This window comes from Nonomuraea fuscirosea, from assembly GCF_003001935.1.
Taxonomy (GTDB): Bacteria; Actinomycetota; Actinomycetes; order Streptosporangiales; family Streptosporangiaceae; genus Nonomuraea; species Nonomuraea fuscirosea.
Genome location: NZ_PVNG01000030.1, coordinates 113680 through 167849 on the forward strand (window position 1 = coordinate 113680; position 54170 = coordinate 167849).

Here is a 54170-nt window from a genome sequence, read left to right on the forward strand (position 1 = left end):
GCTACCTCCAGGAGGACGGCATCTCGGCCGAGTCCAAGACCGAGACCTACGCCGCCATCAAGCTGGAGATCGCCAACCGGCGCTGGGCCGGCGTGCCGTTCTACCTGCGCACGGGCAAGCGCCTGGGCCGCCGGGTGACGGAGGTGGCCGTGGTGTTCCAGCGGGCGCCGCACCTGCCCTTCAGCGCCGACGACACCGAGATCCTGGGCCAGAACGCCCTGGTCGTGCGGGTCCAGCCGGACGAGGGCATCACGGTGCGCTTCGGCTCGAAGGTGCCGGGCACGCAGATGGAGGTCCGCGACGTCTCGATGGACTTCGCCTACGGGGAGTCGTTCCTGGAGTCGTCTCCGGAGGCGTACGAGCGGCTGCTGCTGGACGTGATGATCGGCGATCCGCCGCTCTTCCCGCACCAGCGGGAGGTGGAGCTGTCGTGGAAGATCCTCGACCCGATCGAGGAGTTCTGGGCCACGCAGGGCCAGCCCGAGGGCTACGAGTCAGGATCGTGGGGGCCCGAGTCGGCCGACGCGATGATGGCCCGTGACGGCCGGGTGTGGAGGAGGCTCTGATGACCACGTTCATGCTGACGGACACCACGGCCGGAAAGATCTCCGCCCAGTTCATGCACCTGCGGCACCAGATGGGCGCGCCGGCCATCGGCATGGTGCTGACGCTCGTCGTGGTCAGCGAGGAGCGGCACCAGTACGACGCGCTGCGCGCGGCCACCGAGGCGGCCCGCGAGCACCCGTCGCGCATCATCGTCGTGATCAAGCGCGAGGAGGACGAGCCGATCAGGCTCGACGCCGAGCTGCGGATCGGCGAGAACACGCCCGGCGAGGTCGTGGTGCTGCGCCTGTACGGCGAGCTCACCGAGCACGCCGACTCCGTGGTCAGCCCGCTGCTGCTGCCCGACACCCCGGTGGTCGCGTGGTGGCCGGGCGCGGCCCCCGACGTGCCCTCCAAGGACGCGATCGGGGCGCTGGCGCAGCGGCGCATCACCGACGCCAAGGGCTTCGACGACGGCGGTGTCAAGTCGCTGGTGATCAGGGCCAAGGGGTACGCCCGTGGTGACACCGACCTGGCCTGGGCCCGGCTGACGCCGTGGCGCAGCCTGCTGGCGGCCGCGTTCGACCAGCCGGTGGGCAAGGTGCGCAAGGGCGTGGTGGAGGCCTCCGCCGGCCATCCGAGCGCGCCGCTGCTGGCCGCGTGGCTGTCGGAGCGGCTGGGCGCGAGCATGAAGGTCGCCGAGTCCGCCGGTCCCGGCCTGACCGCCGTGCGGCTGCAGCTGGCCGACGGCGAGCTCGCCGTGGTCAGGACCGACGCCCGGCTGGCCAAGCTGTCGCGTCCCGGCCAGCCCGACCGCAACGTGGCGCTGGCCAGGCGGCAGACCTCGGAGCTGATGGCCGAGGAGCTGCGCAGGCTCGACACCGACGAGATCTACGAGACCGCCGTCAAGCGGTTCGCGAGGACGTACAAGGGATGACGACAGTTCAAGGGATGGCGACCGTGAGCGTTCCCGGCATCGTCGTGCACCGCAACGCGGACGTCCTGGCCAAGGCCGTGGCGGCGCGGATCATCACCCGCCTGGTCGACGTGCAGTCGGCCAAGGGGTCGGCCTCGATCGTCCTGACGGGCGGCACGGTCGGCACGGCCACGCTGGCCGCCATCGCCGCCACCCCCGCCAGGGACGCCGTCGACTGGCGGCGCCTGGACGTGTGGTGGGGAGACGAGCGGTTCGTCCCCTCGGGCGACAAGGAGCGCAACGAGACCGGCGCCCGCGAGGCGCTGCTCGACCACGTGGACGTGGACCCCGAGCGGGTCCACGTCATGCGCGGTCCCGACTCGGGCATGACGGCCGAGGAGTCCGCCGACGCCTACGCCGCCGAGCTGCGCAAGGCCGCCAGGCCCGAGGACCACGGGCCGGTCCCGAACTTCGACGTGATGCTGCTCGGCATGGGCCCCGACGCGCACGTCGCGTCGCTGTTCCCCGGCCTGCCCGCGCTCTACGACACGCGCCCGGTGGTGGCGGTGCACGGCTCGCCGAAGCCGCCGCCCACGCGCATCTCGCTGACGCTGCCCGCCATCCAGGCCTCGCGCGAGGTGTGGGTGGTGGCGGCCGGTGAGGAGAAGTCGGGCGCGGTCCGGCTGGCCCTGTCGAAGTCCGGGCCGTTCCAGGTGCCCGCGGCGGGGGCCAGGGGGCGGGGGCGGACGCTGTTCCTGCTGGACCGGGCGGCGGCCGGCAAGATCCCGCCGGGCCTGGGCCGCATCGCCTCCCCGTAACGGGTCACGGCGGCCGGAGGGCCGCCACAGGGCCGACCCTCGGCGACCGGCCGGGATCAGCCCTGTGGCGGCCCTTCTACGCGGCCGGATTCCGCTGGCCGGTCCTCCTACGCGCCCGGATTCTGCGCGGCCTCCTGGCCGGTCAGCGCGTCGATCTCGTCGATGAGCAGCCGCTTGCGCTCCTCGCTCAGGTACGACGCCCGCACCCCGTTCCGCGCGAAGGCCGCCAGCTGTTCCTGCCCGAACCCGAACGCCCGCGCCACCGCCCGGTACTCCGCGGCCGTCGTCGTGGCGAACATCGGCGGGTCGTCGCTGTTGAGCGTGACGAACAGCCCCTCCTCCAGCAGCCGGGGCAGCGGATGGTCCTCGATGCGGGCGACCTGGCCCGTGCACACGTTGGAGGTCGGGCACACGTCCAGCGGCAACTGCGTCTCGCGCAGGTACGCCACCAGGCGCGGATCGGACAGGCAGCTGATGCCGTGGCCGACGCGCTCGGCGCCGTAGCCGTCGATGACCTCCCAGATCGTCTCGGGGCCGCTCATCTCCCCGCCGTGGGGCACGCTGTGCAGGCCCGCCGCGCGGGCGGCCGAGAATGCCGAACGGTAGGCGTCGCGGTATTTGCGGCGTTCCTGCTCGATCCCGCCGATGCCGAAACCTACCAGCGCGGCGGGAGGTTCTTTCAGAGCGTGCTCCACGGTCACGTTCGCCGCCTCCTCGCCGTACTCGCCGGGGATGTCGAAGATGTAGGCCATCTCCACCCCGTACTCGCTGAGCGAGCGGCTGGAAGCCAGGTCCAGCGCCTCGGTGACGGCGTGCATGGGCAGGCCGACCAGGTGGTGCGCGTACGGGGTGACCTGCAGTTCGGCGTACCTGACGCCTTGCGGGACGAGGTCGCGGGCCAGGCCGAGGACGAGCGTGGCCACGTCCTCGGGCTCGCGTACCAGGGAGTTGACGGCCCCGTAGACGCGGGCGAAGTGGGGGAAGTCGGTGAAGGTGTAGAAGCGGCGCAGCTCCTCCTCCGAGGTGGGCACCTCGCTGCCCGGGTGGCGGCGCGACAGCTCCAGCACGGTGGGCACCGAGGCCGAGCCCACCAGGTGCACGTGCAGTTCGACCTTGGGCAGGGCGTCGATGAAGGCGTCAAGGGTCATGCCGACGACCATAGGGGCGGCGTTTCCCGGAAAGACAGGCTTTGGCGGCTAATCTCACATTCATTTGTCAGGTTCTCCGGCTGAGCTAGGCTGAGCCCCGTGACGGACGCCGAAGCCTACGAGCGCGGCTTCGCCCGCCTCAGCTCTTACACCGTCGGCCCCCTCCTCGCCCGCGTGGCGGCGAGCCGCGGCTCGCGCCTGCTCGACGTGGGTTGCGGCACCGGGGTGGTGACCGCGGCGGCGCTGGCGATCGGCGCCGAGGTGACGGCCGTCGACGCCGATCCCGGCATGGTCACGCTGACCGCCCGCCGTCATCCGGCCGCGACGGTACGGCCGGCCGCGCTTCCTGAGCTGCCGTTCGCGGATCAGCAGTTTGACGTGATAGCGGGAAATTTCATCATCAATCACGTGCCCGACGCCGCCGAGGCGCTCCGTGAGCTGCGCCGCGTCCTGCGGCCGGGCGGCGCGATCGGCCTGACCTGGTGGAAGTCGGACGAGATGACGGCCACCGGCGTCTTCGCCGACGCCATCGCCGCCGCCGGGGTCCCCTACGAGCCGCCGGCCCGCTCCTTCACCGCCCACGACACGCCCGAGCGCTTCACCGCCCTGCTGACGGAGGCCGGTCTCAGGCAGGCCTCCGTGGTAGACGTCAGATGGCGGCACCGGGCCGGCCTGGCGGCCTGGTGGACGGACATCGTGCGGGCGGGCGGGCCCCGGTTCGCCGTCATCGGCCGTCAGCCGCCGGAGGTCGTCGAGCGGATCAGGGCCGGCTACCTGCTGCTGGCGGCGCCGTACGAGGAGGAGGGTTTCCCGGTCTGCGCCCACCTCGCCTGCGCGCACCGCTGAGACGCCCCGCCCGTCCCGCCTGCGCGCCGCTCAGACACGACGTTCCCGGCCCTTCAGCGGCCGGCGAGCGCTTCGTACCGCACGCCCGTCAGCTCGGCCGACACCTCCCACAGGCGCGCGGCCAGTTCCTCGGAGCCGGCCCGCTCCGACGGGACGAGCGGCTTGGCCTTGGGGCCGAAGAACTCGCCGCCGCGTACGTCGGGCGAGGTAGCGGCGTACAGCGACGGGACGGCCCCCGCCGCGGCCGGCTTCAGCAGCAGCCCCACCAGCGGCTGCAACGGCCCCACCTTGACGATCCGGGTGGCCGTCGCACCGGGGTGGGTCACCGTGCTGAGCAGGCCGACCCCCGCCTTGTCCGCCCGCCGCTGCAGTTCCAGCGCGAACAGCACGTTGGCGAGCTTGGAGCGCCCGTACGCGGCCATGCGCCCGTAGCGGCGCTCCAGGCCCAGATCGTCGAAGTCGATCCGGCCCGCGTTGTGCGCGTCGCTGGACACGGTCACGACCCGGGCGCCTGGAGCGGCGGCCAGCAGCGGCAGCAGCAGCCCGGTGAGCGCGAAGTGCCCCAGGTGGTTGGTGCCGAACTGCATCTCGAAGCCGTCCTTGGTCGTCCCCTTGGGGACCATGGCGATGCCGGCGTTGTTGATCAGCAGGTCGAGCTCGCGCACGCCCGCGGCGAACTCCCTGACCGAGGACAGGTCTGCGAGGTCCAGCCGCCCGTACTCGACCTGGGCCCCGGGCACCTCCCGCAGGATCCGCGCCACCGCCTCCTCGCCCCTGCCCCGGTCACGCGCCGCCACGACGACATGCGCGCCGTGCCGGGCCAGCTCCAGCGCGGTGGGGAACCCGATGCCGCTGTTGGCTCCGGTCACGACGGCCGACTTTCCGCTCAGGTCGGGCATGGAGGCTGGGGTCCAGGCGGTCATCGGCGCTCCAAACATGCGGAACCGTCTCGTAGATCAAAGACTAGACGTTCCGGACGTCCCGTAGATCACGGGCGGACGCCCAGTCGTTCCATGATCACGGGGAACGCGCATGTGCCGTACATCGCAGCCGAACGTCCACGCGTGCCGCAGGGCGCACGCTAGCGCTCCAGCCGCAGGCGGGCGTGTCGCTCCTCGCGCCGTGTCACCTCCAGCCGCTGGGTGCTGTCCTCCAGCTTCTTGCGCGCCTTGGCCAGCTTCTGCTCCAGCCGCGCCACCTTCTCCGCGCGCTCGCCGTGCTCCTTCTCGACCGCGTCCAGGGCCTCGCGCCACTCGCGGTGCGCCGCCTCGGCCTCGCGCCGCTCCTCGGCCTTCCTGGCCTCGGCCGCCGCGCGCCTTTCGGCCTCCTCCGCCCGAGCCTGCTCCGTGTCCTCGGTGCCCCCGCGTTTCCCCTTGGCGGCGGCAGGGCGGCCGCGCGGGACGGGGGCGGGGGCGAAGCCGCTGAAGCGCAGCGGCTTGTCGAGCCGCCCGCGGCGCACCTCCTCGGCCGCGCCCGCGTCCACGACGGCCGCGTCCAGCGTCTGGTCCACCTCGGTCCCCGCGGCGGCCGACAGGCCCGCGCCCTCCCGTGCGAGCCGGCCCGCCTTCCCGGTCACCTCGCCCCGCCGCCGGGTCAGCTCGGCCAGCTCGCCCGCGTCCTGACGTTCCCAGGCCGCGCGCAGGCTCTCCCCCACGTCGAGGAGTTCGGCGAGCTCGGCGGGATGCTCGCGGGCCAGCCGGTTCACCGCCCAGGCGGAGACCGTCGGCCGGCGGAGTTTCGCGATGTCGCGCGAGAGCCGTACATCCCCCGCGTCCTTGGCCGCGCGGGCCTCCGCCGTGCGCGCGGCGGTGAACTCGGACGGCGGCAACGCATACAGGCGGTCGGCCACCTCGTCAAGATCCACACAGGACAAATACCCCACATGGCCGGGTTTCTAGCGCATAGTGGAGGCAGCCCCAGCCGAACGGAGGCATCCGGTGTTCGAACGCTTCACCGACCGTGCGCGCAGGGTCGTCGTCCTCGCTCAGGAGGAGGCGCGGATGATGAGCCACAACTACATCGGCACGGAACACGTGCTGCTCGGCCTCATCCACGAAGGTGAAGGGCTCGCCTCGCTGGTGCTCGACAGCTGCGGCGTGGAGATCGAGCACGTACGCGCGTTCGTCGAGCGCGAGGCCGGCCACGGCAGCAAGGCCCCCAGCGGGCACATCCCGTTCACACCACGCGCCAAGAAGGTCCTGGAGCTGTCCCTGCGCGAGGCGCTGCAGCTGCGGCACAACTACATCGGCACCGAGCACATCCTGCTCGGGCTGATCAGGGAGGGCGAGGGGCTGGCCGCCCAGGCGCTCGCGGACGCCGGCGCCGACCTGGTGGACGTGCGCCAGCGCGTGCTCGACCGGGTGGGCCGCGGCCCCAAGGAGCGCCCCACCGAGATGTTCTTCGCCGGCGGCTCCGTGCTGAGCGAGCGGCTCACCCAGATCCAGGAGAGCCTCGCCCGCATCGAACGCCACCTCGGCATCCAGCAGCAGGAGCCGCCCGGCCGGCTCGGCGACGACGAGGCCGGCCAGGGCTGAGACCGCCTGGCTGGGGCCGGCCTGGGCTGAGACCGGCGCGTGCCCGGCCGGCGGAGGCGAGCCCGATCCAGGACGGCGCGAGCCTGGGCCGAGTCCAGCGCGAGCCCGGCTACGGCGAGCCTAGGCCGTGGCCAGTGCGCCGACCGGCAGTCTCGCCTCCATCACCCCCGGGTCCTCGGTGTAGGCGAGGCCGGCGCCCAGCGCGATCAGCAGCCGGCGCATCCGCGCGTTGTCCGACAGCATGGTCGCCCTGACCTCGGCGTAGCCCAGGTCGCGGGCCGCCCGTACGAGCATTCTGGCCATCGCCGTGCCCAGACCGCGCCCCTGCCAGCGGTCCTCGACCAGGAAGGCCATCTCCGCGATGCCCGGGTCGGGGGTGAACATGAGGTTGGCCATGCCCACCACCTGCCCGTCGTGCCCGGCGACCAGTGAGTATCCCCTGCTCCTGTCGCAGAGCTTGTCGAACGCGCGCGGCGGCAGCGCCGGCATGGAGGTGAAGTAGCGGAACCTGCGCGACTCGGGCGAGCACCTGTCGTGCAGGTCGCGCACGGCCTCGCGGTAGATCGAGGTGAGCGGGCGCACCGTCACCTCCGCGCCGTCGGCGAGCTTGATCGCGCGCTCGGCCGTGGCCGGCTCCGTCGCGGGCTGGGCCAGCCGGGCGAAGGAGGCCGCCCTGGCCGCCTCGGTCAGCGTGAAGGGCAGCTCGGAGCGGCGCAGGCGGACGGCGCGCCTGGGCGCGACGGGGACGACGAGCTGGGTCGGGTCGGGAAGATCACTCACGGGCTCACCATAGATCCACCGGGCGTCGTCCGCGCGCAGCAGCTCGGCCAGCAGCTCCGGCAGCCGCCAGGGCATCGTGCGCAGCCTGGAGGCCAGCAGTAGCGCCCGGGTGGGCTCGTCGGTCAGCTCGTGGGCGGTGGCGGGCACCACCTCGACGCGGCGGCCCCCGGCCGCCTCCAGGGCCTCGCGCACGGTCTCGGCGCTGGCCGGGATGTCGGCGACGAACTCGTCGACGGTGCCGTCGGTGTCGGACTGTACGCTCAGGCCGAGGATGTTGCCGCCCCGGTCGGCCAGGGCCGAGGCCAGCGAGGCCAGCCGGCCGGGTCGCTCGTCCACCGTCGTTCGGATGCGCAGGAATCCCATGGGCACGAGCATGCCGCGCGGCTGTTACACGGCCGCTACCGACGTGTTTACATTGCGTATTTCGTCGCATGATGCGCCGACTTATCCCGATATAGGAGGATATGTCGCTATGAGTGTCCCTTTGTCGGCCGGGTTCGTGAACGGCGACGTCTCCTTCTGGTACCGGTCCTCCGGGCTGCCCGCCGCCGGTCCGCGGCTCGACGGCGATCTGCGGGCCGACGTGGCCATCGTCGGCGCCGGCTACACGGGCCTGTGGACCGCCTACTACCTCAAGCGGGCCCGCCCGTCGCTGAACGTGGTGGTGCTGGAGCAGGAGTTCGCCGGGTTCGGCGCCTCGGGACGCAACGGCGGCTGGCTCACCGGCGACCTGGCCGGCTCGCACGAGCGCTACGGCGAGGGCGCGCGGCGGCTCCAGCGCGCCATGTACGACTCCATCGACGAGGTCATCGCGGTCTGCGAGCGGGAGTCCATCGACTGCGACCTGGTCAAGGGCGGCGTGCTGAACGTCGCCCGCACCCCCGCCCAGGCCGCCCGGCTGCGCGAGACGGTGGCCTCCGCCCGCTCCTGGGGCATCGAGGAGGCCGATCTGCGCCTGGTGGACCCGGCGGAGCGCGTACGCGTCTCCGGGGCTCTGGCGGCCTCCTGGAGCCCCCACTGCGCCAGGATCCAGCCGGCCAAGCTGGCCCGCGGCCTGGCCGGGACGGTACGCGAGATGGGCGTGCCCATCTACGAGCGCACCCCGGTGACCTCCATCGCCCCGCACCAGGCGCGAACCCCGTACGGCACGGTGACGGCCGGCCACGTGATCCGCGCGACCGAGGGCTTCACGGCCCGGCTGCGCGGTCTGCGCAGGCAGTGGCTGCCGATGAACAGCTCGATGATCGTCACCGAGCCTCTTCCCGCCTCGTTCTGGGACGAGGTCGGCTGGCAGGGCGCGGAGCTGCTCGGCGACATGGCCCACTACTACATGTACGCCCAGCGGACGGCCGACGACCGGATCGCCTTCGGCGGGCGCGGCCGGCCCTACCTGTACGGTTCACGCGTCGACGCCCGCGGCCACACCCACGAGTGGACCGTCGAGGCCCTGTGGCGCCTGCTGACCGGCTTCTTCCCCGCCGCCCGCTCCTCCTCGGTCGCGCACGCCTGGTCGGGCGTGCTGGCGGTGCCGCGCGACTGGTGCTCGACCGTCCATGTGGACCCCGCCACCGGGCTGGGCTGGGCGGGCGGCTACACCGGCCACGGCGTGACCACCACGAACCTGGCCGGGCGCACGCTGCGCGACCTGATCCTCGGCGAGGAGACGGAGCTGACGTCGCTGCCGTGGGTGGGCCGGCGGGTGCGCCGCTGGGAGCCGGAGCCGCTGCGCTGGGCGGGCGTGCACGCGATGTACCGCCTCTACCGGATGGCCGACCACCGCGAGCGGACGATGCCGCGCACCTCCGCACTGGCCCGCTTCGCCGATCTGATCACCGGCCACTGACAATAGGGCGCGAGGCGTAGAAGGGAACATCCATGAGCATCCTCTTCCGAGGCGGTCGCGTCTTCACCCCCGAGGGCGTGGTGGCCGGATCCGTGCTGGTGCGGGACGGCGTGATCGCCGCCGTCGGCGCGGAAGGGGACCCGGCGCCGCGGGCCGGCGAGACGGTGGATCTCGACGGCGGGCTGCTGGTGCCCGGTTTCACCGACGCGCACATCCATCCCATCCAGGCGGGACTTGAACGCGCTAAGTGCGATTTGTCCGACAATTACGGGCTGGACGCGTACAGAGAAAAGATCGCCGACTATGCGGCGAAAAATCTTGATAAAGAGTGGATTGATGGCGGCGGCTGGGACATGTCGGCCTTTTCGGGTGGATTGCCGCACCGCGAACAGATCGACTTCCTCGACCGCCCCGCCTACCTGATCCAGCGCGACCACCACGCCGCCTGGGTCAACACCCGCGCGCTCGAACGGGCCGGCATCACCCGCGACACGCCCGACCCCGCCGACGGCCGCATCGAGCGCGACGCCGGCGGCACGCCGACCGGCGTCCTGCACGAGGGCGCGATGGACCTGGTCGGCCTGCTCACGCCCCGTCCGACGGCCCAGGACCTCCAGGACGCGCTGGCGGACGCGCAGCGGCACCTGTTCTCGCTGGGCATCACCGGCTGGCAGGACGCCATCGTGGGCTCCTACGCGGGCTCGGTGGACCAGCTGCCCGCCTACCTGGCCGCGGCCCGCTCGGGGACGCTGCGGGCGCGGGTCGTGGGGGCGCTGTGGTGGGACAGGACGCGCGGGCTCGAGCAGGTCGAGGAGCTGGTGGCGCGGCGCGCCGAGGCCGAGGGCCTGGACCGGTTCCGCGCCACCTCGGTCAAGATCATGCAGGACGGCATCACGGAGAACTTCACCGCCGCCACCCTGGAGCCCTACTGCCTGTGCGGGGGCACGGGGCTGTCGTACGTGGATCCGGCCCTGCTGCGGGAGTGCGTCGCCGAGCTCGACCGGCTCGGATTCCAGGTGCACGTGCACGCCATCGGCGAACGGGCGGTGCGCGAGGCGCTGGACGCCTTCGAGGGCACCGATCCGGCCAACCGGCACCACATCGCCCACCTGCAGATCATCGAGCCCTCCGACGTGCCGCGCTTCGCCGCCCTGGGCGTCACCGCCAACCTGCAGCCGCTGTGGGCCACGCATCACGCCCAGATGGACGAGCTGACGCTGCCGTACCTGGGCGAGCCGCGTTCGTCCTGGCAGTACCCGTTCGCGGATCTGGTCGCCACCGGGGCCCGCCTCTGCGCCGGCAGCGACTGGCCGGTCTCCGACGCCGACCCGCTGCAGGGCATGCACGTGGCGGTCAACCGCACCGAGCCCGGCGGCTCGCTGCACGCGGGTTACCCGACGGCGCAGACGCCGTTCCTGCCCGGCCAGCGGATGGACCTGGCCACGGCCATGAGCGCGTACACGGCGGGCTCGGCCTGGATCAACCGCTCCCCCGCCGGCGTCATCGAGCCGGGCCGTCCCGCCGACCTGGTGGTGCTGGACCGCGACCCGTTCGCGCTGCCGCCGGGCGAGATCTGGACGACCCGCGTGCGCATGACGTTCGTGGACGGCGAACCGGTCCACGAGAGCTGACGGACGGCCGCGCCGGGGCGGACATGGCGAAGGGGCCCTGGGCAACCGCCCGGGGCCCCTCTCCGTCCGCCACCACTACCAGGGGGACTTGTTGTTGCGCAGGCGCTCCAGTGCTTCCTCCAGGATCGCCTTGCCGTCCTTGTCGCTCCGGCGCTCCTTCACGTAGGCCAGATGCGTCTTGTACGGCTCGTTCTTCGGCGGGGCAGGCGGCGCCTCCTCGTCCTGTCCGGCCGGGAGGCCACAACGCGGGCAGTCCCACGTTTCGGGCACCGCCGCGTCGCTGGCGAAGCTGGGGCGCGTCTCGTGCATGTTGGCGCACCAGAACGAGACCCGCACTCTCGGAGCCGCCTCGCCACGCTCGGCCTCCCCCATCGGGCCGGCGCCGACTCGGCTGCCACGGATCGCGTTGCCACTACCCACGGATGAACTCCTCGCTCGATCGCCCCGCGTACAGACACGGGGGGAGAATCACTGTCACGCGTTGACTTGCTAGCTCACGGCCTCATGAGCAGGCCGAGAGCGATGATGCAGACGAACCAGACCGTGCCGGTGATGACGGTCAGCCGGTCGAGGTTACGCTCCACCACCGAGGAACCACCGAAGTTCGACGAGAAGCCGCCGCCGAACATGTCAGACAGGCCACCGCCCTTGCCCTTGTGGAGCAGAACGAGCAGGATCATGAGAAGGCTCGCCAGGATGAGGGCGATGGAGATTCCGAGTACCACGGTATGCCTGTTCCTTCAGTGCTCTGTTACGCGTGACGATTCAAACTTGCCTCTTGAGGGTACGACCTGATGTCAAGTCGCACCCCCAGAACGGCTCAGTTGGCAGGCATATCGGAGAATCGGCAGATCTTCGCGAACTCTCCGGCGTCGATGCTGGCGCCACCCACGAGCGCGCCGTCGACATCCGGCTGAGCCATGATGCCGGCGACGTTCCCTGACTTGACCGAGCCACCGTAAAGGATACGGATCGCGGAGGCCACTTCGGTGTCGTAGAGCTCGGCGAGTCTGACCCGCAGCGCTCCGCAGACCTCCTGGGCGTCCTCCGGGGTGGCCACCTCTCCGGTGCCGATCGCCCACACCGGTTCGTAGGCCACCACTATCGATTTTGCCTGCTCGGCGGTGATTTTGCGCAGCGCCCCGTCGAGTTGGCCCAAACAGTGCGCGATGTGGCCCCCCGCTTGACGTACCGGAAGGCCCTCTCCGACGCACAGGATCGGGGTCAGCGAGTGCCGGTAGGCCGCCTGGACCTTGCCGTTGACCAGTTCGTCGTCCTCGCCGTGGTGTTGACGGCGCTCGGAGTGGCCCACCGTGACGAAGGTGCAGCCGAGCTTGGCCAGCATGGCGCCCGACACCTCGCCGGTGTAGGCGCCGCCGTCGTGCTCGGACAGGTCCTGGGCGCCGTAGACGATCCTGAGCTTGTCGCCGTCGACCAGGGTCTGGACGCTGCGCAGGTCGGTGAAGGGCGGCAGGACGGCGACCTCGACCTTGTCGAAGTCCTTGTCGTTGAGCGCGAAGGCCAGCTTCTGGACGAGTGCGATGGCCTCGAAGTGGTTGAGGTTCATCTTCCAGTTGCCGGCGATGAGCGGCTTGCGCTGCACCGTTCAGTCCTCCAGGGCCGCGAGTCCGGGGAGGGTCTTGCCCTCCAGGTATTCGAGGCTGGCGCCGCCACCGGTGGAGATGTGCGAGAAGCCGTCCTCGGAGAGCTCCAGCTTGCGTACGGCCGCCGCCGAGTCGCCGCCGCCCACCACGGTGAAGGCGTCGCCGGCGATCAGCGCCTCGGCCACCGCCCTGGTGCCGCCGGAGAACGCCTCGAACTCGAACACGCCCATCGGCCCGTTCCAGAACACCGTCCTCGCGTCGGCCAGCTTGGCGGCGAACAGCTCGCGCGTCTTCGGCCCGATGTCGAGCCCCTCCCGGTCGGCCGGGATGGCCGTGGCCTCGACCACGTCGTGCTCGGCGTCGGCGGCGAAGGTGACCGCCGCCAGCACGTCGACGGGCAGCACGAGCTCGACGCCCCGCCGCGCGGCCTCGTCGAGGAAGCCCCGCACCTGGTCGAGCTGGTCCTCCTGGAGCAGCGACCTACCCACCTCGTGGCCCTGGGCCTTGAGGAAGGTGTAGGCCATGCCGCCGCCGACGAGCAGCCGGTCGACCTTGGTCAGCAGGTTGGCGATGACGCCGAGCTTGTCGGAGACCTTGGCCCCGCCGAGCACCACCACGTAGGGCCGCTCGGGGCTCTCGGTCAGCTTGCGCAGCACCTCGACCTCGGCCACGACCAGCCCGCCGGCGGCGTGCGGCAGCAGCCTGGGCACGTCGTAGACGCTGGCGTGCCTGCGGTGCACCGCGCCGAAGCCGTCGCCCACGTAGAGCTCGGCCAGCCCGGCCAGCCTGGCCGCGAACTCACCGCGGACGGCGTCGTCCTTGGACTCCTCGCCCGGCTCGTAGCGCAGGTTCTCCAGCAGGGCCACCTGGCCGTCCTGGAGTGCCTCGACCGTGCTCCGCGCGCTGTCGCCGACCACGTCGGAGGCGAAGGCCACGTCCTGGCCGAGCAGCTCACCGAGCCGCGCGGCCACGGGCGCGAGCGAGTATTCCGGGTTGACCTTGCCCTTGGGCCTGCCCAGATGGGCGCAGACGACGACCTTGGCGCCCCGCTCGAGCAGGGTGCTGATCGTCGGCACCGACGCCCGGATGCGGCCGTCGTCGGTGATCGTCTCCCCGTCGAGGGGGACGTTGAGGTCGGCGCGCACGAGCACGCGCCGCCCCTTCACGTCGAGATCGTCGAGCGTGCGCATGCTCATGCTCCCGTGGTAAAGCGGCGGTCCGGACCTCTGCTCACAGACCGCGGCCGACGAGCTCGACCAGGTCGGCGAGGCGGTTGGAGTAGCCCCACTCGTTGTCGTACCAGCCGACGACCTTGACCTGGTTGCCGATGACCTTGGTCAGGCCCGAGTCGAAGATGCAGGAGGCCGGGTCGGTGACGATGTCGGAGGAGACGATCTCGTCCTCGGTGTAGCTGATGATGCCCTTGAGCGGGCCCTCGGCGGCGGCCTTGACCGCGGCGTTGACCTCATCGACGGTGACGTCGCGGCTGACGTCGACGGTCAGGTCGGTGGCCGAGCCCGTGGGGATCGGCACGCGCATGGCGAACCCGTCGAGCTTGCCCTTGAGCTCGGGCAGCACCAGGCCGATGGCCTTGGCGGCGCCGGTCGAGGTGGGCACCACGTTGAGCGCGGCGGCGCGGGCGCGGCGCAGGTCCTTGTGCGGGCCGTCCTGGAGGTTCTGGTCCTGCGTGTAGGCGTGGATGGTGGTCATCAGCCCCTTCTCGATGGTGAAGGAGTCGTGCAGGACCTTGGCCATCGGCGCCAGGCAGTTGGTGGTGCAGGAGGCGTTGGAGATGATCGTGTGGCTGGCCGGGTCGTACGCGCCGTCGTTGACGCCCAGCACGAGGGTGACGTCCTCGTTCTTCGCCGGGGCGGAGATGATCACCTTCTTGGCACCGTTGTCGGCGTGCACCCGCGCCTTGTTGGCGTCGGTGAACAGGCCGGTCGACTCCACCACCACGTCCACGCCGAGGTCACCCCAGGGCAGCTTGCCCGGGTCACGCTCCGCGAAGACCTTGATGGCCTTGCCGTCAACGGTGATCTCGTCACTGGTCGCCTTGACCTCGTAGGGCAGGCGGCCGAGGATGCTGTCGTACTTCAGCAGGTGGGCGAGCGTCGCGTTGTCGGTCAGGTCGTTGACCGCGACGATCTCGATGTCCTTGCCGCTGGCGGCGACAGCGCGCCAGAAGTTGCGACCGATGCGGCCGAAGCCGTTGACGCCTACGCGAATGCTCACGGGAACCGATCTCCTCGAACAGATGGCGGGCTGGATCCTCAACCACGAACCCTATCGGACCCAAATTGGTTTAGACCACTTCAGGTCCCGCCCTGTGAATCACCGTTCTGGCGACACGTTTTGAGAGGTTCGAGTAAAGTGCCCGACTCGTCGGAGTAAATTCGTGCATTCTCTGGGGGCTGAGATGTCACATAAGCGGTCCGGCCTACTGTCCGGACTCATCGCAGGGCTGCTCGCCGCGCTCGTATGCGCGGCCGGCATGGGGATGGTCGTGCTGTTCCAGCAGAGCCTGCCGGCCGCCGTCATCACGTTCTGGGGCGGCCATCCGGTCCTGCTGGGCCTGTCGCTCGTGATCGCCGCACTGGTCGCTCTCGCGATGGGCGCCGTACGCCCGCGCTCCCTCGTCCTGCTCCCGTTCGCGGCGCTGTTCGCGGGCGGCGCGGTCGCGGCCGGTCAGATCACGGGCTCCTCCATCCTGTACGGCGCCGCCCTGCGCGGCCCCGCGCCCGAACCGGCCCCCGCCGATCTGGGCGACATCGACATGACCAACTTCAACACCGGCCTCCAGGACGCGCTGGCGCTGTACCGGGGGCCGCTCGCGGAGACGTGGTCCGCCTGGCTGTACGTCGCCGTGGCAGCCGTGGCCGCGTTCGCCCTGCTCACGCTGCGGGTGACGCGCGTACGGCGGGCCCAGCGGGCTCAGCGGGCCGAGGAGGACGCGGCGGAGGCCGAGGAGACGAAGGAGCCGGAGTACCGGGCCCCGTTCGAACCCGCCCAGCAGCCCACCCCGAAGTCCACGGCCGAACTCTTCACCCCCCGCAACCCGGTCAAGGACTGACCACGACGCGTTTCATCCCCGTCCGGCCTTTCACCCAGACGAGGACGGCCACCCTCGCGTGCGGCGCATCCGGGCACCCCCCGGTCGCCCGCGTACGACATGCGCCTGACACGCGAAAGCAGCCGCCTGACCGCCACGGCTCAGGTCACGGCGCGAGCATGTCCACTGTGAGATTGGCCTCAGTGTTGGGGATCCCCAGATCGGAGGCTCGTTTGTCGGCCATCGCCAGCAACCGCCGGATCCGTCCGGCGATCGCGTCCTTGGTCAGCGGCGGGTCGGCGATCTGCCCCAGCTCCTCCAGCGACGCCTGCTTGTGCTCCACCCGCAGCCGCCCGGCCACGACCAGGTGCTCGGGAGCCTCGTCCCCGAGGATCTCCAGCGCCCGCTGCACCCGCGCCCCCGCCGCGACCGCCGCCCTGGCGGAGCGCCGCAGGTTGGCGTCGTCGAAGTTGGCCAGGCGGTTGGCGGTGGCGCGCACCTCGCGCCGCATCCGCCGCTCCTCCCAGGCCAGCACGCTGTCGTGCGCCCCGAGCCGGGTGAGCAGCGCGCTGATCGCGTCACCGTCGCGCACCACCACCCGGTCCACGCCGCGCACCTCGCGCGCCTTGGCGTGGATCTTCAGCCGCCGTGCCGAGCCCACCAGCGCCAGCGCCGCCTCCGGCCCCGGGCAGGTGACCTCGAGCGACATCGAGCGCCCCGGCTCGGTGAGCGAGCCGTGCGCCAGGAACGCCCCCCGCCAGGCGGCCTCCGCGTCGCACGCGGCCCCCGCCACGACCTGACGCGGCAGCCCGCGCACCGGGCGGCCGTGGTTGTCGATGAGGCCCGTCTGGCGGGCCAGCGCCTCACCGTCGCGGTAGACGCGTACGACGTAGCGCGAGCCCTTGCGCAACCCGGCGGGCGCGAGCACGAGCACCTCCGCCTTGTGCCCGAAGACCTCGCCTATGTCCTTGATCAGCCGCCGTGCGGTGGCGTTGGTGTCGAGTTCGGCCTCTATCACGATCCGGCCGCCCACCAGGTGCAGGCCGCTGGCGAACCGCAGCAGCGTCGAAACCTCCGCCTTTCGGCAGCACGGCTTGAGCACCGGCAGGCGGCTCAGTTCGTCTTTCACCACACCTGTCATCGCCATGCGTTAGTCCTCTCCCCCATTCAGACCGGCTCCTTTGAGTCTCTCGCACCTTCGCGCCACGCCGACCAGGATCAACGCTTCTGGAGGAAAATCTCGTCCAGGACGGAGGCAAGACGTCGTGGGTCATGCCTCGCGGAGCCGTCCGCGGCGGCCACGTCGGCCATGACGAGCCGGGCGCCGAACGCCGCCGCCGCCTTCTCCAGGGCGTCGGGATCGTCCACGACACCGGTGTCGGCGAGCACGACGTCGATCGACAGGCCGGGTGCGTGCTGTCTGAGCACCTCCAGATGCTGCTGGGGGGAGAAGTCGTCGGTCTCGCCCGGCTGGGGGGCGAGGTTGAGCGTGACGAGCCGCTTGGCCCTGGTCGCGTGCAGGGCCCTGGCCAGCTCGGGCACCTTGAGGTGCGGCAGCACGCTGGTGAACCACGATCCGGGCCCGAACACCACCCAGTCGGCCTCCAGCACCGCGGCCACGGCCTCCGGCCGCGCCGGCGGGTCCTCGGGCACGAGGGAGATCGCCTGCACGCGGCCGGGCGTCAGGGCGCACGCCACCTGCCCGCGTACGGTCGAGGTGACGCCGTCGAGCTCGACCTCCGCCACGATGTCGAGCGGTACGGAGGCCATCGGCAGCACCCGGCCGTGCGCGCCGAGCAGCCGCCCGACCCAGTCGAGCCCGGCCACGGGGTCGCCGAGCAGCTCCCACAGGGCCACGATGAGCAGGTTGCCGACGGCGTGCCCGTGCAGGTCGCCCTCGCTGCGGAAGCGGTGCTGCACCACCTCGCTCCAGGTGCTGCCCCACTCGTCGTCGCCGCACAGGGCGGCCAGCGCCATGCGCAGGTCGCCGGGCGGCAGCACACCGAGCTCCCGGCGCAACCGTCCGCTGGACCCGCCGTCGTCGGCGACGGTCACCACGGCGGTCAACCGGTCGGTGACCATCCGTAAGGCCGACAGGGACGCGTACAGGCCGTGCCCGCCGCCGAGCGCGACGACCGGCGGCCCGAACCCGCCGTGCCACGGCGCGCCCACACCCCCGTCGCGAACCTCACGCTCTTCCTCCCGCCCACCCGCGTCACCCACGCCGCCGCCCCGCTCCTCCCGCGCGACCACGCCGGCCACGTCCTGACCGTCCGCGACCCCGCCGACGGCAGCCGTACCCACTCCGGCCACGGAACCACGTTCAGAAGACTCACCGTCGGCCACGCCACCATCGGAAGGGGCGCCGCCGAACACACCACCGCGCGAAACGCCGCCATGGACAGCCCCACGTTCCGGGACACCACCTACCGGAACGCCACTGTCCACGCCACCATGGCCCGGAACACCACGGTCGGACCCCGCACCGTCGGAAGCGGCGCCACGGGGCACGTCTTCCTCCGGCCCGGCGGCCACCCGCTGCGGACCCTCATGACCGCGCCCGTCCAGGCCCGGCCCGGGCCCAGCGTCCCCTACGAGATCCGGCGGAGCGGCTTCGACGTCGTCATCGGTCACTCCCGCCCCACATCCCGGTGACTCACCTGGACCTCCATCCCGCGGTCGCGCAGGCGGGCGGCGACCTGCTCGGCCATCGCGACGCTGCGATGCTTGCCGCCCGTGCATCCCACCGCAAGCGTCGCATAGCTCTTGCCCTCGCGCGCGTATCCGGCCGCGACCACCTGGAGGACCTCCTCGTAGGCGTCGAGGAACTCCTTGGCCCCCGGCTGGCCGAGGACGTAGTCGCTGACGGCGGAGTCGAGGCCGTTCATCGGCCGCAGCTCGGGCACCCAGTGCGGGTTGGGCAGGAACCGGCAGTCGACCACGAGGTCGGCGTCGACGGGCAGCCCGTACTTGAAGCCGAAGGACACGACGTTGAGCCGCAGCCCGGGACGGTCCTCCCCGCCGAAGTAGGCGACGATCTTGTTGCGCAGGTCGTGGACGTTGTGCGAGGAGGTGTCGATGACCAGGTCGGCGTTGGCGCGCACCTCCCGCAGGATGCCGCGTTCGCGGGTGATCCCGTCGACCAGCCGCCCCTCGCCCTGGAGGGGATGCGGCCTGCGGACGTTCTCGAACCTGCGCACCAGCTCCTCGTCGCTGGCCTCCAGGAACACCACCCGCACGCGTACGCCGCGCCCTTCGAGCTCCTCGATGGCCGCGTTGAGGTCGGTGGTGAAGGCCAGGCTGCGCACGTCGACGACGGCGGCCACCTTGTCGGCGGCGAGCTTGACCTTGCCCGCCTCCTCGGCCATCGCGAACAGCAGCCCCGGCGGCAGGTTGTCGATGACGAACCAGCCCAGATCCTCCAGCGCCTTGGCGGCGGTGCTGCGCCCGGCCCCGGACATGCCGGTGACGATGACGAACGCCGGCCCGGCGCTCATCGCGTCATCCCGGGCGGAACCGGCTCCGCGCGCTTCGCGGGCGATGCCCGCGCCACCGCGCCCGTCGCCCACCGCTTCGCCGCGGGCGGAACCCGCCCCGTTTCGCGCCTCGTCGCGGGCGACCCCCGCGCCACCCCGTGCGTCGCTCATCGGGTCACCCCGTCAGGGGCGATCGATGGTTTCGACGGAACCCGGCCATGACGGACCGGACCGTACGCCTCCCCGGCGTGGACACCCTGGCATCCTGGCGAGATCAAGGTGACTCTCCCTTCAGCGTCGACACGATGACCTCGGCGATGGACGGGCCGATGCCGGGAACCGCGCAGATTTCGTCGGCAGTGGCCTCGCGTAGCTTTTTCACGGAGCCGAAGTGTTTGAGCAGCGCCTGCCTGCGCGCCGGCCCCAGGCCGGGCACACCGTCGAGCGCGCTCTCCTTCACCGTCTTTGACCTCTTGGAACGATGGTAGGTGATGGCGAACCTGTGTGCCTCGTCACGCACCCGTTGCAGCAGGTAGAGACCCTCGCTTGAACGAGGCATGATCACCGGCTGGTCGTCGCCGGGCAGCCACACCTCCTCCAGCCGCTTGGCCAGACCGCACACGGCCACGTCGTCGATGCCGAGCTCGTCGAGGGCCCGCTGCGCGGCGGCCGCCTGCGGGCCGGCGCCGTCGACGACGACGAGGTTGGGCGGGTAGGCGAACTTGCGCGGCTTGCCCGTCTCCGGGTCGATCGGCCCGGCGCCGGCGTCGTCGTCGGGGGCCAGCTCGCCGGTCGCGGAGCGTTCCTCCAGGTAGCGGCGGAACCGGCGCATGATCACCTCGTGGATCGAGGCGACGTCGCCCTCCTTGGTCTTGACGGCGAAACGCCGGTATTCGCTCTTGCGGGCCAGGCCGTCCTCGAAGACCACCATCGACGCCACGACGTTCTCGCCCTGCAGGTGGGAGACGTCGTAGCACTCGACGCGCAGCGGCGCCTGGTCGAGGTCGAGCGCGTCGGCGATCTCCTGCAGCGCCTTGCTGCGGGTGGTCAGGTCGCTGGCGCGGCGGATCTTGTGCTGCGCGAGGGACTCCTTGGCGTTGCGCTCGACGGTCTCCATCAGCGACTTCTTGTCGCCGCGCTGCGGCACGCGCACCTCGACGCGGGAGCGCCGCTGCTCGGTCAGCAGCTCGGCGACGGCCTCGGCGTCGGGCGGCAGGTGCGGGACGAGCACCTCTCGGGGCAGCGAGTCGGGGCTGGCCTCGCCGTACATCTGCAGCAGGAACTGCTCGACCAGCTCGCCCGGCGTGGTCTCCTCGACCTTGTCGACGACCCAGCCGCGCTGGCCGCGGATGCGTCCGCCGCGTACGTAGAAGACCTGTACGGCGGCCTCCAGCGGATCTTCGGCCAGCGCGATGACGTCGGCGTCGGTGCCCTCCCCGAGCACGACCGCCTGCTTCTCCAGCGCCCGCTGCAACGCCTGGATGTCGTCGCGCAGCCGGGCCGCCCGCTCGTATTCCTGCTCGGCGGCGGCCTCGCGCATCTCCTTCTCCAGCCGCCTGATGAAGCGGGTGGTGTTGCCGGCCATGAAGTCGCAGAAGTCTTCGGCCAGGTCGCGGTGCTCGTCGGGGGTGACCCGGCCGACGCAGGGCGCCGAGCACTTGTCGATGTAGCCGAGCAGGCACGGCCGGCCGATCTGCCCGGCCCGCTTGAACACCCCGGCGCTGCACGTGCGCACGGGGAAGACGCGCAGCAGCAGGTCGACGGTCTCGCGGATGGCCCAGGCGTGGGAGTAGGGGCCGAAGTAGCGGGTGCCCTTGCGCTTGGCGCCGCGCATGACCTGCACGCGCGGGAAGTCGTCGCCCATGGTCACCGCGAGGTAGGGGTAGGACTTGTCGTCGCGGTACTTGACGTTGAAGCGCGGGTCGAACTCCTTGATCCAGGAGTATTCGAGCTGCAGCGCCTCCACCTCGGTGCCGACGACCGTCCAGTCGACGTCGGCGGCCGTGGTCAGCATCGACTGCGTGCGCGGATGCAGCGCGGAGAAGTCGGCGAAGTAGGAGTTGAGCCGCTGGCGCAGGCTCTTGGCCTTGCCGACGTAGATCACCCGGCCGTGCGTGTCCCTGAACCGGTAGACCCCTGGGGACTCGGGGATCGACCCCGGCTTGGGCCGGAAACTCAAGGTGCTGCCCGTTGATCTGACCACGCTGCCAGCCTAGTAGCCCCCACCGACAAGGTTGCCCGCCGTACTCTTCGTGATGGTACGGCGGGCACGCCACGAATCGTCCGGCTATGCCAGCATGATCTGGTCGCCGTCGACCTTGATCTCCTGGGCCGCCAGCGGCTTGTCGGCCGGGCCGCCGGTGACGGAGCCGTCGGCGATGGCGAACTTGCTCCCGTGGCACGGGCACACGATCGCGCCCTCCTCGACGGAGCCGACCGGGCAGCCCTTGTGCGTGCAGAGCGCGCTGAACGCTTTGAACTCGCCCTCGGTCGGCTGCGTCACCACGATCTTCTGATCCTTGAAGACCGTGCCTCCGCCCACGGGGATGTCGGCCGTCTTGGCCAGCGCGCCACCGCCATCGGCCGCCGGCGCGCTGGACTCCGGTGCTCCGGACTGGGGCGCGCTGGACTCGGGTGTGCCCGCGTCGGGGGTGGTGTTCGCCGTCGTATCGGTGCCGCCGCCGCTGCACGCGCTGATCGCAAGCGCCAGGCCACCCGCGCCGACGCTTGCGAACACCGCCCTGCGGCTCTGAAGGTCATCTGCCATGCGCTCACCCAAACGTACACAGGTGAGAAATTCATGAGACGAAACTCAGGCGAGTCTAATCTTGTCGCCGTCGACCTCGATCTGCTTCTCCTCCAGCGGGTCACCCGCCGGACCGGCCGACACCGAGCCGTCCTCGATGCTGAACTTGCTGCCGTGGCACGGGCAGTTGATCGTCTTGTTCGAGACCGTGGCCACCAGGCAGCCCTGGTGGGTGCAGACCGCCGTGAAGCACTTGAACTCCCCCGCGGTCGGCTGCGTCACGACGATCTTCTGCTTCTCGAAGACCTTCCCGCCTCCCTCCGGGATGTCGCTGACGTCCGCCAGCGCCTTCGGCTTGGAGTCCGCCTTCTTCTTCTTCGGTGCGTCGGACGACGGCTCTTCGGCGGCCGGCTCCTCGTTCACTTCTGTCGTCGGCGAGCCGTAGCTGGCACAGGCCGTCAGAACCGCCGCGAGCCCTGCGCTCCCGGCGCCGAACACCACTGTCCGGCGCGTCGTTTCCGTCATGGTGTGTCCTCCCAGATTGTCTTTCACTTCAGGTACGGCCAGCGCCCTGGCGCCGGTTCAGCGTGCCTGAGGTCAATCCGGGCGACCACGCACTATTACCGGTTAGGCGACCACGATCCCGTCGCCTTCGACCTTCACCTTGAACGAGGTCAGCGGCGCGCTCGCGGGCCCCTTGGTGGCCTGCCCGGTGTCGGCGGCGAACTCGCTGCCGTGGCAGGCGCATCTGATGACGTTGTCCGCGGGCGTGCCGACCTGGCAGCCCTTGTGCGTGCACACCGAGCTGTAGGCCTTGTAGACGCCCTGCGCCGGCTGCGTCACCACGATCTTGAGGTCCTCGATCAGCTTGCCGCCGCCGACGGGCACGTCCGCGGTCTTGGCCAGGACCTTTCCCTTCAGGCTCGGCTTGGCCTGCACCCCTTCCGAGCCGCAGGCGGTCAGTGCCGCCAGCCCGCACGCGGCGACCCCGGTCGCGCCCAGCAGTTCCCGGCGCCCCAACCCGTTCCCGGCAGTCCCGGTCGCGCCCGGCACCTCCCGACGCCCCGCCCCGTTCCCGGCGGTTCTGGTCGCGCCCGGCACCTCCCGACGCTCCGCCCCGTTTCCGGACATGGCTCCACCCCCGTTCGTGTGTTCGTCTGTGCCCGCGCTCCTGCGTCCGCCCCCGGAGCTGCGGTCTCGACCCAGAACCCCACCCTATTGACGGGACCCGCCGGTCCGGTCAGCGGGTGGTAAGCCGGCGGTCAGCGGCCCGCCCCAGGCTGCCTGCATGACGACTACGACTCCACGTCCCGCTGCCCCCTCCGCTCAGGTGTCCCGGCCCCGGTGGTGGCGCCGGCCGTGGGTGGCGCCGCTGATGGTGGTGGCGGTCGCGTTCATCGCCTTCTCGCTGCCGCCGTACCTGTCGCTGGATCCGGCGCGGTCGCGCGTTCCCGCTCCCGACTTCTTCCCGCCGCACTTCGTGATGCTCTCGCTGCACGTGGTGTTCGGCTCGATCGCGATGATCACGTGCTGCCTGCAGATCTGGCCGTGGTTCCGCGCCCGCTATCCGCGGGCGCACCGGCTGATCGGCCGCGTGTACGTGTTCGGCGGCTGCCTGCCGGCCGGCGTGCTGGGTCTGGTGGTGGGTGTGGCGACGCCGTACGGGCCGGTGACGCGGGCCAGTGACGTCACGCTGGCGCTGCTCTGGCTGGGCGTCACGGTGGCCGGGTGGCGGATGGCCAGGCAGCGCAGGTTCGTCGACCACCGCCGGTGGATGATCCGCAGCTTCGCGCTCACGATGTCCATCATCACGAACCGGCTCTACAGCGTGCTGTTCGTGATCCTGCTGGAGCCGCAGCTGGAGACGACCTTCCACGGCGACGTCGAACTGATGGTCGCCACGGTGTCGGGGCTGGCGACCTGGCTGGGCTGGGTGCTGCCGCTGCTGGTGGCCGAGTGGTGGCTGGAACGCGGCGACGCCGCCAAGCGCCGCGCCCGCGCCCGCCGCACCGCGTAACACCGAAAACCGAACACCGCACCCAAAGCCGCCACGTAACATCCGAAACCCGGTACCGAACACCGCGCCCTCGATCGCCGCGCCGCCCGAGCACCGTGCGCGAAGCCGCTTAGCCCCGATGGTCCCGCTCGCCGGCTGTTCGGCGGGCGGGACCATCGGGGTCAGAACGCGAGGATCTTGCGCAGGAAGCGGCCCGTGTGGCTCTCGTCCACCAGCGCGACCTCCTCGGGCGTGCCGCTGGCCACGAGCGTGCCGCCGCGCGAGCCGCCCTCGGGCCCCATGTCGATGATCCAGTCGGCGGTCTTGATGACGTCGAGGTTGTGCTCGATGACGATCACGCTGTTGCCGCCGTCGACCAGCCGCCCCAGCACGCCGAGCAGCCGCCTGATGTCCTCGAAGTGCAGGCCGGTGGTCGGCTCGTCGAGGACGTAGATGGTCCGCCCGGTCTGCCGCCGCTGCAGCTCGGAGGCCAGCTTGACCCGCTGCGCCTCGCCGCCGGACAGCGTGGTGGCCGGCTGCCCGAGCCGTACGTAGCCGAGCCCCACGTCGTTGAGCGTCTGCAGGTGGCGCTTGATCGCGGGGATGGCGTCGAAGAAGCCCAGGGCCTCCTCGATCGGCATGTCGAGCACCTCGGCGATCGTCTTGCCCTTGTAGTGCACCTCCAGCGTCTCCCGGTTGTAGCGGGCGCCGTGGCACACCTCGCAGGGGACGTAGACGTCGGGCAGGAAGTTCATCTCGATCTTGATGGTGCCGTCGCCGGCGCACGCCTCGCAGCGCCCGCCCTTGACGTTGAAGCTGAACCGTCCGGGCTGGTAGCCGCGCACCTTGGCCTCGGCCGTGGCCGCGAACAGCTTGCGCACGTGGTCGAAGACGCCGGTGTAGGTCGCCGGGTTGGAACGCGGGGTGCGGCCGATCGGCGACTGGTCGACGTGGACGACCTTGTCGACCTGGTCCATGCCGTTGATCCGCGAGTGACGCCCCGGCACCGTGCGCGCCCCGTTGAGCTCCTTGGCCAGGGCGTTGTAGAGGATGTCGTTGACCAGCGTCGACTTGCCCGACCCCGACACACCGGTGACCGCGGTGAACATCCCCAGCGGGAACTCGATGTCGACGCCCTTGAGGTTGTGCTCGCGCGCCCCCTTGACCGTGATCTGCCGCTTCTTGTCGCGCTTGCGGCGCTTGGCGGGGATCGGGATGCTCCTGCGCCCGGACAGGTAGGCGCCCGTCATGGACTCCTCGCTGGACAGGAGGTCCTGGACGGTGCCGGAGACGACGACCTGGCCGCCGTGCTCGCCCGCGCCGGGCCCGATGTCGACCACCCAGTCGGCCGCCGCGATCGTGTCCTCGTCGTGCTCGACCACGATCAGCGTGTTGCCCATGTCGCGCAGCCTGACCAGCGTGTCCAGCAGGCGCATGTTGTCGCGCTGGTGCAGGCCGATGGACGGCTCGTCGAGCACGTAGAGCACGCCGACCAGGCCGGAGCCGATCTGCGTGGCCAGCCTGATGCGCTGCGCCTCGCCACCCGCGAGCGTGGCGGCGGCGCGGTCCATGGTCAGGTAGTCGAGGCCGACGTCGAGCAGGAAGCCCATGCGGGCGTTGATCTCCTTGACCACCCGCTCGGCGATGTGCATGTCGCGGTCGGACAGCTTGAGCGCGGCCAGGAACTTGGCGCACTCGCCGATCGACATGGCCGCGACCTCGGCGATCGACTTGCCGGCCACGGTCACCGCCAGGGTGACCGGCTTGAGCCTGGCCCCCTTGCAGGCCGGGCAGGGGATCTCGCGCATGTAGCCTTCGAACCGCTCGCGGGCCGAGTCGCTCTCGGCCTCGGCGTGCCGGCGCTGCACCCACGGGATGACGCCGTCGAAGGTGGTGTAGTAGGAGCGCTGGCGGCCGTAGCGGTTGCTGTAGCGGACGTGGACCTGCTCGTCGTGGCCGTACAGCAGCGACTTCTGCGCCTTCTTCGGCAGTTTCTCCCACGGCGTCTCGAGGGTGAACCCGACCGCGTGGCCGAGCGCCTCGATCAGCCTGGAGAAGTATTCGCTGGTGTGGCCGCCGGACCACGGGTGGATCGCGCCGTCGCCGAGCTCACGCTCGGGGTCGGGCACCACCAGGTCGGGGTCGACCTCCATCTTGGTGCCGAGACCGGTGCACTCCGGGCAGGCGCCGAACGGCGAGTTGAAGGAGAACGAGCGCGGCTCCATCTCCTCGAACGACAGGTCGTCGTAGGGGCAGTAGAGGTGCTCGGAGTAGAAGCGCTCGCGGTTGGGGTCGTCTTCGGCCAGGTCGACGAACTCGAGCGTGATCGTGCCGCCGGACAGCTGCAGCGCCGTCTCGACCGAGTCGGTGAGCCTGCGCCGTGCCGTGTCCTTGACCGACAGGCGGTCGACGATGACCTCGATGTCGTGCTTCTCGTACTTCTTCAGCGTCGGCGGCTCCTCCAGCCGCACGACCGTGCCGTCGACCCTGGCCCTGGCGAAGCCCTTGGTCTGCAGCTCGCGGAACAGCTCGGCGTATTCGCCCTTGCGGCCCCTGACGACCGGCGCGAGCACCTGGAACCTGGTGCCCTCCTCCAGGTCCATCACCCGGTCGACGATCTGCTGCGGCGTCTGCCTGGCGATCGGGCGCGCGCACACCGGGCAGTGGGGCTTGCCGATGCGCGCCCACAGCAGCCTCAGGTAGTCGTAGACCTCGGTGATCGTGCCGACGGTCGAGCGCGGGTTCTTGCTGGTGGCCTTCTGGTCGATGGAGACCGCCGGCGACAGACCCTCGATGAAGTCGACGTCGGGCTTGTCCATCTGGCCGAGGAACTGGCGGGCGTAGGCCGACAGCGACTCGACATAGCGCCGCTGGCCCTCAGCGAAGATCGTGTCGAAGGCCAGGCTCGACTTGCCCGAGCCGGACAGGCCGGTAAAGACGATCAGCGAGTCCCGCGGCAGATCCAGCGAGACGTCCTTGAGGTTGTGTTCTCGTGCACCACGCACGATCAGGCGGTCTGCCACGGCGATCCCGGAAGTCGAAAGGCGGATAGGTCCAACGGGCGATGGTAGACGGGGGCTCCGACAATTTCCGGCGGCCCGATCCTCGGCCAGTCGAAAATCCGTCTCTCACAGGTTACGGCCATCTCCCGCCTAGGCAGGAGTCCTTCCCGATACAACCGCTTGACCTGGGGTTTTATGCCCTGCCCACCCCAGACACGATAGATGATGAAATATCTAGACATGACCGTCCTCGCGGCGCTGCGGGCCGAGCTGGCCTCGGCGACCAACCAGTTGCTGGCCACGGCCGCCTCCCTCTCCGACGCCGACGTCCGCGCCCCCTCCCTTCTGCCCGGCTGGACCAGGGGACACGTCCTGGCCCACCTCGCCGCCAACGCCGACTCCTACATCAGCCTGCTGACCTGGGCGAGGACCGGGGTCCGCACCCCTCAATACAGCTCGTACGAGTCCCGGGCGGCCGCCATCGAGGCCCACGCCGCCCGGCCGGCCGCCCTGCACCTGACTCAACTGGAGGACGGCGCCGCCCGCTTCGCCGCCGCCGTCCGCGACCTGCCGGACCGCGCCTGGTCCGCGCGGGTCGAGGGCATGCGCCCGCCGCCCCATCCCGCCTGGTACGTCCTGGTACGCCGCCTGCGCGAGGTCGGCTTCCACCACGTGGACCTCGCCGCCGGCTACGGCCCGGACGACTGGCCGGACCCGTTCGTCCGCCGCGAACTGCACGACTGCCGCGCCAGCTGGCCCCACGACCACGGCACGGTGAGCGAGATCGTCCTCCTCTCCCCGTCCTCTCACCGGTGTCCCGGTAAGCCCGAGGTCGTCGCCCGGTGGCGTGGCCTCGGGGACGGGCCGGCGGTCGCGGGCACGCCACGCGACATGCTGGCCTGGCTCACCGGCCGCTCCAGCGGTGAGGGCGTTAGTCTGTTGCCCGTGGGGCAGTCGTTCTTGCCAGGCCCCGGAGGCGCGGGTCTTCCACCACCGCCGCCGTGGCTGACGATGCCCGCCCCCGCTGATCTGCCCGCGACGCCCCCGAAGGACTATCCATGACGTACACAGGCGACGTTCAGGTCGGCGGTCCCGCCGACGTGCGCGAGCTGCCCGCACTGACGGTCTCCAAGCTCGCCGTCGGCCCGTACGACAACAACGCCTACCTGCTGCGCTGCACCGAGACCGGCGAGGGCCTGCTCATCGACGCCGCCGCCGACGCGGACCGCCTGCTCGCGCTGATGGGCGAGCAGCCGGTGGGCACGATCGTCACCACCCATCAGCACGGCGACCACTGGCAGGCGCTGGAGCAGGTGGCCAAGGTGACCGGCGCCCGGCTGGTGGCCCATCCGCTCGACGCGCCCGCGCTCCCGCTGCCCGTACACCGCACGGTCGAGCACGGCGACACGATCACGGTCGGCGAGGTCACCCTTGAGGTCATCCACCTGCGCGGTCACACGCCCGGCTCGATCGCCGTGCTCTACGACGGCGGCGAGGCCGGTCACCACCTGTTCACCGGCGACTCCCTGTTCCCCGGCGGCGTCGGCAACACCAACAAGGACCCCGAGCGGTTCGACCAGCTCTTCAACGACGTGGTGGAGCGCATCTTCGACCGCCTGCCCGACGAGACCTGGGTCTATCCGGGCCACGGCAAGGACACCACCCTGGGCGCCGAGCGTCCTTCCCTCCCCGAGTGGCGCGCCAGAGGCTGGTAGACCACGACCGCGCGGCCGGCGCCGTGACGTAGCCCTCGGGCGCGCGGCCCACGCCCGAGGGCTACGTCACGGACGCGGCCGACATTCGGGGCTCCATCACGGGCGGGCAGCCGCACGTGAACAGGTCACGCCCGGGGCTACATCACGGGCGGGCGGCCACACGCGAACAGGTCACGGACGCGCGGCCAGCACGCGCTCGATCCGCGCCGCCGCGAGAGCGGGCTCGTCGGCCAGGCCGACGAGCTCGCCCCACGACCAGCGGTAGAACCATCCGCCGGAGAGCGGCACACAGTCCACGGTCTCGGCCAGCATGAACGTGTCGGGATGGCTGATGCGCAGCGCGGGCGGATGACTCCGCAGCAGGGCGGTCAGCCCGCGCTCTTCCAGCTCCGTGGCCAGCTTGCCGAGATAGTACGTGCGCGTGTGCTCGCGCGGCGTAGCCGACATGGCTCCATCAAAGCCGAAGTAAGACGAAAAATCCCGTCAGTGCCGCATCAGTGGCCGATGCGAATCCGGGCGGCTTCCTTACGCTGCTCGCGCTTGTAGAACAGCACCCGCAGCGGAATCGCGGCGACGAGCGCGATCTGCATGCTCGCCCCGATCTTGATCGGCAGGTCCCCGCCCTGGGGCCAGGCGACCCACACGGTGAGGAACGCCACGTTCACCATGATCCAGCCGAGGACGACCGCGGCGAGCTGCCCCTTCGGCTTGGGGTATTCGATCCGGCTGACCATCAGCCAGGCCACGCCGAGCACGGCCGCCAGCGACCAGACGCTCGGCTGGAAGAGCAGCACGATGGAGATCACGGTCATGGCGCCCATCGGGATGGGCAGCCCCATGAAGTCGCCGCTCTTGGTCTTGACGCAGGCGAACCTGGCCAGCCGGACGACCCCGGCGACCAGCACGGCCGCCGCCGCCGCGAGCACCGCGGTGAACGGTACCTGCGGCGTGAATCCGCCCCAGATCACCACCATGAACGCGGGCGCGAACCCGAAGCTGATGACGTCGGCCAGGTTGTCCAGCTCGGCCCCCATCGCGGAGGCGCGGAAGCGCCGCGCCACGAGCCCGTCGAACAGGTCGCACGTCGCGCCGATGAGCAGCAGCACGATGGCGGTGGCGAAGTAGCTGGGCTCGGGGGTGAATCGCCCGCCGTCGACCTGGAGCTGCTGGATGGCGGAGTAGGCGAGGACGCACACCGCGAGGAACCCGCAGACGGCGTTGCCCAGGGAGAGGGAGTCGGCGGCGGACAGGCGGAACGCCTTGCCCACGGGACCGCGCGGTTCTTCCTCGTCCGCCTGCCAGCTGCCGGCGTCAGCCGTGGTCAATTCTGGTCACCCCCGCAACCGTCTTGTCACCCACGGACACCGCGGGAGTGATCCCTTCGGGCAGGTAGAGGTCGACCCGCGAGCCGAGTCTGATGAGACCGATCCGCTCGGCCTGCTCCACCTTCGCCCCGGCGCTCAGATACGGCACGATCCTGCGCGCCACCGCGCCCGCGATCTGCACCATCTCGATGTCGCCCAGCGCGGTCTCGAAATGCCACACCACGCGCTCGTTCTGGTCGCTGTCCTTATTGAACGCCGGCAGGAACCCACCTGCCACATGCTGCACGGAGGTGACATTTCCCGCAAGAGGGGCACGGTTGACGTGCACGTTCAGCGGGTTCATGAAGATCGCGACCCTGGTGCGGCCGTCCGGCCACGGGTCGATGCTCTGCACCACGCCGTCGGCCGGCGACAGGACACGGCCGTGGCCGGGAGTGCGGTCGGGATCGCGGAAGAACCAGAGCATGCCCCCGGTGAGCGCGCTCAGCGGCACCGCCGCGAGCGCCCATCGCCGGTTCCGGCGCGTCAGCAGAACGGTGACGGCCGCCGTGGCCGCCGTCGGGAGAAGCCACGGGGAGACCCCTCGCGCGAGCCTCACACGGCTCGGGCTTGCAGAATCGTCTGACACGAACAACCTTTGGTGGTGACTGGACTGGGCGCTTTGCCGTGATGTTACAGAACGAGCAACTATGACACGGCACAACTACACAAGCAAAGCGCCTCGAAGCCCATTTCGCTAGACCTGCTCCGAGTGCGTCTGCTCGCCCTTGCGCGCGTCCATGCGGGCCTTGATCAGGCTCGCCACAGTGGTGATGACCATGGTGGCGCCGATGACCGAGAGCGACACCCAGATGGGAATTTCGGGCGCCCAGGAGACATGGCTGGAGTGCAACGCCTCCAATACGAGCTTAACCCCGATGAACCCCAGGATGAACGCCAAACCATAGCTGATGTACACGAGCCGCTGCAGCAGGCCGCCGAGGAGGAAGTAGAGCTGACGCAGCCCCATCAGGGCGAACGCGTTGGCCGTGAAGACGATGAAGGGGTCCTTGGTGAGCCCGAAGATCGCCGGAATCGAGTCGAGGGCGAACAACAGGTCGGTGCTGCCGATGGCGACCATCACGATGAGCATCGGGGTGACCATGCGCCTGCCGTCGATGCGCACGGTGACCTTCGAGCCGACGTAGCCCTCGGTGGTGGGGAAGGCCCTGCGCACCCAGCGGAGCAGGATGTTCTCCTTGAACTCCTCCTCCTCGCCCTTCAGGTGCTGGCGGACGATGTTGATCCCCGTGTAGACGAGGAAGGCGCCGAAGACGTAGAACAGCCAGCCGAACCGCTCGAGCGCCGCGGCGCCGAGCGCGATGAACGCGCCGCGCATCACGAGCGCGAGCAGGATGCCGACGAGCAGCACCTTGTGCTGGTAAAGCTTGGGAACGGCGAACCGGCTCATGATGATGAAGAAGATGAACAGGTTGTCGATGCTCAGGCTGTATTCGGTGATGTAACCGGCGACGAACTCGCCGGCCCGGTCGGCTCCGGAGGTGTTCCACAACAACACGGCGAAGGCGGCCGCGAGGGCGACGTAGAACGTCACCCAGTATCCGGCCTGCCGCATGGAGAATTCGCGGGCTTCCCCACGGTCGACGATCCACAAGTCGATGGCGATGACGACCAACAGACCACCGATCACGGCGATCCAGGCCCACAGGGGTTCAGTCACTCAGACCCTCCGGCAGCATGCACGCTTCATTGCCGGAGGTCTCTCCCGCCCGCCGAAATCTGCGGACCGGCAGCCCCGGGGGCCCCGTGGAGTGGGGCTGCACCGTGATGACGAGGCTGTCGCGAAGGGATACTCCCCTCCCTAACCCAGGCAGTATATGAGAACGGATCGGGCCCGCCTAACCATCCCCCTCACTCACTTCTGGTACGCGGCCAGCACACTCTCGACGACGTCGTCGTCATCCGGCATCTCCCCGCCCCGCCGCGTGGCCGCCTCGGCCAGCGTTTCCGCAGCTCGCGGGCTGGACAGCAGCTCCTGTACGGCCGCGCGCAACCCCTCGACGTCGCCGTACGGAACCATGATTCCGGCATCTCCCAAGATTTCCGGAATGCCGCCCACATTCGAGGCGATGGCCGGCGTCCCCGTCATGAGCGCCTCCCTCAGCGTGAGCGGCTGCCCCTCCCACCGGCTCGGCATCACCAGGGCCAGGGCGGCGCCGAGCAGATCGGGCACGTCCTCGCGGTGACCCAGCAGCGTGACGGGCAGCCCTTCCGCGTCGATCCTGCGCCGCAACTCTCCGCGCAACGGCCCCTCCCCCGCCACCACGAACAGCGGCCGGGCGTCGCGCCACGGCCCGGCGGCGACGTCGAGCAGCGTCTCCAGACCCTTCTGCTGGGCCAGTCTCGCGACGGTGAGCAGAATCGGCCGCTCGCCCGCGCCCAGTTCCTCCCTGACCTCCCGCGGCGTACGCTTCGGCGGCCGGGGCACCGGCGCCGTCACCAGAGCGGCCCGCACGTCGCGGGCGCCGAGCCCGGTCATCCGCTGCCCCAGGTCGGGCGAGACGACCAGCACACGCCCCGCCCGCCGGGCCACGATCCGCTCCAGCACCCCGTAGGCCAGACCGACGAACCCGCCCGCGGTGAGCGCGTTGTGCAACGTCACCACGGCCCCCCGCCGCGCCAGCCCGGCCAGCGCCCCCGCCCGCAACCCATGGGCGTGGACCACGTCGGCCCCCTTGGTCAGCCGCCTCACGGCCAGCACAGCCCGCAGGTCGTTCACCGGGTGCGGCCGATCGGAGACGGCCACCTCCACGAACCCGGCCCCCGCACCGCCGAAGGCGAACTGCTCCTCAACACTCCTGGGCCCGATCACGACGACCTGGTGTCCCCGGCGTACGAGCTCCTCCACCAACGTCAGAACATGCCGCCCCGTACCACCGGTCGTGGTGCCCAGCACGAAAGCCACCCGCACAACCCGCTCCCTCCTCATTTCACCGCTCCCAACCCAACCACCGCCCACTCACTCCATCCGAAACCAACCGACAACCCACCCACCCCGAGAAAGCCAACGACCGCCTGCCCCGAACCAACCGACCAACGTCCGCCCGCCCCGAAATGCCAACGACCGCTTGCCCCGAACCAACCGACGACCGTCCGCCCGCCCGCCCCGAACGAGCCAACCACCCTGTCCGCCCTGTCCAGCCTGTCCGCTTTGCCACCTTGAGCACACCAACCACCAGACACCCTGAGCGAACCGACAACTCGCCCGCTCGGCCCGACCCAAACCACTGGCCTTATCCACACCGATCGGCCGTCAAGCTGACCCACCGCCGCACCCCTACCCATACCAACCGACCGCCGGACCTGTCGCGCAAACAGCCCCTGTCCGGCCCGATCGATCCCCCGCGCCCCTGGCCGCCCCACAGCGAGCCCTTTGGCCTTCCCGCCCCACAGAGAGCCCTCCGGCCTGACCGCCCCGCAGCGACCCATCCGGCCTCCCCGATCCGCAGCGCACCCACAGCGCACGCCCCTGCCCGGATCACCGTGCTCAGCCGGCCCCTGCGGCAACGTCCCATGCTCAGCCCGGACCGCCCCGCCGCAGCATGCCGACCACCGCGTCAGCGTCCGCCCGGTCCACCACCGCCACGACCGCGGCGCCGACGGCCAGCGCCACGACGGCGGCCAGGGCGGCGGCGGCCACGTTCGGCCACAGGCCGCTCGCCCCGAGCCACCCCACCACGCCGGCCCCGGCGAGCCACCCCAGCACCCCACCGGCCAGCGCCGCCCCCACGGCCCTGCCCAGCCCGGCCGCGGCCGGGCGCCCCCGCGCCCGGACCACGGAGGCGAGCAGCGACGCCCCGCCCACGGTCATGCCGACGCTCATGCCGAGCGCCATCCCGCCGATCTCCCACTCCTCGGGCAGCACGAGCACGAACCCGACCTGGGCCACCATGACCACGCACCACCCGGCCACGGTGCCGGTGGCGGCCGCCCGCCCGTGGCCGGCCGCGTAGAGCACCCGGCTGAGATGGGCGATGAGCCCGTATCCCACCAGTCCCGGCGCGAACAGCGCGATCGCCGCCGCCAGCTCGGCGGGAGGCACGTCGCTCTTGTCCACCAGGAAGACCATCGCCCCGGGGCCGGACGCGGCGGCCAGCACTCCGGCGGCCAAGCCGGACACCAGCACCACGGCCCTGGTCGTGCGGGCCGAGAGCGCCGCGAAGGCCGCCGGATCGCCCGCCTGCGCGGACAGCCGGGGGAACGCGCTGGTGGCGATGGGCACGGCCAGCACGGCGTACGGCACCAGATAGATAGCCCACGCGTAGTTGTAGACGGCGATGGCGCCGTTGCCGATCGCCTTGTTCGACAGCACCAGCACCACGATCATGGCCGCCTGCTGGGCGAGCAGCGCGGCGATGCCCGCCAGGGCGAGCCTGCGCACCCGCCCGGCCACGCCGTCGGGGAACCGTAAGGTGGGCCGCCAGCGCAGCCCGAGCCGCGCCACGGGCCCGAGCACGGTCAGCACCAGCGCCAGCACTCCAAGGCTGGTTCCCACCGACAGCGCCAGCTCGGCCGGCTCGGGCAGCGTCGCCGGATCGGCCACGCCGCCGCTGAGCGGCACGAACAGCAGGTAGGCGACGATGACCACGATGCTGGAGACCAGGGGCGCGACGGCGGGCCCGGCGAAGCGCTTGTGCGACTGCAGCACGCCGTAGAGGACGGCGGCCACGCCGTAGAGCGGGATCTGGGGGGCGAAGACGACCAGCATCCGGGCGGCCACGGCGGCCACGGCCGAGGTGTCCTGGCAGCCGTCCACCGCGGCGCCGACGAAGAGCCCGATGACCGGCCCGGCCAGCAGCGCCATGAGCGCGCTCAGCGGGACGAGCACGACGACCACCCAGGTGAGCAGCGCCGAGCCGATCCGCCCCGCCCGCTCGCGCGACAGGTCGCCGGCCAGCACGGGGACGACCATCCCGGCCAGCGCGCCGCCGACGACCACCTCGAAGACGATGTTGGGGATCTGGTTGGCCGTCATGTAGGCGGTGGACAGGCAGTTGGTGCCGACGGTCCTGGCGAAGGCGTACTGCTTGGCGAAGCCCACGACGCGCGCCAGCACCGTGATGGCTCCGATGAGCATCGCCCCGCCCGCGACGCCCCGCGCCGTCACCATGCCCACCCGGCCTCCTCAGCCCCGCCGCCGATGACCCCGCCGCCGATCACGCGTACGCAGACATCCTGGCAGGCCGGACCGACAATCGCGCCGGCCGGGTCACACGGCGTCGGCCGGGCGGCGGCCGAGCATGTCGATCCGGTGGAGCACCGGGTTGCCCGCGATGACCTTGGTGAAGCTGACCTTCTCCGCGGCCGCGGTCAGCGCCACGACCGTGCCCAGCAGGACGTAGCGGCCGGGCCGGCCGAGCTGAGTGACGGCGGCGAGCCCGAGCAGCGCGCCCAGGGCGTTGGCGCCGGCGTCGCCGAGCATCGCGCGCTCGCCGAGGTCGTCGGGCAGCAGCGCGGCGGCGGCGCCCAGCGGCACGGCGGCCAGCGCCGCCGCGGCGGGCGAGCCGCGCAGGAGCGAGGCGGCCAGCAGCGGGCCACCGGTCAGCAGGGCCACCTTGATGGCGCGGCCGGGGCGCAGGTCGAAGAGGTTGGCCAGGTTCGCGGTGCCGGCGATGGTGGCGCCGTTGACCAGGGTGTCGGCGGGGCCCTGCGAGACGAGGGCGGCGGCGCCGAGGCCGGTGGCGCCGATGCCGAGGATCTTGACGGCTCCGCTGGTGACCTCGCCGCGGCCCAGCGCGCTGAGGTGGCCCTTGAAGCCCTTGGAGGAGGTGGTGCCGTAGAGGTCGTCGTAGGCGCCGAGTGCGCCGCTGCCGGCTCCGGCCAGCAGCGCGGCGGCGCGTACGCGCGGGGTCAGGCCGGGCGCGAGCGCGGCGGCGGCGCTGGAGCCGGCCACGAACGCGGGGCCTTCGAGCAGCGTGATGGGCTCGCCGCGGTGGTTCTTCCTGGTCCAGCGGCCGCTCAGGTCGGCGGGCCGGTTGCGGGTGAACGCCGCGTAGGCGGCCCGCGCCGCGGCGGCGCCGATCGCGGCGCCGGCGAGGGCGTACAGCAGGCCACGGGCCCGGCTGGCTGGCATGGTCAGCTCCCTGACGTTGCGGTGGGGGACGGAGTGGCGGACGTCTCCACGGGCATGGCGGCCGAGGCCCCCTTGCCCACGCCGTACTGACCGGCGCGCCCGGCCAGCTGTTCGCGGAGAGAATAGACGATCACGACGCGCCCGAGGGGCATGTCGACGGTGTCGACCGTGGACACGCGCTTGGACACCTCGCCCTCGTCGCGTACGGCGCTGATCGCGTCGCCGGGCAGGGCCGTGGTGGCGGCCATCCCGGTCAGCACCGTGCCCATGCCGCCGACGTCGAAGCCGTCGGCGACGGAGACGAGCGCGCCCGCCTGGGTCTCGGCGCTCTCCCCTTCGTACACCTTCTCCGGCGCGAACATCACCGCGAGCGTGGCCCGCTTGGTCACCTCGCCCTCGGTGCTGAGCAGGCCACCGGTCTCGAACGTGCTGACGACGTCGGCGGCGGCGGTGTTGGGGGTGCCGCTCTGCGTCTGGTCGGTCGTGACCAGGGCGGAGGCCAGCAGCGTGGCGGCCCGGTCCCAGCTGGTGGTGGTGGCCGGGAAGACCATGTTAACCGGCTTGAGCTGGTTGACCAGGCCGTCGAGCACGCCTCTGCCCTTGGGGTCGAGGAACTTCTCGGTCAGCGTGACCCGGCCGGAGATCTCCGCCCCGGCCTGGTCGAGCACCTGCTGCACGGACTCGCGCGCGGCGCTGCCGGAGCCCGGCGTCTCGATCAGCAGCACCCGCTGACCGGCCAGGTCTCCCGAGACGAGGTCGGGCGTCACGGAGGTGATGAAGCTGTCGTTGCCCGCCTCGCGGCCCTGCAGCGTGTCGATCTGGGCCCGCAGCTCCTCCTTCGTCTTGGTGAGCTGGGCCGTCAGCTCCTGGGCCGACTTGACCGCCGGCTCCTGCAGCAGCGTGGTGCCGAGCACGATCCCGACCGCGAGGGCCAGGAAGATCGCGACGATGGAGACGAGGTGGTAGCGAAAATCGATCACGAGAAGAGTCCGACCAACCAGAAGATGAATGCGTTCCAGACGTCCTGCAGGCCGTTGAGCCAGGTCTGGCCGAGCGGCGACAGGAAGAGCGCGACCCCCATGGTGATCAGCGCCGTGATCACGAGCAGGAGCAGCTGGGACGTGGTGATGCGGCTGCGGTAGAGCCTGCTGACGCCCTTGGCGTCGATGAGCTTGCTGCCGATGATCAGCCGGGTGAGGAAGGTGCTGGCCATGCCGGAGCGGCCCTTGTCGAGGAACTCCTCCAGGGTGCCGTGGGTGCCGACCGCGACGATCAGTTCGGCGCCCTTGTCGTCGGCCAGCAGCATCGCGATGTCCTCGCTGGTGCCGGTGGCGGGGAAGATGACCGCTTCCCTGCCGAGCTGGTGCACCCGCTCCAGGCCGGGCGCCCTGCCGTCGCGGTAGGCGTGCACGACGAGCTCGGCGCCGCAGGTCAGCGCCTTGGTGGAGACCGAGTCGAAGTCGCCGACGATCACGTCGGGCAGGTAGCCGGCCTCCAGCAGCGCGTCGGCCCCGCCGTCGACCCCGACGAGGACCGGGCGGTATTCGCGGATGTAGGGGCGCAGGGTGGCGATGTCTTCCTTGTAGTGATATCCGCGCACCACGATGAGGGCGTGCCTGCCCTCCATGGGCGTGCGGATCTCGGGCACGCCCACACCGTCGATGAGCAGCTTGCCCTCACCGCGGACGTATTCCATCGTGTTGACGGCGAAGGCCTCGATCTGCACGGCCAGCCCGGCCCGCGCCTCGGCCATGGCCGCCTCGACGGCCTCAGGGGTCTGCGCCTCGCCCTTGCCGACCACGTCGTCGTCGAGGTAGACGACGCCGTCGCAGACCCGTACGACATCACCGTCCTTGACCCGTTCGAACAACTCCTGGTTGGCGTTGTCGACGAACGGCACCCCCGCGTCGAGCAGAATCTGAGGCCCCAGGTTGGGATAGCGCCCGCTGATACCGCTGGCCACGTTGACCACGGCCGAAGCACCGCATGCGACGAGAGCCTCCGCGCTGACCCGGTCAACGTCAACATGGTCGATAATCGCTATTTCCCCGGGCTGGAGGCGTTTTGTCAGCCTCTTGGTCCGCCGGTCGATTCTCGCCACTGCCGTTACACCGGGAAGGTCTCCGACCTTCCTCCCGCGGAGGCCCGGCATTCTGCTTCCCGGAACCTTCATCAAGACCATCCTGCCAGAGGGAAACAGCGCGGGGGCCACGCATGACGCGGCGTGTCCGCTATGTCACCCAGGATCACCTGTCGGCCGCCGCCAGCCCGAGGAGTTCTTCCGCGTGCGCCCGGCCGAGCTCGGAGTCCTCCAGCCCGGCCAGCATCCGGGACAGCTCGCGTACCCGGCCCTCGTGGTTGAGCGTGACGACGCCGCTGCGCACGACGCTGCCGTCGCTCGCCTTCTCGACCACGAGATGCTGGTCGGCGAAGGCCGCGACCTGCGGCAGGTGCGTGACGACGATCACCTGCGCGGTGCGGGCGAGCCGGGCCAGCCGGCGCCCGATCTCGACCGCGGCCTTGCCGCCGACGCCCGCGTCGACCTCGTCGAACACGAAGGTCGGCACCGGATCGGCACCGGCGAAGACCACCTCGATGGCGAGCATCACCCGGCTCAGCTCACCGCCCGAGGCGCCCTTGTTGAGCGGCAGCGGCGGCGCGGCCGGATGAGCGGCCATCCGCAGCTCCACCTCGTCCCGGCCCTCGGGACCGAACTCCGCGCTCTGGGTCAGCTGGACCACGACCCTGGCGTGCGGCATGGCCAGCGCGGTCAGCTCGTCGGTCACGGCCTGGCCGAACCGCTCGGCGGCGGCCTCACGCACGGCGGTGAGCTCGTCGGCAAGGTCGGTGAGCCGGGCGGTGAGCTCCTCGTATTCGCGCGTCAGCTCGCCGATGCGCTCGTCGTCGCCCTCCAGCTCGGCCAGGCGCGCGGCCGACTGCTGCGCCCACGCCAGCACTCCCGCGCTGTCCTCGGCGTATTTGCGGATCAGGCTCGACAGCACCGACCGGCGTTCCTGGACGGCGGCCAGCCGCGCCGGATCGGCCTCGATCGACTCCGCGTACGCCGCCAGGTCGGTGGCCACGTCGGAGATCAGGTAGCCCGCCTCGGCCAGCCGGTCGGCCACCCCCGCGAGCTGGGTGTCGAAGTCACGCACGGCCTCCACGGCCGCCTTGGCCTCGCCCAGCAGCGAGATCACGTCGTGCGGGCCGCCGGCGGCCTCCATCGGGTCGCCGAGCAGCGCCGTGTGGGCGGTGGTCGCGGCGCTGCGCAGCGCGTCGGCGTGCGAGAGCCGCTCCTCCTCGCCGCGCAGCTCGACGTCCTCGCCCGGCTTGGGATCGACCTTCTCGACCTCGTCGAGGCCGAAGCGCAGCAGGTCGGCCTCCTGCGCCCGCTCCCTGGCCCTGGTGGTCAACTCTTCGAGCTGCGCGCCCACCTTCTTGTGCCGTTTGTACGCCTGCGAGTAGGCCCGCAGCGGCTTGACCAGCTCGTCGCCGGCGTAACGGTCGAGCGCCGCCCGCTGCCTGGCCGGCTGCAGCAGCCGCTGCTGGTCCATCTGCCCGTGCACGGCGACCAGGTCGTCGGCCAGGTAGGTGAGCGTGCCCACGGGCACCGTGCGCCCGCCGAGCCAGGCCCTGGACCTGCCCTCGGCCGAGACGGTGCGGGAGATGATCAGCTCGCCGTCCTCGGCCGCGCCGCCGATGTCCTCGACCTGCTGGGCGACGCGCCCGCCCGGCTCGATGACGAGCGTGCCCTCCACCGAGGCCCGGTCGGCTCCCGGCCGCACGCGCGACGGGTCGGCCCGGCCGCCGAACAGCAGCCCGAGCCCGGTGACGACCATCGTCTTGCCCGCACCCGTCTCACCGGTGACCACGTTGAAGCCAGGCGAAAGCTCGAGCACGGCCTCGTCGATGACGCCGAGCCCCTGGATGCGGACCTCCTCGACCCTTGGTCGCACTGCCCACTCCCGTTCACTGCCGTGTCCGACGCCGCCGGAGGCGTTTCATCATGCCCACGTGATCCTACGCGCTCCGCCTTCCATTCACTCAGGCCATTCACTCAGGGGCGAACCCTTCCGCGCCACCCCTGGACAGGAAGCTCGAACTTGGCGACCAGCCTGTCGGTGAACGGCGCGCCGGTGCTCTCCACCCCGTGCAGCCGCGCCAGCCGTACGGGCTCGGCGCCCCTGCGGACCTCGATCCGCGTCCCGGACGGCAGCTCGAACCTGCGGCGCCCGTCGCACCACAGGACGCCGCCAGGGGTGTCGGGCAGGATCTCGACGGCCAGCGTCGAGCGCGGGGAGACCACCAGCGGCTTGGCGAACAGCGCGTGCGCGCTGATGGGCACCATGAGCAGCGCCTCGACCTCCGGCCAGACGACGGGGCCGCCGGCGGAGAAGGCATAGGCGGTCGAACCCGTCGGAGTGGCACAGATCACCCCGTCGCAGCCCCACCTGGACAGCGGCCGCCCGTCGATCTCCGCGACGACCTCCAGCATGCGTTCCTGCTTCTCGACGGTGACCTCGTTGAGCGCCCAGGTGTCGGCCAGCACGCGGCCGTTCTGCCGGGCGAGAACATCGATGGTCATCCGCTCCTCGACGTCGTACCGGCCGGCCACGACGCTGTCGACGGCCGCGGCGAGGTCGGCGACCTCGGCCTCGGCCAGGAACCCGACATGGCCGAGGTTGACGCCCAGCAGCGGCGTGCCGGCGGGCCTGGCCAGCTCGGCGGCGCGCAGCAGCGACCCGTCGCCGCCGAGCACGATCATGACCTCGGCGTCCTTGGCCGCGCCCGCGTCCGCGGGCACCGCCTCGGCCCCGCCGCAGCCGATCTCGCCGGCCTCGGCGTCCAGCACCTTGACGTTGATGCCCGCGTCGACCAGCCGGTTGATCACCAACCGGGCGCTGTCGATGGCGGCGCCGCGCCCGGTGTGCACGGCGACCAGCACGGTCCGATTCATTGCGGCCCTTCCGCGACGGCCCGCTCGATCTCGGCGTCGAGGTCGGCGACCTGAGGCTCGCCTTCCCCCTTGCCCAGCCAGAGCAGATATTCCACATTTCCTGACGGTCCCGGCAGCGGGCTCGCGGTCACGCCGCGCACACTCAGCCCCAGCTCCGTCGCCTTGGCCGCGGCGTCGCGGACCGAACGCGCCCGCAGCCCGGGATCGCGCACGACCCCGCCCGCCCCGACCAGATCCTTGCCCACTTCGAACTGGGGTTTCACCAGCATCACGAAATCCGCCCTGGGCGCGGCCACCGCCGCCAGCGCGGGCAGCACGAGCCGCAGCGAGATGAACGACAGATCGCCCACCACCAGCGTGGGCGGCTCCTCGCCGACCATCTCGGGGGTGAGGTCGCGCACGTTGACCCGCTCCATGACGGTCACCCGCTCGTCGTTGCGCAACGACCAGGCCAGCTGCCCGTAGCCGACGTCCACCGCCAGCACGTGGGCGGCGCCGCGGCGCAGCAGCACGTCGGTGAACCCGCCGGTGGAGGCGCCCGCGTCGAGGCAGCGGCGGCCCTCCACCTTCAGATTCTCGAACGTGTCCAGCGCGCCGAGCAGCTTGTGCGCTCCGCGCGAAACGTAGTCGGGACCGTCGTCGTCGGAGGTCGTTACGACGATGGCGGAGGCGGTGTCGACCTGGGTGGCCGCCTTCTGGGCCCGCTGGCCGCCGACGCTGACCCGGCCGGCCTCGATGAGCTGGACGGCCTGTTCGCGCGATCTGGCCATGCCGCGGCGTACGAGCTCGCTGTCGAGCCGGATCCTGCGGCTCACGGGCGTCCCACGGCCCGCTCACCCGGCAACCATCCACCGGGCCGCGGCCGCTCGCTCGGCGAGTGCTGCTCACCCGGCATCCGCCCACCCTGCACCGGCCCACCTGGCATCGGACCGCTCTGCCCCGGCTCACCCGGCATCCGCCCGCCCTGCGCCAGCCCGCCTGACGTCGGACCGCCTGGCATCGATCCACCTGGCGTCGGCCCGCTCGGCAGGGGCCGTCCACCGTCCGGCGACAGCTGCCCCTGGCCGGCCGTCGGCTCATCCACTGCGGCGAGCGTACTCTCAAGCCCTGAGAACGCCTCGTCGAAGAGCGCGACGTGCTCGTTCACGGGCAGCTCGCCCAGCCCGCCGAGGCGCGCCACGATGGCGTCGACCCGCTCGTCGCCGGTCTCCTCCGGCAGCTCACTCATGACTCGACCGTAACGCCTCCCGGGAGCTGCCGGGACCTTGGCAGGCGTGTCACACGTTGAAGCCCATACGGGGGTGCTAGTGATGTGGAACGCTACCGTCCGCAAAGGGAAGAAAGGATACGCATCATGGCAAGCGTCGAGGACTGCCGGGCGGCACTGACCAAGCTCGTGGCCCAGTTCGACGAGATCGACGAGGCGGACCGGGCCAAGCACGTGGTCGAGCGCACGGTCAGCTGCCGGGTGTCCGACCTCGACGTGATCTTCTACGGGCGGCTGCACCACGGGGGGCTGGACCCGTTCACCGAGCAACCACCCGCGGACGGCAAGTCCGCCGACGTCAAGCTCACGATCGTGAGCGACGACTTGATCGCCCTGGTCGACGGCGAGTTGGACCTGGCCCGCGCGCTACTCGGAGGACGAGTGAAGATCGACGCCAGCTTCGGCGACCTCCTACGCCTCCGCAGACTCCTCTGACCCCACCACACCTTCAGCCGGCCAGGACCACCAGGCTACGCAGGCCCTGGCACCAGCGGACCACACAGGCCACGAGCACCGATCGGTCGCACAGGCCGCGAGCAGCAGCCAGCCACCCAGTCGCCAGGACCAGCAGGCCGCGCAGGCCCTGGCGCCAAAGGACCGCGCGGAGTGCCGCCACCGACCGGGCACACAGGCAATGGCTCCAGCCGACCGCACAGGCCAGCCACACCTGAACCCTCAGCCGATGCGGTCCAGCACCGGTTTGACCGCATCCTCCTCCGCCCGCCCAGCACCGGCCGCCGCCCAGGCGGCGTCGCAGGCGGCCCTCAGCCCGTCGATCCGGCTGCCCTCGCCCTCCAGGAACAGCGCCCCGTCCCGCCACCGGGCCCGCCATCCTCCGCAGGCGCCGTCGCGCACCTCGGGATACGGTCGCAGCAGCGCCCCCAGATCCTCTCCCACGTACGTGGGCCGGTGCCTGGGTTCAGCCGTCAGCGCATCCGCGGGCGTGGCGACCCCGGTCAGGACCAGCAGGCTCTCCACTCCGGCGTTGGTCGCCCCTTCGATGTCGGTGTCGAGCCGGTCCCCGACGACGAGCGGCCTGCGCGCCCCCGTACGAATCATCGACTCCCGGTGCAGCGGCGGCTCCGGCTTGCCCGCGTAGACGGGTTCGACGCCGGTGGAGGCGGCGATCACTCGTACCATCGCGCCGTTCCCCGGCAGCTCGCCGCGCTGGGTCGGCATCGTGCTGTCGCCGTTCGACGCCACGAACAGCGCCCCGTGCCGCACCGCGAGCGCGCCTTCCGACAGCAGCCCGTACGACAGGCCCGGGGCGATCCCCTGCACCACGGCGGCCGGCGATGCGGCGGCCGTCGAGACGGGCCGCAGCCCCTGATCGCGCACGGCCAGGCGCAGTCCCGAGCCGCCGACCACGAGCACGTTCGCGCCGGGCGGAACCCGCTCGGCGATCAGCCGGGCGGCGGCCTGCGCCGAGGTCACCACGTCACCGGCCTCGGCGGGCGCGCCCAGCTCGCGCAGGTGCGCGGCGATGGCGGACGGGGTACGGGAGGCGTTGTTGGTCACGTACGCCAGCCGGGCGCCGCGCCGCTGAGCCTCCTCCAGCGCCTCCGGCGCTCCGGGCACCGCGTGGCTGCCGAGATAGACCACGCCGTCGAGGTCGAGCAGCAGGGTGTCATAGCCGTCGATCAGCACAGGGCCTCTTCCCGTTTGACTCTCACGCTGCGTGAGACTTTAGCGTCCTCCTCATATTCACCTGAGGAAGGGATGACCATGTCCGCACCACTCGACCTGACCCCGCAGGAGCGCGCCGAGCTGTTCGGCGGCTTCGACCCCGACGACCACGCGGCCGAGGCCGAGCAGCGCTGGGGCGGTACCCAGTCCTGGACGGACGCCATGCGGCGCTCGTCGGCGTACACGAAGCAGGACTGGCAGCGCTTCATGGCGGAGGCGGGCGACATCAGTTCGCGGATGGCGGACGCGATGCGCTCGGGCGCACCGGCGGACGGGGAGACCGCCATGAACCTGGCGGAGGAGCATCGGGCCCATATCACCCGCTGGTGCTACGAGTGCACGTACGAGATCCACCGCGGGCTCGGCGACATGTACGTCAGCGACCCCCGCTTCACCGCCTCCATCGACGCCACAGCCCCCGGCCTGGCCGCCTACTACCAAGCTGCCATAACCGCCAACGCCGACCGCCACACCGCCTGACACCACACCCGCAGAAAGCCATCAGCCGGCCGGCAGATCCATCCTGAACGAATTCGCCGACCCCGCCGCAACAGACGAGCCCGATCGAAAGAGCAGCCGGACCAGAGAACGCTTCGAACGACAAGGGCGCCCGAACGAAACAACAGCCCAGCCGAAGAAACAGCCTGAAGGCGAGGAGAGGTACGGACGAAAGGAGGCCGTAACCCAACTCACAAATCCGATTCACAAAAGCGTTGAGGACTTATGGCGGGCAGGTGGCCGGGCCGGCGATCACATCTCCCGTCGTGCGCGCAACGTCGCCCGCACGCTCTTCAAAGCCGACACATAATGCCGCTCATCCGGTCGCATGGCCACCGCGATCGCCAGCGGTTCCTGCGCCCCTTCCACATCCCCCGTCCGCCACAACGCCAGCCCAAGCCCGAAATAGGCGTAATCCTCGGCCGGGTTCGCATCCACGATCTGCCGGAAGCTGGCCGCCGCCTCGGCATACTGCCGGGAGTTGAACTGCGCCCGGGCCAGCGCCTCAAGAATGCTGCGCGATTCGGGCTCCGCGGCGGCGGCCCGTTCGAGCAGCGCCGCGGCGGCCGCCGGGCTCCCCTCTTTCAGCAAGCGGACGCCACGCTGATACCAGTCGTAAACACCACCCAGGGGGGCGCCTGGGTTCTCATCATGAACGTTTCCCTCGTGAGCCATGTGTGGGGACTCCTTCATCGCTGTACGGCTTCCCCCGCTCCGCCCTGACGCGGAACGGGCACGACTGCGACCATGGGGCGACTTCCGGAAGGTTTGAGCACTTATGGCAGCATGCCCGGTATGGGGACTCCTGAACTGCCGGTGCCGGACGGCCTGGTGCTACGGCCCTTCCGGGGCGTGCGTTTCGCTGTCGAAGATCCCGCCAAGGTGACCTCCCCGCCGTACGACCTGATCTCCGACGCCGACGTCGAGGCCCTCCTGGACTCTCACCCGAACAACGTCGTACGCCTCATCCTTCCCTGCTCCACTCCCAGCGACTCCTCGTCCACGGCCCACCACGCCTCGGAACCGCCCGCCCCACCCGCTCACCGCCCAGCCGCAGCCTCCCTCACCACCGACCCCTCACCCACTGCCGACAACCCCTCGGCGCCCAGCACACCGCCCCACAACACAACGGACAAGACCTCACCCACCTCGCCGACCTCACCGACCTCACCGACCTCACCGACCTCACCGACCTCACCGACCACCGACGACACACCAGCCACCCACCAGCCCTCAAAACCTGAAACCTCAACCCATCTCCGGCCGGACGTGGCCTCTCCGACCGCCACCCAGTCGTCGCCTACCGCCGATCACGCCTCACAACCCAGCACACCGCCCCACAACACAACGGACACGACCTCACCGACCTCACCGACCTCACCGACCTCACAGACCTCACAGACCTCACAGACCTCACAGACCTCACAGACCTCACAGACCTCACCGAGCACCGACGACGCAGCAGCCACCCACCAGCTCACAGAACCCGGAGCCCCGCCCCACTTCCGGCCGGACGCGTCATCTCCAACCGGCGAGGTACCAGTCGAAGCCCGTTACGCCGAGGCCGGGAGAACGCTCAAAGCATGGCTGGCGGAAGGCGTGCTGGTCCCGGACGAGGTACCGGCACTGTACGTCTACGAGCAGAGCGGCCCCGATGTCTTCCAGCGAGGCCTGATCGGAGACGTCGGCCTGGCCGACCCCGCGCAGCGCATCATCCTGCCGCACGAGGACGTCATGCCAGGCCCCGTCGCGGACCGCCTCGCCCTCATGAGCACCACCCAGGCCAACCTCGAGCCCATCTTCCTGCTGTACGAGGGCGGCAGCGGCACCGCCACTGCCCTGGTGGACGAGGTGGCCGCCAAGCGACGCCCGCTGGTGACCGCCCATACCGAAGACGGCCTGACCCACCGCCTCTGGGCCATCACGGACCCGGTGGAGATCGCCGCGATCAACGCCGACCTCCACCACCGCCAGGCCCTGATCGCCGACGGCCACCACCGCTACGCCACGTACCGCGTCCTGCAACGCCAGGAACACGCCACCGCCCGCGAGCCCGGCATCAGCACCCCCAGCACAAGCCTCCCCGACACCAGCAGCCCCAGCGAGGGCCATACCAGCGCAGGCGAATCCAGCAAGGCCGACACCAACGCAGGCAACCTCAGCCAAACCCCTACCGACCCTGACAACACCGGCGAAGCCCGCACCCCCGCAGCCGACCCCAGCAAGGCCCACGCCAGCACAGACGAACCCAGCCGATCCCAAAGCAACGCAGACAACCCCAGTGAGGCCCACGCCAGCACAAACGAACCCGGCCAAGCTCAAATCACCGCGAGCGACCCCAACAAGGTCCGCGCCAGCACCGGCAAACCCAGCCAAGTCCGTACCAACGCAGGCAACTCAAGCGGGGCCCGCGCCAGCGCAGGCGACCCCGGCCAAGCCCAAACCAACGCGGGCAATCCCGGCGCGGGACGGGCTGGGCCGTGGGACTTCGGGCTGGCGCTGCTCGTGGACAGCGCCGCGTACCCGCCCGACCTCAAGGCCATCCACCGCGTGATCCCGGGCCTCCCCCTCAGCGAGGCCACCGAGCGGGCGCGGAGCTTCTGGCAGGTGCGGTACTACGACGACCTGGCGAGCGGCCTGGCCGCGCTGGACAGCGTGCCGGAGCCCGCCTTCCTGTTGGCCGGCGAGGGAGGCTCGAGGCTGCTCACCGACCCGGATCCGGTGCGGCTGGCCCGCGCCATGCCGCCCGATCACTCCGACCGGTGGAACTCGCTCAACACCTCCATCCTCACCGAGTTCGTCCTGCCCGTGGTGTGGGGCATGCGCGACAACGACCGGACCGTGCGCATCGTCCACCACGACACCGACGCCGCGGCCCGGCTCGCCGTACGCACGGGCGGCACCGCCGTGATCCTCAGGCCGCTAGCGATCGAGGACGTGCTGGCGGTGGCCGCCGGCGGCGAACGCGTGCCCCGCAAGTCCACCTCCTTCGGCCCCAAACCGAGAACCGGCCTGGTCCTGCGCACGTTCGCGATCGACTGAGTGCCGGGCCGCCGACGAAGTGCATGCTCTGCCGTCCCGCGCTGCGGGCTCCCTCCGGTCAGACGGCAGGCGCCAGGTAGGGGACCTGCCGGGGGATCAGGACGGCGAGACTGCCCACGCCGCCGTCGCCGACCGGATCGGCGGGCTCTGTCAGCTCCGCCTCGTAGGGTCTGGCGGAGCTCACCTCCACCTCGTACCGCCAGATCTTGGCGGCCGAGGGGCCGAAGACGCGGCAACGGAACGACCCCGTCACCTCGATGTAGTCGCGGGGTTTGAGTGCGCGGACCACGGCGGCGGTCTCCGGGTTGAACGTGACGCACGGAACGCTGTCCGTGAGGGCGGCGCCGCGTCTGTGACGTCGGCGGCGCACGATGATGCGCCACTTCGACACGGTGTCGCCGCTCGGCAACGGGTGATCCTCGACCGGCGCTGACAGTCTCCCCACCAGCAAGACTTCGTTTCGATCCACGGTCGTCCTCCTATCGGTGCTCTGGTGAGGATCACTCTCTACGATGAGGGGACGCCGGAGCGGCCCGAACGCCGTTCTGGGGATAACGGCTGGACGATCAGGAGTGCCTGTGGACAACATCACCGCGCTTGGCGGCGACGTCTATGAGATCGACACCAGAATGGCTGGATATGCGGGCATCACGGCGGGCTACCTCATCCTGAGCGACCGGCCCTGCCTGGTGGAGACGGGCACCTCGACCTCGGCCCCCGTGGTGCGCGACGCGATCGCCTCACTGGGCGTCGGCCCCGACGACCTGGCCACCGTCGTCGTGACCCACATCCACCTCGACCACGCCGGCGGAGTGGGCGACATGGCCAGGTTCTTCCCGTCCGCGCAGGTCGTCGTACACGAGAAGGGCGCACGCCACCTCGCCGAGCCGTCCCGGCTCATGGCCAGCGCCCGCATGGTCTGGGGCGACAAGCTCGACACCCTCTTCGGCGAGCTGGCTCCCACCGAAGCCGAACGCATCCTCGCCCTCGGCGACACCGGCGCCATCGACCTGGGCAACGGGCGCACGCTGAGCAGCCACTACTCCCCCGGCCACGCCAAGCACCACGTCGGCCTCGTCGACTCCGCCACCGGCGACCTGTACGTCGGGGACGCGGCCGGCGTCTATCTGCCCGAAACCGGAGACCTGCGCCCCGCGACCCCTCCGCCGGACTTCGACCTGAAGACCGCGCTCGACTCGATCGCCCTGTTCGAGGCACTTGGGCCGCAGAGGTTACTGTTCAGCCACTACGGGCCGGTCGAGGCGGTTCAGGAGACGCTTGAACGGTCTGCGGAAGAGCTCCGGGTCTGGGTGGATCTCACGCAGCAGGCCCGGTCGGAGGGCCTGGACCTGGACCACGCCGTCGCCATGGTCAGGGACCGCACCAAGGAGCGCTACAGCGCGCTGACCGCCGATGAGGCCACGGCGGAGCAGTTCGAGCTGTTGAACGGCGCCGCGTCGAACGTCGCGGGGATCTTGCACTGGCTCGACCGCACCTCACCATGAGCCCACTTCGAGAACGCGAGGGCTAAGGCGAACGCGCGACGACATCACGACCGTAGTGATTCCATCGCGCCGCGACAGCGGATGCAGATCCTTTGGCCCCGGCTGACGGCCATGCCACCGCTGGGGGCCTCGGGTCATGCCGGCAGCCCGCCGTCATGCTCGGCGCCGCTGCCGCAGGCTTCGTCGGGTCAGTGTGCCGTCGCGATTCCGTCACGCCCGTTGGCATTCCATGCCACCGCCGTGAAAGCTGTCGTGTCGGCCCGTCGTCGCCAAGGCTGTCGCCGCATTTCGATCGCATCCGCATGCCGTCGCGATCTCGTCATCTCCGCAGATCCGGCCAGCAGCCACGCGGCCACTGCGGCGTCGGCCATCCGGCCTGCCCTCGCACCACGGCCGCCACCGCAGCTCGATCGCATCGACCTGCCATCGCCGTCACGCCCTCCGGCTGACGCCCCGCCGTGGGATCGTCGTCCAGCCGCCCTCACACCACGCCACCGCCGCAGCTCGACTGCCTCGCCTGCCATCGCCGTCACGCCACCCCGGCCGATAGCCACTCCAGTAAGCCGAATGCGTCAGGCTGCCGTCATAGTTCGACGCCTCCGTCTGAGTCGCGATTCCAGCGCGTTACATCCCGGCGGAAGGCGTAGGGTCACGTCCCGTCGAGTGGTGTAGAACCGGCCCTCATCGGTGCGGCGCCTTCAACGAAGGTGGCCATCGCGTGAGTCTCTGTGTGACAGCGCCAAGTAACACGCAGGGGAGAAACGACGCGATGGCCGTGGACCAGGCCGCCCTGTCAAATGGCCTTTCGGCACTGAAAGCTCCGAGGCGCGGGGACACCCCACGGCGATGGTGAGCGCCCATACGGTGGCTGGGCACGTCTGGCTTCAGGCCCATGGTCGTGCGCGCCCGTTCGGTCGCGCGTGTCTGTGCGATCGTCCGCCGATGCGGTCGTTCGCGCCTACGCGGTTGAGGCCACCCGTGCAGCACTCGGCCCACCGGCGACGTCAGCCGAGGCGAGCATCCAGGTCGTCCAGTTCGTCATCTCGAACGCGCGGTCGCTTCGCGCTCACCACACCGCATCTCTGCCACGGGCGGGCAGGAGCCACATCGCACGGCGACCCAAGGTCTCTGTTTCATCGGACGAATCCGCAGCTCACGAATGGGTTCCGCCCCGACGATCCACCGCCGAGCAGAGCCGGACGGACGATTTCCCATGGCTCACACGACACCGCCTCCCCCGGCAAATCCAGAGGAGGCGGTGTGTGGAGTATGAGTCAGTCGTTCTTGGGCTTGTCCGTGGACGCCTCGTTGGAGTCGTCGAGCACGTCGCCGAAGTTCGGCTCGATGAACGCCGGCGTGATCCCCGGCGGCTCGGTCGGCTCCGACGCCTTCTCCGCCTTGTCCTGTCGAGCCGTGTCAACCTCGGGCTCCTGACCGCGAGCAGGGTCAGCCTCCGGCCCCTGGTCAACGGGCTCCGCAGAGTCGTCAGGTACGGTTTGCGCCGCCTCAGGCTCTACGCCAGCCTGCTGTGCATCGGCACCGACCTCAGCAACGGTGGATCCACCCTGCACGACACCGGCCTGGTCCTCGACCGCCGGGGTCTGAGACTCGACCGGCTCGGCCTCGGACGCGGAGTCCTCGACCGCCGGTACGACGACGGAATCGTCCCGTTCCGGCGCTTCGTCCAGAACGTCACCAGACGCCAGAAGGTCGCCGGCCTCGGCGAGAGCAGCGGCGTCATCGACACCGTCCTCGTCGTCGTTTTCGTCCTCGTCCACCTCAGCCGAGACCTCAGAGACGTCGTCTCCGTCGAAGTCCTCGTCGAGGTCGTCCGAGTCGTCGGCCGCGCCGTCCAGCCCGGCCTCCTCGTCGTAGTCCTCCTCGACGTCCTCGATGACGGCCCCGGTCAGCTCCGCGTATCGCTCGGCCGCGTCCGTCTCGCCGTCCTCGTCGAACGCCATCGCGCGGCCGAACCACTCGGTGGCCGCCTCCTGGTGCCCGGCGTCGGCCAGCGCGTCCGCGTACGCGAAGGCCAGCCGCGCCGACCACGGCTTGGGCTGCGGGTCGCGCAGCTCGGGAAGGCGCTGCAGGGTGATCACGGCTGCGTCGTGCTGGCCGAGGTCCCGGCGGGCGCCGGACTCGACGATGGTCAGCTCGATGCGCCCGTCGCGGTCGAGACGCTCGGCCTCGGGCGAACGTACGAGGTCGATGGCCCGCTCGGGACGACCGAGACCGCGCTCGCAGTCGGCCATGACCGCCAGGTACGCCTCCGAACCCGTCATCCGCCTGGCCGCCCGCAGGTCGCTCAGCGCCTCCGAGAAGTGTCCGGCCCGGTAGGCGACGATGCCCGCTGCCTCCCGTACGACGCCGATGCGAGCCGCGAACCTGCGCGCCACCTTGGTGTGCTCGTGTGCCTGATCGGGATCGTCCTCTTCGAGCGCGCGCTCGGCGGCGACCAGGTGCCGGCCGACGAGGTCGGCCAGGTCGCCGGGGAGGGAACGCAGTTCCTCGAGGACTTCCTTGTCGAGCTCGTCGACGGTGATGTCGGGAGCCATCTCGGGCAGCTTCTCGCGCTGCGGAGCGGCCTCGCCGTCCCGGTCCGGCCGGCCGTACCGGGCCCGTGTACCGGAACGCTCATCACGGTCATCCCGCGAGAACGGCCTGGAGTCCCGCTGGTCCCTGTCCCGGTCACCGCCGAAACCGCCTTCGCGCCGGTCGCGGTAGCCACCCTCGCGCCGGTCGGAGTAGCCCTCGCGACGTCCGCCGTAGCCGCCCTCACGGCGCGGCCCGCGATCGTCACGGAAGCCACCTTCACGGCGAGGTCCGCGGTCCTGGTAACCACCCTCACGGCGAGGTCCACGATCCTGGAAGCCGCCGCCCTCGCGACGGGGTCCGCGATCCTGGAACCCACCCTCGCGCCGCGGTCCGCGATCGTCACGCCCACCGCCGGCACCACGAGGCCCGCGATCATCACGGAACCCGCCCTCACGACGCGGCCCGCGATCCTGGTAACCACCCTCACGGCGGGGTCCACGATCCTGGAACCCGCCGCCTTCACGACGAGGACCGTAACCACCCTCACGCCGATCACCGTAGCCACCCTCACGACGAGGACCACGATCATCCCTGTCCCGATAGGTACGACGTCCGTCGTCTTCGCGGCGCGGCCCACGGTCCTGGTAACCGCCGCCCTCGCGACGGGGTCCGCGATCCTGGAACCCACCCTCACGACGGGCGCCGTAACCGCCGCCTTCGCCGCGTGGGCCCCGGTCCCCACGGTCGTCACGGTAGCCGCCCTCACGGCGCGGCCCGCGATCGTCACGGAACCCGCCCTCACGGCGAGGTCCGCGGTCCTGGTAACCACCCTCACGGCGAGGTCCACGATCCTGGAAGCCGCCGCCCTCGCGACGGGGTCCGCGATCCTGGAACCCACCCTCGCGCCGCGGTCCGCGATCGTCACGCCCACCGCCGGCACCACGAGGCCCGCGATCATCACGGAACCCGCCCTCACGACGCGGCCCGCGATCCTGGTAACCACCCTCACGACGGGGTCCACGATCCTGGAACCCGCCCCCCTCGCGACGAGGACCGTAACCACCCTCACGCCGATCACCGTAGCCACCCTCACGACGAGGACCACGATCATCCCTGTCCCGATAGGTACGGCGATCGTCACCGCGAGGTCCGCGGTCATCACCGTCGCGCCGGGGGGCGCGGTTGTCGCGGTAGCCGCCCTCACGGCGCGGACCCCGGTCCTGATAGCCGCCTTCGCGGCGCGGCCCGCGATCATCCCGATCGCGGTACGTACGGCGCTCGTCGCCGTCACGGCGTGCCGGGCGGTCGTCCCTGGAGTCGTCCCGCCTGGGCCCTCTGTCGCCGCGGTTGTAGGACCGCGACCCTTCGCCGGAACGGAACGGACGGTCCCCGCCGGAGTCTCGCCCGCGGGAGCCGTAGCCGCCGCTCCTGTCACCTCCGCCCGAGCGCTTGTCCTCGTGCTCGCCGCCCCCGCGCTGTCCGCCGTCCGGTCCGTTATCTCTGTTCACTTCTGGTCCATTTCGTTGGCTCACCCAGCGGACTCTCAACGACGGTCCACCGTGGCTGGTCGCCGCCCACCCTGGGCCTTACGCGACGAAGGCCACCCGTGGGGGTGGCCCGGTGTGCCTCCAGCCTAGCAAGCCGTGGAACGTCCACGAGCCTGTCCAACCGGGATATCGACAATGCCCAAACCCGGACAAGCAAGACCGCGCTCCCATGCACCTCGCCGGCACGCAACAGCCGAGCCCTGCCTTCGATTTCCGCTCACTCCCCGAGCAATCCCGCCGACATCTGCCACTCGCCATATGACGGTCGGGAAACCCACCCATATGAACGGTCAACGCCAGCATCAGAGATATGTACGTCGACATCCGGCTTTTCATCATGGCCGGCATCCACGCATGAAGAGCTCAGCGTAGCTGCGGCTCGATAGGTCGTCTGACGCCGTTCGCGGCCGCTTGGCCGGCCGTCGATTGCCCAAGCCCCTCGACACAGCCGCCCCCAGGAGCGTCTAGGCAAGGCTGTTCCAAGGGCAGGGCTGGGCTTGGGCCGTCCCCAGGGAAGGGTCTGGGTGCGGATCTCTTCAAGGGCTGCCCCGAGGGGACGGTCTGGGAAGGGCCGTCCTTAGGGGATGTCGAGGCAGATCCGCCTGCCGATAAGTGAAGGGGCAGGTAAAGGAAGTTCAGGTGACCTATGCGTGCAGCGTCAGTGCGGGACCGTGATAATGATCACCTGGCCGCTGGTGTGGCGAAGGAGATGCTGCGACTCGTCGTCGCGCTCGCCTGGCCCTGCCGCTGGTGCCGGTGATCAGGTCACAGGAGCCGGCTGGGATCAGGGTCGCCACCTACGAGGTCCCAACAATCCATGTCGGAGAACTTGGGCGCGTCCTCCTTGTGACTCAGATGGAGGAGGCCAAAAAGGGTCCGGAAATGCAAGAAGAGGGCCCCGACGCTGTGAAGCGTCGGAACCCTCTCCATGAAAGATTGTCCGGCGGTGACCTACTCTCCCACACCCTCCCGAGTGCAGTACCATCGGCGCAGAGAAGCTTAACTTCCGGGTTCGGAATGTAACC

50 protein-coding genes, 1 rRNA gene and 3 pseudogenes (1 of these 54 running past the window's edge) are annotated in these 54170 nt (G+C 70.8%); 18 read left to right on the forward strand and 36 right to left on the reverse strand.

The window, feature by feature from the left end; translation table 11 throughout:
• The 3 genes in view from zwf to pgl are tightly spaced (at most 23 nt apart) and all read left to right on the forward strand, a layout consistent with a single transcriptional unit that may run on beyond the window.
• On the forward strand, positions 1-566 hold the 3' portion of the coding sequence (zwf, locus tag B0I32_RS48965) for a glucose-6-phosphate dehydrogenase (RefSeq protein WP_106251583.1). 964 nt of this gene lie to the left of the window's left edge; the window shows 566 of its 1530 coding nt (coding positions 965-1530); its start codon lies off the left edge, out of view; the stop codon is at positions 564-566.
• Positions 566-1480, forward strand: coding sequence for a glucose-6-phosphate dehydrogenase assembly protein OpcA (locus B0I32_RS48970; RefSeq protein WP_106251584.1), 915 nt, complete (start codon positions 566-568; stop codon positions 1478-1480). Before zwf ends, B0I32_RS48970 begins: the two co-directional genes overlap by 1 nt.
• A gap of 23 nt (positions 1481-1503) precedes the next feature.
• Positions 1504-2277 carry a 6-phosphogluconolactonase gene (gene pgl / locus B0I32_RS48975; RefSeq protein WP_106251585.1) on the forward strand — a complete coding sequence of 258 codons (774 nt, stop codon included), beginning with the start codon at positions 1504-1506 and terminating at the stop codon, positions 2275-2277.
• 107 nt (positions 2278-2384) lie between these two features.
• Here pgl and add read toward each other — a convergent pair whose 3' ends face one another.
• Entirely contained in the window at positions 2385-3425 is a 1041-nt protein-coding gene (gene add, locus B0I32_RS48980) for an adenosine deaminase (protein ID WP_106251587.1), read from the reverse strand.
• Positions 3426-3524: 99 nt separating this feature from the next.
• Between add and B0I32_RS48985 the strand changes: the two genes are divergently transcribed.
• Positions 3525-4271, forward strand: a complete 747-nt coding sequence (locus tag B0I32_RS48985) for a class I SAM-dependent methyltransferase (RefSeq protein WP_181308620.1) — start codon at positions 3525-3527, stop codon at positions 4269-4271.
• 53 nt (positions 4272-4324) lie between these two features.
• On the opposite strand, the gene B0I32_RS48990 is transcribed toward B0I32_RS48985, so the two are convergent.
• The gene (locus B0I32_RS48990) at positions 4325-5194 is read right to left on the reverse strand and encodes an oxidoreductase (protein WP_106251505.1); all 870 of its coding nucleotides are present in this window, start codon (positions 5192-5194) and stop codon (positions 4325-4327) included.
• Positions 5195-5352: 158 nt separating this feature from the next.
• Complete coding sequence (locus B0I32_RS48995; RefSeq protein ID WP_146178585.1) at positions 5353-6135, reverse strand: hypothetical protein; 783 nt, start codon at positions 6133-6135, stop codon at positions 5353-5355.
• 73 nt (positions 6136-6208) lie between these two features.
• Here B0I32_RS48995 and B0I32_RS49000 point away from each other — a divergent pair.
• Positions 6209-6682: pseudogene (locus B0I32_RS49000) on the forward strand (Clp protease N-terminal domain-containing protein); the annotation flags it as partial.
• 243 nt (positions 6683-6925) lie between these two features.
• Here the strand turns inward: B0I32_RS49000 and B0I32_RS49005 are convergent.
• On the reverse strand, positions 6926-7948 hold the full coding sequence (locus B0I32_RS49005) for a GNAT family N-acetyltransferase (RefSeq protein WP_106251589.1): 1023 nt from the start codon (positions 7946-7948) through the stop codon (positions 6926-6928).
• Between the two features lie 109 nt (positions 7949-8057).
• Here B0I32_RS49005 and B0I32_RS49010 point away from each other — a divergent pair, with 109 nt between their 5' ends.
• Together B0I32_RS49010 and B0I32_RS49015 are read left to right on the forward strand one after the other, a co-directional pair.
• Positions 8058-9428, forward strand: coding sequence for an NAD(P)/FAD-dependent oxidoreductase (locus B0I32_RS49010; protein WP_106251509.1), 1371 nt, complete (start codon positions 8058-8060; stop codon positions 9426-9428).
• A 32-nt stretch (positions 9429-9460) separates the two neighbouring features.
• Positions 9461-11059, forward strand: a complete 1599-nt coding sequence (locus B0I32_RS49015) for an amidohydrolase (protein ID WP_106251511.1) — start codon at positions 9461-9463, stop codon at positions 11057-11059.
• A gap of 75 nt (positions 11060-11134) precedes the next feature.
• On the opposite strand, the gene B0I32_RS49020 is transcribed toward B0I32_RS49015, so the two are convergent.
• From B0I32_RS49020 to gap, 5 genes are all read right to left on the reverse strand, one after another.
• Entirely contained in the window at positions 11135-11479 is a 345-nt protein-coding gene (locus B0I32_RS49020; RefSeq protein ID WP_103961760.1) for an RNA polymerase-binding protein RbpA, read from the reverse strand.
• Between the two features lie 74 nt (positions 11480-11553).
• A complete protein-coding gene (gene secG, locus B0I32_RS49025; protein ID WP_106251512.1) occupies positions 11554-11784 on the reverse strand; it encodes a preprotein translocase subunit SecG in 231 nt (76 codons plus the stop codon).
• A gap of 95 nt (positions 11785-11879) precedes the next feature.
• On the reverse strand, positions 11880-12662 hold the full coding sequence (gene tpiA, locus B0I32_RS49030; RefSeq protein WP_106251514.1) for a triose-phosphate isomerase: 783 nt from the start codon (positions 12660-12662) through the stop codon (positions 11880-11882).
• A 3-nt stretch (positions 12663-12665) separates the two neighbouring features.
• On the reverse strand, positions 12666-13853 hold the full coding sequence (locus B0I32_RS49035) for a phosphoglycerate kinase (protein WP_106251516.1): 1188 nt from the start codon (positions 13851-13853) through the stop codon (positions 12666-12668).
• A gap of 40 nt (positions 13854-13893) precedes the next feature.
• On the reverse strand, positions 13894-14898 hold the full coding sequence (gene gap / locus B0I32_RS49040; protein WP_106251517.1) for a type I glyceraldehyde-3-phosphate dehydrogenase: 1005 nt from the start codon (positions 14896-14898) through the stop codon (positions 13894-13896).
• Positions 14899-15082: 184 nt separating this feature from the next.
• Between gap and B0I32_RS49045 the strand changes: the two genes are divergently transcribed.
• Complete coding sequence (locus tag B0I32_RS49045; protein ID WP_146178586.1) at positions 15083-15736, forward strand: hypothetical protein; 654 nt, start codon at positions 15083-15085, stop codon at positions 15734-15736.
• A gap of 145 nt (positions 15737-15881) precedes the next feature.
• On the opposite strand, the gene whiA is transcribed toward B0I32_RS49045, so the two are convergent.
• Together whiA and B0I32_RS49055 are read right to left on the reverse strand one after the other, a co-directional pair.
• On the reverse strand, positions 15882-16862 hold the full coding sequence (whiA, locus tag B0I32_RS49050; protein ID WP_026214667.1) for a DNA-binding protein WhiA: 981 nt from the start codon (positions 16860-16862) through the stop codon (positions 15882-15884).
• Positions 16863-16933: 71 nt separating this feature from the next.
• Positions 16934-17797, reverse strand: a complete 864-nt coding sequence (locus B0I32_RS49055; protein ID WP_245956635.1) for a gluconeogenesis factor YvcK family protein — start codon at positions 17795-17797, stop codon at positions 16934-16936.
• Positions 17798-17869: 72 nt separating this feature from the next.
• Between B0I32_RS49055 and B0I32_RS56975 the strand changes: the two genes are divergently transcribed.
• Positions 17870-18370: a hypothetical protein gene (locus B0I32_RS56975; RefSeq protein ID WP_146178587.1), complete on the forward strand. Its 501-nt coding sequence runs from the start codon at positions 17870-17872 to the stop codon at positions 18368-18370.
• Here B0I32_RS56975 and rapZ read toward each other — a convergent pair.
• From rapZ to B0I32_RS49090, 5 genes are all read right to left on the reverse strand, one after another.
• Complete coding sequence (gene rapZ / locus B0I32_RS49070; protein ID WP_106251522.1) at positions 18346-19212, reverse strand: RNase adapter RapZ; 867 nt, start codon at positions 19210-19212, stop codon at positions 18346-18348. The genes B0I32_RS56975 and rapZ overlap by 25 nt on opposite strands.
• A gap of 253 nt (positions 19213-19465) precedes the next feature.
• Positions 19466-21394: an excinuclease ABC subunit UvrC gene (uvrC, locus tag B0I32_RS49075; protein ID WP_425438148.1), complete on the reverse strand. Its 1929-nt coding sequence runs from the start codon at positions 21392-21394 to the stop codon at positions 19466-19468.
• An 84-nt stretch (positions 21395-21478) separates the two neighbouring features.
• Complete coding sequence (locus B0I32_RS49080) at positions 21479-21958, reverse strand: Rieske (2Fe-2S) protein (RefSeq protein WP_106251526.1); 480 nt, start codon at positions 21956-21958, stop codon at positions 21479-21481.
• Positions 21959-22003: 45 nt separating this feature from the next.
• Entirely contained in the window at positions 22004-22462 is a 459-nt protein-coding gene (locus B0I32_RS49085) for a Rieske (2Fe-2S) protein (protein WP_106251528.1), read from the reverse strand.
• A 102-nt stretch (positions 22463-22564) separates the two neighbouring features.
• Positions 22565-23068, reverse strand: a complete 504-nt coding sequence (locus B0I32_RS49090; protein ID WP_181308623.1) for a Rieske (2Fe-2S) protein — start codon at positions 23066-23068, stop codon at positions 22565-22567.
• Positions 23069-23225: 157 nt separating this feature from the next.
• On the opposite strand from B0I32_RS49090, the gene B0I32_RS49095 reads away from it, so the two are divergent.
• Positions 23226-23954: a DUF2306 domain-containing protein gene (locus tag B0I32_RS49095; protein ID WP_106251530.1), complete on the forward strand. Its 729-nt coding sequence runs from the start codon at positions 23226-23228 to the stop codon at positions 23952-23954.
• Between the two features lie 161 nt (positions 23955-24115).
• Here B0I32_RS49095 and uvrA read toward each other — a convergent pair whose 3' ends face one another.
• A complete protein-coding gene (uvrA, locus tag B0I32_RS49100) occupies positions 24116-26956 on the reverse strand; it encodes an excinuclease ABC subunit UvrA (RefSeq protein ID WP_106251532.1) in 2841 nt (946 codons plus the stop codon).
• A 219-nt stretch (positions 26957-27175) separates the two neighbouring features.
• On the opposite strand from uvrA, the gene B0I32_RS49105 reads away from it, so the two are divergent.
• Positions 27176-27997 carry a maleylpyruvate isomerase family mycothiol-dependent enzyme gene (locus B0I32_RS49105; RefSeq protein ID WP_181308625.1) on the forward strand — a complete coding sequence of 274 codons (822 nt, stop codon included), beginning with the start codon at positions 27176-27178 and terminating at the stop codon, positions 27995-27997.
• Positions 27994-28650, forward strand: coding sequence for an MBL fold metallo-hydrolase (locus B0I32_RS49110; protein ID WP_106251535.1), 657 nt, complete (start codon positions 27994-27996; stop codon positions 28648-28650). The genes B0I32_RS49105 and B0I32_RS49110 overlap by 4 nt, the downstream gene beginning before the upstream one ends.
• Positions 28651-28821: 171 nt before the next feature.
• Here the strand turns inward: B0I32_RS49110 and B0I32_RS49115 are convergent, their stop codons facing one another.
• The 13 genes from B0I32_RS49115 to B0I32_RS49175 form a co-directional block, all read right to left on the reverse strand.
• Positions 28822-29097: a hypothetical protein gene (locus tag B0I32_RS49115; RefSeq protein WP_106251536.1), complete on the reverse strand. Its 276-nt coding sequence runs from the start codon at positions 29095-29097 to the stop codon at positions 28822-28824.
• A gap of 47 nt (positions 29098-29144) precedes the next feature.
• Positions 29145-29975 (reverse strand): CDP-diacylglycerol--serine O-phosphatidyltransferase, encoded by an 831-nt coding sequence (pssA, locus tag B0I32_RS49120; RefSeq protein ID WP_106251537.1) that lies wholly within the window; start codon positions 29973-29975, stop codon positions 29145-29147.
• Entirely contained in the window at positions 29962-30603 is a 642-nt protein-coding gene (locus B0I32_RS49125) for a phosphatidylserine decarboxylase (protein WP_181308627.1), read from the reverse strand. The genes pssA and B0I32_RS49125 overlap by 14 nt, the downstream gene beginning before the upstream one ends.
• 108 nt (positions 30604-30711) lie before the next feature.
• Positions 30712-31695 (reverse strand): TerC family protein, encoded by a 984-nt coding sequence (locus B0I32_RS49130; protein WP_106251541.1) that lies wholly within the window; start codon positions 31693-31695, stop codon positions 30712-30714.
• Between the two features lie 195 nt (positions 31696-31890).
• Positions 31891-32946, reverse strand: a complete 1056-nt coding sequence (locus B0I32_RS49135; RefSeq protein WP_106251594.1) for a glycosyltransferase — start codon at positions 32944-32946, stop codon at positions 31891-31893.
• Positions 32947-33552: 606 nt separating this feature from the next.
• Complete coding sequence (gene murJ, locus B0I32_RS49140) at positions 33553-35145, reverse strand: murein biosynthesis integral membrane protein MurJ (protein WP_181308633.1); 1593 nt, start codon at positions 35143-35145, stop codon at positions 33553-33555.
• 99 nt (positions 35146-35244) lie between these two features.
• Positions 35245-36108 carry a hypothetical protein gene (locus B0I32_RS49145; RefSeq protein WP_106251544.1) on the reverse strand — a complete coding sequence of 288 codons (864 nt, stop codon included), beginning with the start codon at positions 36106-36108 and terminating at the stop codon, positions 35245-35247.
• A 2-nt stretch (positions 36109-36110) separates the two neighbouring features.
• Positions 36111-37088, reverse strand: a complete 978-nt coding sequence (locus tag B0I32_RS49150) for a copper transporter (protein ID WP_106251546.1) — start codon at positions 37086-37088, stop codon at positions 36111-36113.
• Positions 37085-38281, reverse strand: a complete 1197-nt coding sequence (steA, locus tag B0I32_RS49155; RefSeq protein ID WP_106251548.1) for a putative cytokinetic ring protein SteA — start codon at positions 38279-38281, stop codon at positions 37085-37087. The genes B0I32_RS49150 and steA overlap by 4 nt, the downstream gene beginning before the upstream one ends.
• Before the next feature lie 73 nt (positions 38282-38354).
• The gene (gene recN, locus B0I32_RS49160; protein WP_106251549.1) at positions 38355-40064 is read right to left on the reverse strand and encodes a DNA repair protein RecN; all 1710 of its coding nucleotides are present in this window, start codon (positions 40062-40064) and stop codon (positions 38355-38357) included.
• A gap of 101 nt (positions 40065-40165) precedes the next feature.
• A complete protein-coding gene (locus B0I32_RS49165) occupies positions 40166-41065 on the reverse strand; it encodes an NAD kinase (protein ID WP_106251551.1) in 900 nt (299 codons plus the stop codon).
• A complete protein-coding gene (locus B0I32_RS49170; RefSeq protein ID WP_106251553.1) occupies positions 41062-41880 on the reverse strand; it encodes a TlyA family RNA methyltransferase in 819 nt (272 codons plus the stop codon). Before B0I32_RS49170 ends, B0I32_RS49165 begins: the two co-directional genes overlap by 4 nt.
• The gene (locus B0I32_RS49175; RefSeq protein ID WP_106251555.1) at positions 41877-42293 is read right to left on the reverse strand and encodes a hypothetical protein; all 417 of its coding nucleotides are present in this window, start codon (positions 42291-42293) and stop codon (positions 41877-41879) included. The genes B0I32_RS49170 and B0I32_RS49175 overlap by 4 nt, the downstream gene beginning before the upstream one ends.
• Before the next feature lie 126 nt (positions 42294-42419).
• Between B0I32_RS49175 and B0I32_RS49180 the strand changes: the two genes are divergently transcribed.
• Complete coding sequence (locus B0I32_RS49180; protein WP_106251557.1) at positions 42420-42767, forward strand: SCP2 sterol-binding domain-containing protein; 348 nt, start codon at positions 42420-42422, stop codon at positions 42765-42767.
• A gap of 240 nt (positions 42768-43007) precedes the next feature.
• On the opposite strand, the gene B0I32_RS49185 is transcribed toward B0I32_RS49180, so the two are convergent.
• Complete coding sequence (locus B0I32_RS49185; protein WP_106251558.1) at positions 43008-43979, reverse strand: HAD-IIA family hydrolase; 972 nt, start codon at positions 43977-43979, stop codon at positions 43008-43010.
• 78 nt (positions 43980-44057) lie between these two features.
• Between B0I32_RS49185 and B0I32_RS49190 the strand changes: the two genes are divergently transcribed.
• Positions 44058-44498 carry a TipAS antibiotic-recognition domain-containing protein gene (locus tag B0I32_RS49190; RefSeq protein WP_245956631.1) on the forward strand — a complete coding sequence of 147 codons (441 nt, stop codon included), beginning with the start codon at positions 44058-44060 and terminating at the stop codon, positions 44496-44498.
• A 270-nt stretch (positions 44499-44768) separates the two neighbouring features.
• Here B0I32_RS49190 and B0I32_RS49195 read toward each other — a convergent pair whose 3' ends face one another.
• Entirely contained in the window at positions 44769-45191 is a 423-nt protein-coding gene (locus B0I32_RS49195) for a tetratricopeptide repeat protein (RefSeq protein ID WP_106251562.1), read from the reverse strand.
• Between the two features lie 120 nt (positions 45192-45311).
• Between B0I32_RS49195 and B0I32_RS49200 the strand changes: the two are divergent.
• A pseudogene (locus tag B0I32_RS49200) lies at positions 45312-45506 on the forward strand (DUF1015 family protein); the annotation flags it as partial.
• A gap of 50 nt (positions 45507-45556) precedes the next feature.
• Here B0I32_RS49200 and B0I32_RS56980 read toward each other — a convergent pair.
• Entirely contained in the window at positions 45557-45805 is a 249-nt protein-coding gene (locus B0I32_RS56980; RefSeq protein WP_146178588.1) for a hypothetical protein, read from the reverse strand.
• A 247-nt stretch (positions 45806-46052) separates the two neighbouring features.
• Between B0I32_RS56980 and B0I32_RS60585 the strand changes: the two are divergent.
• A pseudogene (locus B0I32_RS60585) lies at positions 46053-47558 on the forward strand (DUF1015 family protein); the annotation flags it as partial.
• Positions 47559-47616: 58 nt separating this feature from the next.
• Here B0I32_RS60585 and B0I32_RS49210 read toward each other — a convergent pair.
• Positions 47617-48147: a single-stranded DNA-binding protein gene (locus B0I32_RS49210; protein ID WP_106251597.1), complete on the reverse strand. Its 531-nt coding sequence runs from the start codon at positions 48145-48147 to the stop codon at positions 47617-47619.
• On the opposite strand from B0I32_RS49210, the gene B0I32_RS49215 reads away from it, so the two are divergent.
• On the forward strand, positions 48137-49063 hold the full coding sequence (locus tag B0I32_RS49215; RefSeq protein ID WP_106251563.1) for an MBL fold metallo-hydrolase: 927 nt from the start codon (positions 48137-48139) through the stop codon (positions 49061-49063). The two genes, B0I32_RS49210 and B0I32_RS49215, sit on opposite strands and share 11 nt — an antisense overlap.
• A 1274-nt stretch (positions 49064-50337) precedes the next feature.
• Here the strand turns inward: B0I32_RS49215 and B0I32_RS49220 are convergent.
• The gene (locus B0I32_RS49220) at positions 50338-51618 is read right to left on the reverse strand and encodes a tetratricopeptide repeat protein (protein ID WP_245956633.1); all 1281 of its coding nucleotides are present in this window, start codon (positions 51616-51618) and stop codon (positions 50338-50340) included.
• Here B0I32_RS49220 and B0I32_RS58410 point away from each other — a divergent pair.
• Positions 51523-53235, forward strand: coding sequence for a hypothetical protein (locus B0I32_RS58410; protein WP_181308635.1), 1713 nt, complete (start codon positions 51523-51525; stop codon positions 53233-53235). The genes B0I32_RS49220 and B0I32_RS58410 overlap by 96 nt on opposite strands.
• A gap of 848 nt (positions 53236-54083) precedes the next feature.
• Here B0I32_RS58410 and rrf read toward each other — a convergent pair.
• Positions 54084-54170, reverse strand: a 5S ribosomal RNA gene (gene rrf / locus B0I32_RS49225); the annotation flags it as partial.

Bases quoted from the DNA above. Each gene is read 5' to 3' on its own strand.
- B0I32_RS48970 (WP_106251584.1), top strand. From the start codon at position 566: ATGACCACGTTCATGCTGACGGACACCACGGCCGGAAAGATCTCCGCC.
- add (WP_106251587.1), bottom strand. From the start codon at position 3,425: ATGACCCTTGACGCCTTCATCGACGCCCTGCCCAAGGTCGAACTGCAC.
- B0I32_RS48990 (WP_106251505.1), bottom strand. From the start codon at position 5,194: ATGACCGCCTGGACCCCAGCCTCCATGCCCGACCTGAGCGGAAAGTCG.
- B0I32_RS49005 (WP_106251589.1), bottom strand. From the start codon at position 7,948: ATGGGATTCCTGCGCATCCGAACGACGGTGGACGAGCGACCCGGCCGG.
- B0I32_RS49010 (WP_106251509.1), top strand. From the start codon at position 8,058: ATGAGTGTCCCTTTGTCGGCCGGGTTCGTGAACGGCGACGTCTCCTTC.
- B0I32_RS49015 (WP_106251511.1), top strand. From the start codon at position 9,461: ATGAGCATCCTCTTCCGAGGCGGTCGCGTCTTCACCCCCGAGGGCGTG.
- B0I32_RS49035 (WP_106251516.1), bottom strand. From the start codon at position 13,853: ATGCGCACGCTCGACGATCTCGACGTGAAGGGGCGGCGCGTGCTCGTG.
- B0I32_RS49045 (WP_146178586.1), top strand. From the start codon at position 15,083: ATGTCACATAAGCGGTCCGGCCTACTGTCCGGACTCATCGCAGGGCTG.
- whiA (WP_026214667.1), bottom strand. From the start codon at position 16,862: ATGGCGATGACAGGTGTGGTGAAAGACGAACTGAGCCGCCTGCCGGTG.
- B0I32_RS49055 (WP_245956635.1), bottom strand. From the start codon at position 17,797: ATGGTCACCGACCGGTTGACCGCCGTGGTGACCGTCGCCGACGACGGC.
- rapZ (WP_106251522.1), bottom strand. From the start codon at position 19,212: ATGAGCGCCGGGCCGGCGTTCGTCATCGTCACCGGCATGTCCGGGGCC.
- B0I32_RS49080 (WP_106251526.1), bottom strand. From the start codon at position 21,958: ATGGCAGATGACCTTCAGAGCCGCAGGGCGGTGTTCGCAAGCGTCGGC.
- B0I32_RS49085 (WP_106251528.1), bottom strand. From the start codon at position 22,462: ATGACGGAAACGACGCGCCGGACAGTGGTGTTCGGCGCCGGGAGCGCA.
- B0I32_RS49090 (WP_181308623.1), bottom strand. From the start codon at position 23,068: ATGTCCGGAAACGGGGCGGAGCGTCGGGAGGTGCCGGGCGCGACCAGA.
- B0I32_RS49095 (WP_106251530.1), top strand. From the start codon at position 23,226: ATGACGACTACGACTCCACGTCCCGCTGCCCCCTCCGCTCAGGTGTCC.
- B0I32_RS49105 (WP_181308625.1), top strand. From the start codon at position 27,176: ATGACCGTCCTCGCGGCGCTGCGGGCCGAGCTGGCCTCGGCGACCAAC.
- B0I32_RS49110 (WP_106251535.1), top strand. From the start codon at position 27,994: ATGACGTACACAGGCGACGTTCAGGTCGGCGGTCCCGCCGACGTGCGC.
- B0I32_RS49115 (WP_106251536.1), bottom strand. From the start codon at position 29,097: ATGTCGGCTACGCCGCGCGAGCACACGCGCACGTACTATCTCGGCAAG.
- murJ (WP_181308633.1), bottom strand. From the start codon at position 35,145: ATGGTGACGGCGCGGGGCGTCGCGGGCGGGGCGATGCTCATCGGAGCC.
- B0I32_RS49145 (WP_106251544.1), bottom strand. From the start codon at position 36,108: ATGCCAGCCAGCCGGGCCCGTGGCCTGCTGTACGCCCTCGCCGGCGCC.
- steA (WP_106251548.1), bottom strand. From the start codon at position 38,281: ATGAAGGTTCCGGGAAGCAGAATGCCGGGCCTCCGCGGGAGGAAGGTC.
- B0I32_RS49165 (WP_106251551.1), bottom strand. From the start codon at position 41,065: ATGAATCGGACCGTGCTGGTCGCCGTGCACACCGGGCGCGGCGCCGCC.
- B0I32_RS49175 (WP_106251555.1), bottom strand. From the start codon at position 42,293: ATGAGTGAGCTGCCGGAGGAGACCGGCGACGAGCGGGTCGACGCCATC.
- B0I32_RS49180 (WP_106251557.1), top strand. From the start codon at position 42,420: ATGGCAAGCGTCGAGGACTGCCGGGCGGCACTGACCAAGCTCGTGGCC.
- B0I32_RS49190 (WP_245956631.1), top strand. From the start codon at position 44,058: ATGTCCGCACCACTCGACCTGACCCCGCAGGAGCGCGCCGAGCTGTTC.
- B0I32_RS49195 (WP_106251562.1), bottom strand. From the start codon at position 45,191: ATGGCTCACGAGGGAAACGTTCATGATGAGAACCCAGGCGCCCCCCTG.
- B0I32_RS49210 (WP_106251597.1), bottom strand. From the start codon at position 48,147: ATGTTGTCCACAGGCACTCCTGATCGTCCAGCCGTTATCCCCAGAACG.
- B0I32_RS49220 (WP_245956633.1), bottom strand. From the start codon at position 51,618: ATGGCTCCCGACATCACCGTCGACGAGCTCGACAAGGAAGTCCTCGAG.